The following is a 55,429-nucleotide window of genomic DNA, read 5'->3' as shown; positions in this document are numbered from 1 at the left end:
GTCTCGCTGCTCGGCGGTAATGCCTCGGGCAAGTCGACGACCATGAAGACCGCCCTCGGGCTGCTGCGCCCGTCCTCGGGCGTGGTCCGCATCGATGGCGTCGACGTGAGCACCAGCTCGCCCGCCGCCCGGATCGCCGCCGGTCTGGCCTCGGTGCCCGAGGCGCGCCGGGTGTTCCCGGCGATGACGGTGGCGGAGAACCTCTACGTCGGCGGATACATCCGCAAGGAGCGCCGCAAGGTCCTCACGGCCAGGGCCGAGGAACTCTACGAGCACTTCCCGCGCCTGCGCGAGCGCCGCGACCAGCAGGCGGGCACCCTGTCCGGCGGCGAGCAGCAGATGCTGGCCTTCGCCAGGGCGCTGATGAGCAAACCGCGCCTGATCTGCATGGACGAGCCGACCATGGGCCTGTCGCCGCTGTTCGTGGACCGGGTGCTCGACGAGATCGCCCGGCTCAATACCGAACTGGGCCTGGCCATCCTGATCGTCGAGCAGCAGGCCGAGCTGGCGCTGTCGATCGCGCACACCGGCAACGTGCTGCGCGGCGGCGAGATCGTGCTGCACGGCACCGCCGCCGAACTGCTCGACGATCCTGCCGTGCGCGACGCCTACCTGGGCAAGGCAGCGGCATGAGCGGCAAACGCCTGGGCCTGTTCACCCGGCTGGTCCGCCACACCGAGGGCCAGAGCGCGGCCCAGGTCTACACCGATGTGCTGGCCCAGCTCGAGCTGGCCGAGCGGCTCGGCTACGACAGTGCCTGGGTGGCCCAACACCATCTCGACCCGGACGAAGGCGGCCTGCCGTCTCCGCTGGTGTTCCTCGCGCACGCGGCCGCCCGTGTCACCGGGATCCGGCTCGGCACCGCCATCGTCACCCTCGCGCTCGAGGACCCGGTGCGGGTGGCCGAGGACGCGGCGGTGCTGGACACACTGTCCGGCGGGCGGCTCGAATTGGGTTTCGGCAGTGGTGGTTCCGCGAGTTCCTTCACGCTGTTCGGGGTGCCGCCCGAGGACAAGCAGCAGGTCTACGCCGAGAAGCTGGCGGCGATCACGGCCGCCCTCGACGGCGCGGAACTGATCCCGGGGCGGGTCCTGCATCCGCCCGCCGCCTCGCTGCGTGAGCGGCTCTGGCACGCCAGTTTCTCGGTGACGGGCGCCCGGCGCGCCGGGGCGGCGGGCGCGGGACTGCTGCTCTCCCGTGCCCAGCCGCGCGATCCGTCGGCCCCGAACGCCACACTCGAAGACCTCCAGGCGCCATTGATCCAGGCGTACCTGGACGCTCTGCCCACGGGCGCCAGTCCTCGAATCGCCGCGTCCCGCAGCGTTTTCGTGGCCGACGACCACGACGACGCCCAGCACCGGGCCGAACGTGGCGCCCGCCGATTCCTGGATCACCTGCGCGCGGCGGGCACTACGCAACTGGCGTCCTCCGTCGACGAGGTCCTGCGCGACTCCTACGTCGGCACACCCGACGAGGTCGCGGCCCAACTCGCCGCCGACGGTGCCGTCACCGCGGCGACCGATCTCATCGTCCAGGTCCATCCCATCGATCCGGACCAGCCCGCGGTCCTGCGCTCGATCGAACTTCTCGCCACCGAGGTTGTGCCGCAGCTGAATCGGCACTGGAACGAAAGGGGCACGGCGTGAGCGCCGATGTCATCGACACGGTGCTCGGCACCGAGACCGCGACCAGGGTCGCCGCGCTGCGCGCGAGCAGGCCCGCCGTCATCGAACACACCCAGGGCGTGCACGACGCCCTCTTCGACGGACCGGCGGGCACAGCCTTCGGCCGCGCACGGCTGGCCGTCATCGCCGCGCACGTGGCGACGCTGGCGGAGTCGAAGGAACTCGCCGCCTACTACCGCGAGCGCGCCGGTGACACTGTGCGCGAACAGGATTCGGACACGGGGTTGGCCGCGGCGTTGCGGCATGCCGAACGACTCACCACCGCACCGGCGACCAGCACCCACGCGCACATCACCGAACTGCTGACGGCGGGTCTGTCCGAGACCGACATCGTCACCGTCGCCCAGCTCGTCGGATTCGTGAACTACCAGGTCCGCCTGCTGGCTGGCCTCACCCTGATCGGAGCACCGTCGTGACCGAGGTCCGTGATGTCGAGACCGCCGCGCGCCCAACCGGTTTCACCCAGGACCAGCTCGACTGGGTGCCGTGGGTCGAACCGATCGCCTTGGCCGACGCCGATGACACCCAGCGTCCCCTGCTGACCGGCCAGCGCGGCGAGAGCCCGTACTTCCGGCTGCTGGCCCGCAACGCCGAGGTCCTGACCCATCGCAGCGCCAACGACAAGGACATCTTCTACAGCCGGGAAGGGGTGAGCCGCGCCGAACGCGAACTCGCCGCCACGGTGACTTCGCGATTCAACGGCTGCGAGTACTGCGCATCGGTACACTCACGTTTCACATCCCAGTTGTCCCGGCGCGTCGAGGACGTGCAGCGGCTGCTGGACGAGGGTGTGACGGTCCGGATCGACGAGCGCTGGGACGCGATCATCGACTTCGCCGTCGCGCTGGCCGCGCAACCGCCCCGGCCCGCGCACGCGGAACTGCACCGGTTGCGCGCACTCGGTGTCGACGACACCGAGATTCACGATCTGGTGCTTTCCGTCGCCTCGTTCTCGTGGGCGAATCGGCTCATGCTGAGTCTGGGTGAGCCGGAAGTTCCGGGGGCTTGTGTTCGCTAACAAAAAAGTTCTACAGAATTCCTCTAAAACACTCCCTGTTCACATTTGGCTCGGTATCGTCCGAGACGGCAAATGGCCAGTGACGACGTAGTCACAAAGCATCAACTTGGAGTGGCACATGCTTTACAACATCACCGACAACAGCAGTGGCAGCAGCGGCGACGGCAGCATCCTGAGCCTGCTGCTGGGTCTGCTCACCAGCTCGATCAGCACCGGTTCGGTGCAGGGATCCGGCAACTGAGAAGACATCAGCCAACTTCCGGCTAACGCGCGGTAAGCCGGGAGGGCAGCCGAAGGGCCCGATCCATGACGAGGGGATCGGGCCCTTCGGTATTGTCAGCGACAATGTCACAGGATGCGAATACGGGACGAATGTATGCCGGGCAGCCCGTAGAGGACCGGCAACGCCAGCGGCGTGCGCGTTTTCTGGAGTCAGGCCTGACGGTCTTCGCGCGCGACGGGTACGCCAACAGCTCGGTCGGTGCCATCTGTAAGGACGCGGGATTGTCCTCCCGGCAGTTCTACGAGGAGTTCACCGGCCGCGAATCGCTGCTACTCGAGCTGTACGAGCAGATCGACAGGCAATCGCGCGAGGCGGTCGCCGCCGCGCTCGAGGCGAAGACCGACGGCACCGTGCTCGAGCAGATCGACGCCGCGGTGCGCGCCTATGTCGAGGCCATCGGCGAGGACCCGCGCAAGGCGCGCGTGGCCCTGGTCGAGGTGGTCGGCGCCGGGCCCAAGGTCGAGAAGTTCCGGCTCGAGCTGCGCCGGGTGTGGGGATCGCTGCTGGCCAGTGCCGCCGAGGACGCGGCCATGCAGGGCGAGATCCCCGCCGGTGACTACGAGTTGCGCGTGCTGGCCATCATCGGCGCGGTGAACTATGTGGTCGACGGGTGGAGCGGATCGGACCCGCGGCCCCCGCTCGACGAGGTGATCAAGGTACTGAGCCGGGTGATCCTGGGCGCGGTAGGGGCTTGATGGCCCGGGTCGAGATCGTCCCGATCCAGGTACCCGACGGCAGCACCCTGCCGGTCCGGCTGCTGCCCGCGCGTGGACCGCACCGGCACCCGATCACGCCGGACGTGCCGCGCCCGGTGATCGTCATCGTGCCGGGTCTGGCCGTGCCCGGCGAGTTCTACGAGTACTTCGGCGGGCAGCTGGCCGCGCGCGGATTCGACGTGGCCATCGGCGAACTGCGCGGCAACGGCGACTCGCCACGGCCCGACACCGACAGCACCTACGGCTACCACGAACTCGTCTCGGTCGACTTCCCCGCCATGCTCCAGGCCGTGCGCGACCGTTTCCCCGGCAGCACCCCGTACCTGCTCGGCCACAGCATGGGCGGGCAGCTGGCCGCCCTGTACGCGGCGCGGGTGCGCGGCAGGCTCGGCGGGCTGATCCTGGTCGCCTCCGGCACGCCGTACTACCGCGGATATCGCGGCGTGCTCGCGCCCGGTGTCCTCGTCGGGACCGCGGCGGTGGCCGTCGCCGCCAATCTCACCGGCTTCTGGCCCGGTGACCTGCTGGGCAAGCGGGCCTACGGCCGACAGTCCAAGGTGCTCATGTCGGACTGGGCGCGGCTGGCGCGCACCGGCCGCTTCGTCCCGGTCGGCGCCGACATCGACTACGAGGAGCGGATGACGCGGCTGAAGTTCCCGGTCCTGTCGATCACCGTGACCGGCGACGAACTCGCCCCGCAGAGCTCCGCCGACCATCTGCTGAGCAAACTCCCGGCCGCCGAGGTGACCCGGTGGCTCCAGCCGGAGGCCCTGGGGCACAACGGCTGGATCACCAATCCGGACTCCACCGTCGACGCGGTGGAGAAGTGGCTGCGCGACCGCTGACGGCTACGCCGAGCGCCGCCCCTCCATCAGCATCTGCGTGAAGAATTCGTAGACCAGCGCGGAAAGGTGCGCCTGCTGCTTGTTGTCGGCGGCGCCGCCGTGCCCGCCCTCGATGTTCTCGTAGTACCAGACGGTGCGGTCCTGGGATTCCAGCAGCGCGGCCATCTTTCGCGCGTGGCCGGGGTGCACCCGGTCGTCGCGGGTGGAGGTGGCCAGCAGGATCGGCGGGTACTGCCGGTCGGGGTCGGTGTTCTGGTACGGCGAGTACTCGCTGATGTAGGCCCATTCCTCGGGCTTGTCCGGGTCGCCGTACTCGGCCATCCAGGACGCGCCCGCCAGCAGCAGGTGATAGCGGCGCATGTCCAGCAGCGGCACCTGGCAGACGATCGCGCCGAACAGTTCCGGATACCGGGTGAGCATCACGCCCATCAGCAATCCGCCGTTGCTGCCGCCCTTGGCGCCGAGCTGGTCCGGGGTGGTGATCCCGCGCGTCACCAGATCCCGGGCGACCGAGGCGAAGTCCTCGAAGGCGCGATGGCGGTGCTCTTTCAGTGCGGCGGTGTGCCATTCGGGTCCGTACTCGCCGCCGCCACGGATATTGGCCAGCACGAAGGTGCCGCCCTTCTCCAGCCACGCGATGCCCGGCGCGCCCAGATAGACCGGCGTCCGTGACACCTCGAAGCCGCCGTAGCCGTCCAGGACCGTCGGCCCCGGCGTGCCCCTGCGGTCACGGTGACGAATCACGAAGTAGGGCACAGCCGTTCCGTCGTCGGAGGTGGCGAAGAACTGCTCGGTCTCGATGCCGGTGGCATCGAAATAGCCGGGCGCCTGCTTCAGCACCGTGGCCTGCTCGCCCACGGCGCTGCTGAGCAACGTGGTCGGAGTGGTGAAACCGGTGGTGGTGAGCATGAATTCGTCACCGCCCTCGAGCGGGTCGAGATTGGTCACCGAGGTGCTCGACAGGGTGGGGGAGTCGGCGAGTTCGGAACGGGTCCAGCCGTCGGGGCCGGGGGTGAGCACCTGGAAGCCGGTCTGCACATCGCGCAGGGTGGTGAGGATCAGGTGGTTCTCGGTCCAGCCCCAGCTCTCCAGCGCGGTGTGCGCGTCGGGAGTGAACAGTGCCTCGAAGTCCCTTCCCCCGGCGAGGAAGTCGTTGATGTCGGTGACCAGCAGACTGCCGGGCGCGAAGGTGGTACCGGCCGGAGTCCACGCCGTCTTCAGGCGCACCAGCAGCCAGTCGCGGTACCAGTCCACATCGGCGTCGGTGGGCGTCTCGAGCAGCCGCCACTCGTCGTCCTCGAGCAGCGACACCTCGGTGTTGTAGAAGTCCGTCGAACGATGCAGGTAGTGGCGCTCGTAGCCGGGATGACGGTCGTATCCGGCGCCGATCGAGACGTCGCCCGGCTTGCCCTCGTACACGGTCTCGGCGGCGGACAACTCGGTCCCGCGCCGCCAACGCTTGGCAATGCGTGGGTAGCCGGAATCGGTGAGCGAGCCCGGACCGAAATCCGTTCCGAGATAGACGGTGTCGGCGTCGATCCAGCCGAGCCGGGTCTTGGCCTCGGGCACGAAGAAGCCGCCGTCCTCGGGTGCGATGAATTCCCTGGTGGTCAGGTCGAATTCGCGTTCGACGGTCGCGTCGGCGCCCCCGCGCGACAGATGGATGATGGCGCGCTCCTGCGCAGGACGCAGCACGGCGGCCCCGGCCCACACCCAGTTCTCCCCGTCGGCCTCGGCCAGCGCGTCCACGTCGATGAGCACATCCCACTCGGGCTCGGCGGTGGCGTAGGAGCCGAAGGTCGTGCGCCGCCATACCCCGCGCGGATGCTCGGCATCGCGCCAGAAGTTGTACAGCCACGGCCCGCGTCGGCCGGGGAAGGCGATCTTGGTGTCGTCGTCGAGCATGGCCAGCACGCGCGCCTCGACGGCGGCGAAGCGCTCGGTCGCGGCGAAGCGCCGCCCGACCACCTCGTTGCGGGCCCGCGCCCAGTCCAGCGCGGCCTCGTCGGTCACTTCCTCGAGCCAGAGATAGGGATCGGTCACGTTCTGCTCAACGCCGCTCATGGACACATTGTTGCAGTGACATGGGCGGCTGGCGCCGCGGGTTCTCGGCCCCGAAGCCTCGCTCTTCCCTCCCGGCGGGTACTCCTTCGTCGCACCCTCTGGTCAGTCCAGATCGAGGCGGCCGAGAACCGGCAGGGGGTTGCGAGGTCTGCGGAGTTCTCGGATCGTCACCCGAAAGGGGAGTTCACAAGGTTTTCGATGGAGTTGCCGGAACGTTGCGTGTTCACCGGCATCGGTCGTGAACGGTGTGTTCTCCTGATCGGGTGACGTCGCTACAGACAGCGGTACGCGCCGGGTCCCCGACCCTCAACCTCGTCCTGGCCACGTGGGTGTCGGCCATCAACTTCTGGGCGTGGAATCTCATCGGCCCGCTCTCGCCGAACTACGCCGACAAGATGGAACTCAGCAGTATGGCGGCCTCGATCATGGTCGCCATGCCGATCCTGGTCGGCTCGCTGGGGCGCATCGTCTCCGGCGCGCTCACCGACCGGCTCGGCGGTCGGACGATGTTCATCGGCGTCTCGCTGGCCTCGATCGTGCCGGTGGTGGCGGTCGGGATCGCGGGCAGTGTCGAGTCCTATCCGCTGATGCTGGTCTTCGCGTTCCTGCTCGGCATTCCGGGCACCATCTTCGCCGTCGGTATCCCGTTCGCGAACTCCTGGTACGTGCCCGCGCGGCGCGGTTTCGCGACCGGGGTGTTCGGGGCGGGCATGGTCGGCACGGCGGTGTCGGCGTTCTTCACGCCGCGTTTCGTGCGCTGGTTCGGGCTGCTGCCCACGCACCTGATCGTGGCCGCCGCGCTGGCTGTCACCGCGGGGCTGTGCATCCTGTTCATGCGTAACTCCCCGGAGTTCACGCCGAACACCGATCCGGTGCTGCCCAAGCTGCGCGCGGCGATGAGACTGGGCGTCACCTGGGAGATGTCGTTCCTCTACGCGGTGGTCTTCGGCGGGTTCGTCGCCTTCAGTTCCTACCTGCCCACCTACATCAAGAACGTCTACGGCTTCTCCGCCGTCGACGCGGGCACCCGCACGGCCGCCTTCGCACTGGCGGCGGTGATCGCCCGGCCGGTCGGTGGCGCGCTCTCGGACCGGATCGCGCCCAAGTACATCGTGGTCACCTCGCTGGCGGGCACGGCGGTGATGGCCGTGGTCGCCTCGTTCAAGCCGCCGCCGGATGTCGCCTCGGCGTGCACGTTCATCGCGATGGCGCTGTTCCTCGGTATCGGGACCGGCGGGGTGTTCGCGTGGGTGGCGCGTAGGGCGCCGAGTTCCAATGTCGGCAGTGTCACCGGCATCGTCTCGGCCGCGGGCGGGCTCGGCGGGTACTTCCCGCCGCTGATCATGGGCGTCACCTACGACGAGGCCAGCCACAGCTACACGATCGGCCTGCTGTTGCTCGCGGCGACCGCGTTGGCCGCGCTGCTCTACACCGCCTTCAAGCTGCACGCCGTCGAATAGAAGGAGAAGCAGTGGCACCCGAAGCGCACATCGGCGGACCGGTGGAGAACCTGCTGGTCCGCAGCGGCCGGTTCTTCACTCCCGGCGTGGAATCGCCCGACGGGCGCGCCGTCACCCGCGCGGGCGGCCGCGAGGGCGACATCTTCTATCGCAACCGGTGGAGCCACGACAAGGTGGTGCGCTCGACACACGGGGTGAACTGCACCGGCTCGTGTTCGTGGAAGGTCTACGTCAAGGACGACATCATCACCTGGGAGACCCAGGACGTCGACTACCCCTCCGCGGGCGCCGACCGCCCCGGCTACGAACCGCGTGGCTGCCCCCGTGGCGCCGCCTTCTCCTGGTACACCTACTCGCCCACCCGGGTGCGCTACCCGTACGCGCGCGGCCTGCTGGTCGAGATGTATCGCGAGGCCAAGTCCCGCCTGCGCGACCCGGTGCTGGCCTGGGCCGACATCCAGGCCGACCCCGAGCGCCGCCGCAAGTACCAGAAGGCCAGGGGGATGGGCGGATTGGTGCGGGTGAGCTGGGACGAGGCGGTGGAGATGATCGCCGCCGCGCACGTGCACACCATCAAGGAGTACGGCCCCGACCGCATCGCGGGCTTCTCGCCCATCCCGGCCATGTCCATGGTGTCCTTCGCCGCGGGCTCGCGCTTCGTGGAACTGCTCGGCGGCGTGATGACCTCCTTCTACGACTGGTACGCCGACCTGCCGGTGGCCTCCCCGCAGGTCTTCGGCGACCAGACCGACGTCCCCGAATCCGGCGACTGGTGGGACGCGTCCTACCTGCTCATGTGGGGTTCCAACGTCCCGGTGACGCGCACGCCCGATGCGCACTGGATGGCCGAGGTGCGCTATCGCGGCACCAAGGTCGTCACCGTGAGCCCCGACTACGCCGACAACACCAAGTTCGCCGACGAGTGGATGCCGTGCGCGGCGGGCACCGACGGCGCCTTGGCCATGGCGATGGGGCACGTCATCGCGACGGAGTACTTCGTGCGCAGGCGCGAACCGTTCTTCGTCGACTACGTCCGCCAGTTCACCGACCTGCCCTTCCTGATCAGCCTGGAAGACCGCGACGGCCGCCTGGTCCCTGGCAAGAACCTCACCGCCGCCGACCTCGGCGACACCTCCGAGAACGCCGCCTTCAAACCCGCCCTGCTCGACAGCGTCACCGGCGCGGCGGCGATCCCGCACGGCTCGCTCGGCTTCCGCTTCGGCGAACAGGGCGTGGGCAAGTGGAATCTCGACCTCGGTGACCTGCAACCCGCGCTGACCGTCGCCGATGTCTCCGGCGGCGACAGCGCGGTGGTGACGCTGCCGCGCTTCGACACCGTCGACGGACACGGTGAGACGATCGAGCGCGGCGTCCCCGTGCGGGTCATCGCCGGTCGCCGGGTGTGCACGGTCTTCGATCTCCTGCTGGCCCAGTACGGTGTGGCCCGGCCGGGCCTGCCCGGGCACTGGCCCACCGGCTACACCGATTTCGACTCGCCCGGCACACCCGCCTGGCAGGAGCCGATCACCGGCGTCTCCGGCGAGCAGGTGATCCGGATCGCGCGCGAATTCGCTGACAATGCCGTCGATTCCGGCGGTCGCAGCATGATCATCATGGGCGCGGGCATCTGCCAGTGGTTCCACGGCGACGCCACCTATCGCGCCATCCTCGCGCTGCTGCTGCTCACCGGTTCGATGGGCCGCAACGGCGGCGGCTGGGCCCACTACGTCGGCCAGGAGAAGTGCAGGCCGGTGACGGGCTGGACCACTGTGGCCATGGGCACCGACTGGTCGCGCCCGCCCCGGCTCATGGCGGGCACCTCCTACTGGTACGCCCACACCGACCAGTGGCGCTACGACGGCTACCGCGCCGATGTCCTCGCCGCCCCCACCGGCCGCGGCCTGTTCCGCGACAAGCACACCATGGATGTGCTGAGTTCGGCCGTCGCCATGGGCTGGACGCCGTTCTTCCCCCAGTTCGACCGTTCCTCGCTGGACCTGGCCGAGGAGGCGAAGGCCGCCGGTGCCGATCCGGTCGCCTACACCGTCGACCAATTGCACAGTGGGAAACTGCGATTCGCGGTACAAGATCCGGACAGTCCGCGGAACTGGCCGCGTGTGCTCAATGTCTGGCGATCCAATCTGCTGGGTTCGTCGTCCAAGGGCAACGAGTATTTCCTGAAGCACTTGCTAGGCGCCCAGTCGAACGTCCGCAACGACCTGGCCGCGCCGCAGCAGCGCCCGGTCGACGTGGTCTCGCCCGACCCGGTGCCCGAGGGCAAGCTCGACCTGCTCATGTCCATCGACTTCCGGATGACCTCCACCACCCTGTTCTCCGATATCGTGCTGCCCGCCGCGACCTGGTACGAGAAGGCCGACCTGTCGAGCACCGATATGCACCCGTTCATGAACGCCTTCACCGCCGCCATCGACCCGCCGTGGGAAACCCGTTCCGATTTCGACGCTTTCGGCACGATCATCCGCGCCTTCTCCACCATGGCGGCCAGACATCTGGGCACCCGCACCGATGTCGTCCTCGGCACCCTGCAACACGACACTCCCGGCGCGATGGCATATCCGCATGGCACCCAATCGAATTGGCAGACCACCGGTGAAGTCCCGGTGCCCGGCAAGACGATGGGTCCATTGAAAGTGGTCGAGCGGGACTACACGGCGGTGGCCGAGAAATGGGCCGCGCTCGGCCCGCTGGTGGAACAGGCCGGGCTCACCACCAAGGGCGTCACGGTGTTCCCCGACCAGGAAGTCCTCGAACTCAGCCACCTGCACGGTGTCATGAATGCCGGAGTGGCGGAAGGACGTCCGGCGCTGGATTCGGCGGAGAAGATGGCCGAGACCATTCTCATGCTCTCCGGCGCCACCAACGGCCGACTCTCGGTGGCCGGATTCGAGGAACTGGACCGGCGCACCGGACGCTACATGGTGAAACTCGCCGAGGGCAGCGAGGAACGACGAATCACCTTCGCGGAAACGCAATCCCGGCCGGTGCCGGTGATCACGAGCCCGGAATGGTCGGGCAGCGAGACCGGTGGCCGCCGCTACGCCCCCTTCACCCAGAACATCGAATACCTCAAGCCCTTCCACACCCTCACCGGCCGAATGCACTTCTATGTCGACCACGACTGGCTCGAGGAACTCGGCGAGGCCTTGCCCATCTACCGACCACCCCTGGACATGGCCAAGCTCTACGGCGAACCCGGGATCGGCGAACGCCGCGACGGTGTGGGCCTGACCCTGCGCTATCTCACCCCGCATTCGAAATGGTCCATCCATTCCGAATACCAGGACAACCTGCTCATGCTCTCGCTCTCGCGCGGCGGCCCGACCATGTGGATGAGTCCCGGCGACGCCGAGGAGATCGGCGTGCGCGACAACGACTGGGTCGAGGCGCTCAACCGCAACGGCGTGCTGGTCTGCCGCGCCATCGTCTCCCAGCGGATGCCGCGCGGGGTGGTGTACGTGTACCACGCGCAGGAACGCACCATCGACGTCCCGCTCTCGGAAGCCACCGGAACCCGTGGCGGCATCCACAATTCGATCACCCAGCTGCTCATCAAACCCACCCACCTGGCGGGCGGTTACGCCCAGACCTCCTTCGCGTTCAACTATCTCGGCCCGACCGGAAATCAGCGCGACGAAGTGACCGTGGTCCGTCGCCGCAGCCAGGAGGTGACGTACTGATGAAAGTCATGGCGCAGTTGGCGATGGTGATGAATCTGGACAAATGCATCGGCTGCCACACCTGTTCGGTGACCTGCAAGCAGGCCTGGACCAATCGCACCGGCACCGAATACGTCTGGTTCAACAATGTGGAAACCCGTCCGGGACAAGGGTATCCACGCACCTACGAGGACCAGGAGAAGTGGCGCGGCGGCTGGACACTGAAGAAGGGCAGGCTGCGGCTACGCGGCGGTGACCGTTTCGCCAAGCTGGCCAATATCTTCGCCAATCCGAAGATGCCCGCCATGTCCGACTACTACGAGCCGTGGACCTACGACTACGAGAACCTGATCAATGCCCCGCTCAGCGACCAGATCCCGGTCGCCGCGCCGCGCAGCCTGCTCACCGGCGACCGGATGAAGATCAACTGGTCGGCCAACTGGGACGACGACCTGGCCGGATCGCCGGAGATCGTCCCGGGTGACCCGGTGCTCGCCCAGGTGAGCGAGAAGGTCAAGACCGAGCTGGAACAGACCTTCATGTTCTATCTGCCGCGTATCTGCGAGCACTGCCTGAATCCGGCGTGTGTCGCCTCGTGCCCCTCGGGCGCGATGTACAAGCGCACCGAGGACGGCATCGTGCTCGTCGACCAGGACAAATGCCGTGGCTGGCGCATGTGCATCTCCGGATGTCCGTACAAGAAGGTGTATTTCAACCACAAGACCGGCAAGGCCGAGAAATGCACGTTCTGCTATCCGCGCGTGGAGGTCGGCCTGCCGACGGTGTGCGCGGAGACCTGTGTGGGTCGATTGCGCTATATCGGGCTGATCTTCTACGACGTGGACAAGGTGCTCGACGCCGCCTCCGTCCCCGACGATCATGATCTCTACCGGGCGCAGGTGGATATCCTGCTCGACCCGGCCGATCCGGAGGTCGTAGCGGGCGCACGGGCCTCCGGCATTCCGGACAGCTGGATCGAGGCCGCGCAGAAGTCGCCGATTCACGCGCTGATCAAGGACTTCCGCGTCGCGCTCCCGCTGCATCCGGAATACCGCACCATGCCGATGGTCTGGTACATCCCGCCCCTGTCGCCGGTGGTGGACGCGGTGGCGCGCGACGGTCACGACGGCGAGGACGTCGGCAATCTCTTCGGCGCCCTCGAATCACTGCGTATTCCCCTGGAATATCTCGCCGGACTGTTCACCGCCGGTGACACCGAGGCGGTGGCGGTGGTGCTGCGCAAACTCGCCGCCATGCGGTCCTACATGCGCGATATCAATCTCGGACGTGAACCGCAGGAACACATTCCGGCCGCCGTCGGTATGACCGAGGAACAGATCTACCGGATGTACCGGCTGCTCGCGCTCGCGAAAATCGAAGAGCGGTATGTCATTCCGTCCGCCTATGCCGACCAGGGGCATCAGCTGGAGGAATCGGTGGCCGACTGCGCGCTCGATTTCGACGGCGGGCCCGGCATGTACGACCAGGCGTCCGGCCCGTTCGGCGAGACCAGCGGTAAGCCGATCCCGGTGGCGGTGGAGACCTTCCACGCGCTCAAACAACGCCAGACCAGCGAGTCGACCGGCGCCGGTCAGCCACCCCGCGTCAACCTGCTGAACTGGGACGGCAAGGGCGCCCCGGAAGGCATGTTCCCCGGCGGCAGGCGATGATGCGCGGGCGCGCGGTCCGCCGGACCGCCGAGCACCGGCTGACTTGGCAGGCCGCCTCCCTGCTGCTGGCCTACCCGGACGAGGGACAGTCGGCGCGGCTCGATGTCGTCGCCGAGTTGTGCGCGCATCTGCCCGCCGACCGGGCCAAGCCGCTGCTGGGCGTGGCCACGGAACTGCGCGGAATGTCCGAGGTGGTGGCAGCGCGCGAGTACGTCGACACCTTCGACCTGCGCAGGCGCGCGACCCTGCTGCTCACCTACTGGACCGACGGCGACACCCGCAATCGCGGCATGGCCATGCTGGCCTTCACCGAGGCGTACCGTGGCGCGGGGGTGTCGCCGCCGGACAGCGAAGTGCCCGATCATCTTCCGGTCGTCCTGGAATTCGCGGCCACCGTCGATCCGGTCGCCGGAGCCGCGCTGCTGACCGCCTACCGACGCGCCGTCCACGCCATCGGACTGGCACTGGCAGACGAGGGTTCGCGCTACGCGCCGGTGCTCGCCGCCGTGGTCGCCACGCTGCCGCCCGCCACCGACGAGGAACTGGGCTGGGCGCGCCGGTTGGTCGACGCGGGCCCACCCGCCGAGGCCGTCGGCCTCGCTCCCTTCACCCTCACCGTGCCACCGCGCCGGGAACCCGCTGTAGCGAAAGGACCTCGGTGACATGGACGCAGACAGTGTCTCGGCGGGCGAGATCTTCTGGGACATCATCCCGTATGTGAGCCTGGCGATCCTGATCGTCGGCACCTGGTGGCGCTACCGCTACGACAAGTTCGGCTGGACCACCCGTTCCTCGCAGCTCTACGAGAGCAAGGTGCTGCGTATCGCCAGCCCGCTGTTCCACTACGGGATGCTGGTGGTGATCGTCGGGCACATCATCGGCCTGGTCATCCCGGAGTCCTGGACCGACGCCATCGGCATCAGCCAGCACGTCTATCACATCCAGGCCATCGTGCTGGGCAGCATCGCGGGCGTGGCCACGCTCACCGGCATCGCCCTGCTCATCTACCGGCGCCGCCGCAATGGACCGGTGTTCACCGCGACCACCCTCAACGACAAGATCATGTACCTGGTGTTGGTCTGCGCGCTGGTCACCGGGCTGGCGACCACGTTGATCGGCTCCGGGGCGATCGGTCCGGAGCACAACTACCGCGAGACGGTGTCACCGTGGTTCCGTTCGATCTGGATTCTCCAGCCGCGCGGTGACCTGATGGCCCAGGCCCCGCTGTCGTTCCACATCCACGTGATGATCGCGCTCACGCTGTTCGCGCTGTGGCCGTTCACCCGGTTGGTGCACGCCTTCAGCGCGCCGCTGAGCTACTTCTACCGGCCCTACATCGTCTACCGGTCGCGCCAGAGCGCCAAGCCGGACGAACTCGTCGGTTCGCGGCCGCAGCGGCCGGGCTGGTGAGTCACCAGGCGTGCGCGACGTCGACCACCAGGCGGGCGGGGTTGTCCAGGACCAGCACCCGGAACGGCAGCCGGGCGCGTACGCCGAGCCCGAAACCGGTTCTGCCCTCGAACGATCCGGCCCAGGCGACCTGACGGAAGCTCTGGTAGCCGTCCACGTCCACCACTTCGCCCGGCCGGGCGGGCCGGAAAGTGGCATTGCCCGCGTCGTCGTAGGCGGGTGCCTGGACCGTCACGTGCAGGAAGGCGCCGCCGCGCAGCGGGACGACCTGGCCGGAACCGTCCATGGTGACGGTGTCTACATAGCCGACGTGATAGCCGCCGACCGGACCGCTGAGATCGACCACGAGCCGGTCGAAGCAGTCGTGCCTGCCCGCGCGCACCGCGGTGACGGTGGCGCGGGCATAGGTGGGCGCCGCCTTGTCCAGCGAGCCCCAGGTGAGTCCGCAGGAGGCCGGGGCGGCCGCGGCCGGAGCGGTCCACAGGCCCGCGCCGAGCGCGAGCGAGGCGAACAGAATCAGCAAGCGACGCATGTCGCACCGCCTTCGGGCAGGAGATCTAGTCATTGATAGATCGGACAGACGCGACATCGCGTTAGCGTCGATCCGGTACCGGGTCCATCGCGAAACGTACGATGACGGGTCACGAACGAGGAAGGGGTGGTATCCGGTGTTCCTCTGGGAGCAGCACTGCTGTCTGCCGCTGCGGCACACGGCCCGGATCGCGGAGCTGGCCAGGTACCCGCTCGGGTCCTATCTGTCGGTGAACGTGGGCTACTCGCCGCAGCGCAAGGCGGATTCGCTGGCGCTGCTGCACCAGTTCCGCGCCGAGGCCGCCGCCGATCCTCGCTTCCGTCTCGTCGAGACCGCCGAGCGGATCGGCGATCCCGACGTGCTCTCGCTGGCCTTCGACCTGGAGGATTCGGCACCGCTCGACGGTGATCTCGACAATGTCGAACTCTTCTACTCCCTGGGTGTGCGCTCGCTGGGGCCCACCTACAACCACGCCAATCCGGCGGGCTGCGGCTGTCTCGACACCGAGGACACCGGCCTCACCGGCTACGGAAAAGACTTGGTGCGCAAGCTCAACGAGGTCGGCATGTTCGCCGACGGCTCGCACACTTCGCGCCGCACCGGCCTGGACCTGTCCACCCATACCGCCGCCCCGATGATCTACAGCCACTCCAATTTCGCTGCCCTGTGGGAACATCCGCGCAATATCACCGACGACCAGGCCCGCGCCTGCGCGGCGACCGGCGGAGTGATCGGCATCAACGGCGTGGGAATCTTTCTGGGGCACAACGACCCCGTCGACCGCTCCGCCCGCGTCTCGGCCATGGCCGACCACATCCGTTACGGCGTCGACCTGGTCGGCATCGACCATGTCGGCATCGGCTCGGACTACTCCTTCGACGGCCAGCAGTTCAACGACGAGATCCGCGACACCCCGGAGGCGTTCTCCGAGGCGTACACCGCGTGGGGTCCCCTGCAGTGGACCCCACCCGAGGACCTCCTCGGCCAATCCGACGTCCCCGGCCTGGACGCCCAGCTCGCCGACCGCGGTTTCACCCCCACCGAACGCGCCGCCCTCTTCGGCGGCAACTTCGCCCGCATCGCCGCGCAGGTCTGGCGACCGTGATCTCGATTCCTAGGCCAGGCGGACGAGCATCTTGCCGGTATTGGCACCGGTGAGGACGCCGAGGAGGGCGGCGGGGGCCTGGTCGAGGCCGTCGTAGATGGTCTCGGTGGTGCGCAGGGTGCCGTCGGCGAGCCAGGTGGCCGCCTTGGCGATGTAGTCGCCGAAGATCGGGAAGTGGCTGGTCACGAGCATGCCGCGCAGGGTGACCTCTTTCGTGGCGGCGAGGTAGAGGTCCGGTCGGGGCTGGGCGGTGTCGCCGTTGTAGCCGCTGATGGCGCCGACCAGGGCGATCCGGCCGTGCGGGTTCATGGCTTCGATGGCGACTTTCAGGTGTTCGCCGCCGCCGAGACGAACACCGTGTCGCCGGGGCGGACCGGGGCGATCTCGGTGAGGGCGGCGTAGGCCGTGAGGCCGGTGGTGCCGAGTGCTCCCAGGAAGTGCTGTGGGGCAGCCAGTTCCGGATCGACCGGGGTGGCGGTCGCCGCGTCGATGACCGCGTGTTCACGCCAGCCCGCGAAGTGCGAGACCGTGGTGCCGACCGCGATGTCGGCCGAGCGGGAGGCGATCACCTCGCCGACGGCCGAACCGTCCAGTGCCGCACCGAGTTCGAACGCAGGGATGTAGGACTCCGCGTCGTCCATGCGGCCGCGCATGTACGGGTCGACCGACATCCAGGTGTTGCGCACCAGGATCTGCCCATCGGCGAGTGCGGGCAGCGCGCGGTCGACGAGGGCGAAGTCCGACGCGATCGGAGCTCCGTTCGGCCGAGCGCGTCGAATTCGATGTCGTCCGTGCCGAAGACGGTGACCAGGCCGGAGCGGTCGACCGGAGCGCGGTGACCGAAACGCACCCGGGTCGGGGCGAGCGGTCGGCCGGTGGCCTCGCGGGCACGGCGCAGGTAGTAGGCCAGCACGTACTCGTTGACCACCGAGGTGACGGCCGGATCGTCGGCCGAGGTGCGGTAGCCGATGGTGAGTTCGCCCTCACCGGACAGGTCGAAACCTTCGGCGGCGGCGGTGACCAGGCGGTGATAGGGCTGGGCGGCGCGCAGTGAGTCGGCCAGGGTCGGACCGGTGGTCACCAGATAGTCCCAGGTGTCGAGGGTGCCCAGACTCGCCTCGGCGGCGATCGCGGCCCCCGAACCGGCGCCCGGCCGGGTCTGCGCGATCAGCTCCCACAGTCGGATCAGTGACCGCATCGGAATCCGGTTCAGCTCACCCCGCAACACCAGCTCGCCGGTGCCTGGCACGCGGGCGAGTTCCGACTCGGCCACGCCCGCCTCGCGTGCGGCTCGCAGTAGCAGCCGGACCAGGTGTGTCGACACCGTGCCGTCGAGCCTGCTGCCGATACCCGCGGCGAGCGGATCGTCACCCGGCACGACCGGGCCGGGAGAGTCGGTGCGGGCGGCGGTCGTCTCGCTGATCGCCCGGCCGGTCACGGTCTCGAGCGTACCGGCGAGACGGCGCGGGAGGCGGGCGTGCGCGCATCTCACCGAAGTGGGGGACGGGTGGGTGAACTCCCCGAAACAGAGTTAGGCTCGGTGACGTGACTTCCCACTACGATGTCGTCGTTCTCGGCGCTGGTCCCGGCGGATATGTCGCCGCGATCCGTGCCGCTCAACTCGGCCTGCGAACAGCGATTGTCGAGCAGAAATACTGGGGTGGCGTGTGCCTGAACGTGGGCTGCATCCCGTCCAAGGCACTGCTGCGCAACGCCGAACTGGCCCACATTTTCCACAAGGAAGCCAAGACCTTCGGCATCTCCGGTGAGGTCAGCTTCGACTTCGGCGCCGCCTTCGACCGCAGCCGCAAGGTGGCCGACGGGCGCGTCAAGGGCGTGCACTTCCTGATGAAGAAGAACAAGATCGACGAGTTCGACGGTCTGGGCACCTTCACCGGCCCGAACTCGATCGATGTCGCCCTCACCAAGGGCGGCACCGAGGCGATCACGTTCGACAACGTCATCATCGCCACCGGCACCACCACCAAGCTGCTGCCGGGCACCCAGCTCTCCGACAACGTCGTGACCTACGAGGAGCAGATCCTCACCCGCGAGCTGCCGGGCTCGATCCTGATCGTCGGCGCGGGCGCCATCGGCATGGAGTTCGCCTACGTTCTCAAGAACTACGGCGTCGACGTGCGGATCGTCGAATTCCTCGACCGGGCGCTGCCCAACGAGGATGTCGACGTCTCCAAGGAGATCACCAAGCAGTACAAGAAGCTCGGCATCACCATCACCACCGGTGCGGCCGTGCAGTCGATCGACGACGACGGCTCCAAGGTCACCGTCCAGATCAAGGACAACAAGTCCGGCGCGATCGAGACCGTCACCGTCGACAAGGTGCTGCAGGCCGTCGGCTTCGCGCCCCGCGTCGAGGGCTACGGCCTGGAGACCACCGGGGTCGAGCTCACCGACCGCGGCGCCATCGCGATCGACGACAACATGCGCACCAATGTGGAGCACATCTACGCGATCGGTGACGTCACCGCCAAGCTGCAGCTGGCCCACGTGGCCGAGGCGCAGGGCGTGGTCGCGGCCGAGACCATCGGCGGCGCGGAGACCCTGCCGCTGGGCGACTACCGGTTCATGCCGCGCGCCACCTTCTGCCAGCCGCAGGTCGCCAGCTTCGGCCTCACCGAGCAGCAGGCCCGCGACGAGGGCTACGACGTGAAGGTCGCGACCTTCCCGTTCACCGCCAACGGCAAGGCGCACGGCCTGGGCGACCCGACCGGTTTCGTCAAGCTCATCGCCGATCAGACCCACGGTGAACTCATCGGCGGCCACCTCATCGGCCCCGACGTCTCCGAGCTGCTGCCCGAGCTGACCCTGGCCCAGAAGTGGGACCTCACCGTCAACGAGCTCGCGCGCAACGTCCACACCCACCCCACCCTGAGCGAGGCGCTCCAGGAAGCCATCCACGGCCTCGCGGGCCACATGATCAACTTCTGAGTGGACGAAGACACCGAAAAGGGGCGGTCGCATTGCGGCCGCCCCTTCGTCGTGTATTTCTTTTCGGCCAAATTACGGGCGTTGATTTGGTGAATCGCCTTCTATAGCTCATGATTCTGGGCAGCTCTTTCGTTCGCTTGATAGTCGCTTGACCTGATCTCGTGAGTACAGAGAGGCAAGTACCCGATGCGCATTCTCGGTGTGATGGCACGTGTGGCGGCGCTGGTCGCGGTGGCCGGATTCGGCAGCATGGCGCCCGCGATGGCCGAACCCCTTTTCCCTGGTGGCCCCGATATTCCGGGCGTTCCCTCGGTGGTTCCGACGGCCTCGCCGTGCCCGGTGGTGGAGGCCAAGGCGTGCCTGCGGCTCTCGACGAACGAGGCGTGGCTGGTGGACAACGGCCGGGTGATCTTCGGCCCGACCCCGATCTCGCACGGAATGCCCGGATTCGAGACGCCGCCCGCGGTGACCCGGATTTCCTTCAAGCGGGAATTCCACTGGAGCACCATGCACAATGCCCCGATGCGCTGGGCCACCTTCTTCAACGGTGACATGGCCTTCCACGTGGGCCCGGTCGACTCGAAATCGCACGGTTGCGTCCGAATGACCGAGGACGGCGCCCACCGCTTCTTCGACTACTTGAAGCCGGGCGACATCACCCAGGTGATCCCCTAACCCGATCTGCGGTATACAGCAGTGTGCGTAAGTGGTTGATCGGTGCGGTCGTCGGTGTCGTCGTGGTGGTGGCGGTGTGCGCCGGGCTCTATGTGCTGATGAATTCGCGGACGTATCAGGTCGCGGGGCGGCTGGTGGATCGGGTCGAGACGAACGAGAAGCTGGTCGCTCTCACCTTCGACGACGGGCCGACCGCGCGCACCCCCGAAATCCTGCGCACCCTCGCCGAACTCCAGGTGCCCGGCACCTTCTACCTGGTCGGCGGCGACCTGGCCGCGCATCCGGAATACGGTGCGGCCATCGCGGCGGCGGGCCACGAGATCGGCAACCACTCCTATTCGCACCATCGGATGATCTTCGTCTCCGAGGACACCGTGCGCGCCGAGATCGAGAACACCGACGCCGAGATCCGCCGCACCGGATTCCAGGGCCCGATCACCTTCCGCCCGCCCTACGGCAAGAAACTGTGGACGTTGCCGCACTACCTGGCCGACCACGACCGCACCTCGGTGACCTGGGATGTCGAACCCGATTCCGCGGGTGGCGCGAGCCGCGAGGCCATCGTCGCCGATACCCTCGCGAACACCCGGCCCGGCTCGATCATCCTGCTGCACCTGATGCACGGCACCACCGGTCTCGACGCCCTCGCCGATATCGTCACCGGTCTGCGCGCCCAGGGCTATCGCTTCACCACCGTCTCCGGCCTGCTCGCCGCCGGATGACCGTCTAGTCGGCGGCGTGGCGCGGCTGGTAGGCCGCCTGCGCCGCCCCGATGACGTCGATATTCGACTCCAGCACCACGATCAACGCCTCCAGCCGCTCGGCGACCTCGGCGCCCAGCTCGGTGAGGGTGTACTCCACGCGGGGCGGAATGGCCTCGAGCACCTCCCGATGCACCATCCCGTCGCGTTCGAGCGCCTGCAGGGTCTGCGAGAGCATGCGTTCGCTCACACCGTCGACCCGCCGTCGTAGCGCGCTGAACCGGTAGGCACCCTCGCGCAGGGCGACCAGGGCGAGCACGCCCCACCGCCCGGTGACGTTGTGCAACACCGCCCGCGACGCGCAATCACGGGCGAAGACATCGGCCTCCAACCCGGGATCGGCCTCCAACCCGGGATCGGCCTCCTCGACGCGCTCGCTCATGCCCACATCGTACTCACTTGACCGAAGTACCTACTGAAGGCATAGTGCTAACTAATAGTTAGTGCATGGTAAAAGTAGAGCAGTGGAGGTAGTCATGACCGTCGCGGTGACCGGAGCGAGTGGACAACTCGGCAGGCTCGTCGTCGAAGCCCTGGTGGACGCGGGCGAACGGCCGGTGGCCATCGTGCGCGACCCGTCGAAGGTGGCCGACCTGGCCGCTCGCGGGGCCGAGATCCGGCAGGCGTCCTACGACGACCCGGCCGCCCTCGACGCCGCGCTCGCCGGTGTCGACCGGGTACTGCTCATCTCGGGCAACGAATTCGGCGCGCGAATCACCCAGCACACCAATGTCATCCGCGCCGCCGAACGCGCGGGCGTCGAACTGCTCGCCTACACCAGCATCCCGCGCGCCGACGCGAACCCGATGATCCTGGCGGGCGAACATCGCGGCACCGAGGAGGTCCTCGCTACCGCGAGCGTGCCGACGGTCCTGCTGCGCAACAGCTGGTACTGGGAGAACTACGCGGGCGCGGCCACGGCCGCCGCGGCGACGGGCATCTTCCACGGCGCGCTGGGCGAGGGGCGCGTCTCCGGTGCCAGCCGCGCCGACTACGCCGAGGCCGCGGCCCGCGTCCTCACCGGTGACGGGCACGCGGGCCGCGTCTACGAACTCGGCGGCGACGAGGCGCTGACCGGCCCGGAGCTCGCAGCCGCCATCGGCGCCGGAGTCCGCTACGAGAACCTCGCCGAGGCCGACTACGCCGCCGCCCTGCGCGCGGCTGGCCTGGACGCCGAGCACGCCGCGGTCCTGGCCGACGCCGACACCGGCATCGCCGCTGGCCTGCTCGAGGTCACCACCGGCGAGCTGGCCGCGCTGCTCGGCCGCCCGGCCACCCCCGCCGCCGCGGTCCTCGCCGCCCGCTAGATCGCCGGTCGTCCGGCCCGGACGCGGGCCGGACGACCCGGTGGCGCCGCGGGCTAGGCTGGCGGGCGTGAGCAATGAATCGCCCCGGAGCCGCGTCCATTCCTGGCTGAGCGGCCTGCTGTTCCTCGTCGGCGCCCTGCATTTCATCGCACCGAAACTGTTCGACGGCATCGTTCCGCCGAAGCTGCCCGGCGAAGCCAGGACCTACACCTACGCCTCGGGTGTCGCCGAGGTCGGCGTGGCCACGGCGCTGGCCGTGCCGCGCACCCGCCGCCTCGGTGGCTGGCTGGCCGCTGGCCTGTTCGTCGGCGTCTTCCCGGCCAATATCCAGATGGCGGTCGACGTCGTCGGCAATCCGAAGGCGTCGCCGGTGTTCAAGGCCGGTGTGCTGGCCCGCCTGCCGCTGCAGATCCCGCTGGTGGTCGCGGCCCTGCGTGTCGCCCGACGCTGAGCGCTAGACCCACTGGACGAGCTGGATGACGACCCCGTTGGGGTCGGTCATCTGGAAGTAGCGCTCGCCCCACTCCTCGGTCTCGATCGGTGTCTCGATCGGCACGCCCGCGCCGCGCAGGCGTTCGTATTCGGCGTCGATATCGGTCACGGTGAACACCACCAGCAGGCCATCGCCCGCTTTGCCCGCGATCCGCGCCGGTTTGAAGGTGGCCAGGCCGGTGCGCAGGTAGATGACGTTCATCCCGGCATCGGCCCTGGCCAGCGAGACGAAACCGTCGGCGGACATCTGCTCGGTGAAGCCGAGGTGGTCGATCAGGAACCGCGCCGAGGCCAGCGGCTCGGCGACATTGAGCGAGATGGCGGAAGCGGTGATCTGCATGGGCTCTCCTCGGTGGCGATGAACTCCGTACGTTGTACGCCTGAAACTCTGGGAGCTTTCCCGGCGACTCGCCGTATGACGTGAGTCACATCAGAAGGTATCGCGCGCGATCCGCAGGGTCGTGATCGTGGCCGCCAGGCCCTCGTACTGATTGATCAGCAGCACGATCTCGATCAGCAGCCGCTCGTCGAAGTGCGCGGCCAACCCGGCCCACCCGGCATCGTCGATATCGCGGCTGGTCACCAGCTGATCCACGGCCACGAGCAGCGCCCGCTGCCGATCGGTCCAGCCCGGCGCCTCCGGTCCGGCCGCGACCCGCTCGATCTCCTCGGCGGTGAGTCCGGCCTTGCGGCCGAGCCTGCGGTGGTGGTCGGTCTCGTAGTCGCAGGCGCGCAGGTGGGCCACCCGCAGGATCACCAACTCGGCCTCGGCACGGCGCAGCCGACCGCCGGGCATGAGCTTGCCGGAGAAATGCAGCCAGCCGCGGAACAGGCCGCGGGTGCGGCCGAGGGTACTGAACAGCTGCGCGTCCTCGGTGCCCGACGCGCGCGAAAGAACCTGCCAGACAACCCAGTTGATCGGGCCCAGTTCACCGAACCGGCCCGGGGAAATGCGTGGTAGGGGCGCTGAAGCCATCTCGTGTCCACCTGTCTGCTCGACGTCGCCCGGCACTGCCGCAGCGTACTCGCCGGTAGTCGTTCGCGGAGTCGAGTGCGGACGCGGACCTGGTTTTCTTTGGGTTCCAGTGGTTTTCGGAACAGTTGCGCGTCATGATCGGTGTACCGCAGCGCGCAGCGGCGGTGTCAGGTCGCGGCACTGGTAGGGGAAACATCGGGATGCTGGTTCGGATCAGGCCGGAGGCGGAGCTCTCCGGCGCCGAGCGGGAGTTCGTGGACTGCCTGCGCGCCTTTCCGAGCACGGGGTTGGCCCTGGTCGACTCTCGGGTGGGTGATCGCAGGCTCGGCGCGGTGGTCATCACCCCGCGCGGGATCACCGTCATCGAGGTCAAGGGCTTCCGGCGACGGCAGAGCGGGCTGCTCGCGGTCTCGGTCGACGGGGCGTGGACGATCAGCGACAGCCCCCTCGACCTGGACGTCGAGCCGTCCAGCGGTCTCACCGACCGGCTCGAACACGGCGTGCACGCGGTGCGGGTGGCGCTGGAACAGGCACTGCAGGACAGCAAGCACGTGTGCGGCGCGGTGGTGCTGGTGCCGTATCGGGGCGTGGTGGTGCGCCCGGCGCGCACCGCGCTGCGGCCCGGCCTCGACGTGCTGGTCGCCAATACCATCGACGCCCACGAACTGCGCGTCTACCTGGAGGGTTTCTCCGCGGGCCCGCGCGCGTGGACCATCGACCGGGTGCGCAACACCTGCTCGGCACTGGGTCTGGCGGCGTGGGCGCCGAGTGCGGCCGAACTCGCCGAGGCGGGCTTCGAGGACAACCGTCCGGCACCGGACCCGATCCCGCCGCCGAGCCGGTTCGCCGCGCCGGTGATGGCGCCGCCGCCGGACGAGCACGGCGCGCGCGGGAAACTGGCCGGACTGGCGGTCTTCGGGGTCGCCGTGTTCGGCGTCCTGGTGGTGCTGGTGATGGTGGTGTTCGCGGTGCTGCGCGATCCGCCGCATCCGCGCCCGGTCTCGGAGACCTCGCAGAGCACCACCACCCGCGCACCGACCACCCAGCGTCCGGCGGAGTGTTTCCCGTTCCAGAACGGCTGCTGAGCGGCCGGTCGGCGTCAGATGGCCATGGCCTCGCGCACCGCGGACTCCGCGCCAGCGCCACCGGTCCCGGTGGACCCGACGTGCCCGGAGTGCAGCACGTAATACTGCTGGGCGGCCTGCAGGGCGAAGCCGATGTGCTGCTCGACCAGCAGCACACTCAGCCCGCCGCGCTGGGTCAGTTCGATGATCGTGCGCTCGATCTCGGCCACCACCGAGGGCTGGATGCCCTCGGTGGGCTCGTCGAGGATGAGCAGCTTGGGCTCGGTGATCAGCGCCCGCGCGATGGCCAGCTGCTGACGCTGCCCGCCCGAGAGCAGTCCGGCCTTGCGCCCGAGCAGGTCGCGCAGCGCGGGGAACAGCGTCAGCGACTCCTCGATCAGCGCCTTGCCGCGCTTGCGGCCGTCGGCTACCACCTGCAGGTTCTCCGCGGTGGTGAGCTGGCCGAAGCTCTGCTGACCCTGCGGCACATAGGCGATGCCGCGCTTGACCCGCTGCGAGGGCGAGAGCTTGGTGATCTTCTCGCCGTCGAAGGTGATGGTGCCCGACTTGGTGGGCAGCAGGCCCACGGCGGTGCGCAGCAGGGTGGTCTTGCCCGCGCCGTTGTGGCCCATGATGGCGACCACGCTGTCGTCGGGGACGGTCAGGCTGACACCGTGCACGACCTCGGTGCGCCCGTAGCCGGAATGGACGTCGACGAGTTCAAGCATCGGAGGGCTCCTTGTCTGCGGCGAGAGTGGCGGTACCGAGGTAGACCTCCTGCACCTTCGGGTCGGCCTGCACCTGTTCGACACTGCCCTCGCTGAGGACCTTGCCGCCCGCCAGCACGGTGACCGAGGTGGCGAAGGACCGCATGAAGTCCATGTCGTGCTCGACGACGACGACTACGCGGTCACTGCCGATGCGGCGCAACAGGTTTCCGGTCTCCTCGCGCTCCTCGGCGCTCATGCCCGCGACGGGTTCGTCCAGCAGCAGCACCGAGGCGTTCTGCACCAGCAGCATGCCGATCTCGAGCCACTGCTTCTGCCCGTGCGCGAGCACACCGGCGGGCTTGTCGCGCAGCGCGGTGAGACCCGTTGTCTCCAGGGCCTCTTCGATGCTGGGCAGCACCGACTTGCGGGTGCGCAGCAGCGACAGCGCCGAGCGTCCGGCGCCCGCCGCGATGTCGAGGTTCTGCAGCACGCTGAGCTGCTCGAACACGCTCGCGGTCTGGAAGGTGCGGCCCACGCCGAGGCGCGCGATCTGGTGCACCTTCTTGCCTAGCAACTCGGTGCCCGACTTCTGCGCGGAGCCGGTGGCCGGGACCAGGCCGGTGATGGCGTCGATCAGAGTGGTCTTGCCCGCGCCGTTGGGGCCGATCAGGAACCGCAGGTCGCCCTGCAGCACCGTCAGGTCGACATCGGTGACGGCCTTGAAGCCGTCGAAACTCACCGAGAGGCCACGGATTTCGAGGTACTCGCTGTCCATACCGGCATTGCCACCGGCCTTGGGTTCGTGCGTGGGTGCGGTCATCGCGCGGCCACCTTCTCCTCGGTATCGACGACGGGTTCGGCGGGCGCGGTGGGCGGCGGCGGGGTGCTCGCGCGCCGGGCGCGGACCCGGTCGCGCAGCAGCGGCCACAGTCCGGCGAGTCCGGCCGGGATGAAGCCGACCACCACGATGAACAGGATGCCCTGCATATAGGTCCAGCCCGAGGGGAACGACTCCGACAGCGAGGTCTGCGCCCAGGCCACACCGATCGCGCCGAGAATCGGACCGAGCAGCGTGGTGCGACCACCGATCGCGACACCGATGAGGAACGCGATCGACGGGATGACGCCGATATCGGCCGGGGAGATGATCCCGACGATCGGAGTGAACAGCGCACCCGCGATACCGGCCAGGAACGCCGCCACCACATAGGCGACGATCTTGATATTGGCCGGGTCGTAGCCCAGGAAGCGCACCCGCTCCTCCGCGTCGCGCACCGCCACCAGCAGTTCGCCGTAGCGGCTGCGGTTGAGCTGACGGATCAGCGCGACCACCACCAGCAGCGTGCCCGCCGCGATGAAGAACAGCATCTGCCGGTTGACCGGGTCGGCGAGCTTGAAGCCGAAGAACGCGCGGAAGTCCGACAGGCCGGTGAAGCCGCCGATGGCCTGCTGACCGGTGAGCAGAATGGCCAGCGCCGCGGCCAACGCCTGACTCAGGATGGCGAAGTAGGCACCGCGCACCCGGCGCTTGAACACGCCGTACCCGAGCACCGCCGCGACCAGTCCGGGCAGCACCAGGATGGCGATGATCGCCACCGGCCCGGAGGCGAAGGGCTGCCAGAAGCCCGGCAGCTCACTGATCCCGGAGATCTCCATGAACTCCGGCACGTCGTTGCCGAGGCGCGCGGCGTCGGCCAGCTGCATGTGCATGGCCATGATGTAGGCGCCGATGCCGAAGAACACGCCCTGGCCAAGGGTGAGCATGCCGCCTCGGCCCCAGGCCAAGCCGATGCCCGCGGCCACGATGGCGAAGCACAGGAACTTGGCCAGCAGGTTGAGTCGGAAGTCGCTGAGCACCGCCGGGGCGACGGCGAACAGCAGGATCGCGGCGACGCCGAATCCAGCGAGCGGGGTGAGCTTGTCTCTCATGCCAGGCTCCTGGTTCGCACGGTGAACAGACCCTGCGGGCGGACCTGCAGGAAGATGACGATCAGCACGAACACGATGACCTTGGCGATGGACGCGGTGGTCGAGTATTCGATGAAGGAATTGAGCAGGCCGAGCGCGAACGCCGCGATCACCGTGCCCTTGATCTGGCCGAGCCCGCCGATCACGACCACCAGGAACGCGTCGATCAGATAGCTCTGCCCGATGGTGGGACTGGTCGAGCCGATCAGCGTCAGCGCCACCCCGGCCACACCGGCCAGGCCGGAACCGATGAAGAAGGTACTGATATCGGTGAAACGTGAAGAGATGCCGGAGGTTTCGGCCAGCCCGCGGTTCTGCACGACGGCGCGGATGCGGCGGCCCATCGGGGTGGTCTTGAGCACGGCGGCCAGCGCGGTCACCGCGACGATCGCCAGCACCAGGATGAAGATGCGGGTCTTGGGCACCACCGCGCCCGCGATCGTGATTCCGCCACTGAGCCATTCGGGCACCAGCACGTTCTTGGCCGGGGCGCCGAAGATGTCACGGGCGGCCTGCTGCAGGACCAGGCCGACACCGAAGGTGACCAGCAGCGTGTCCAGCGGCCGGTCGTACATGTAGCGGATCAGGCCCATCTCCAGGGCGGCGCCGAGCAGGCCACCGACCAGGAAACCCAGCAGCAGGGACACGATCAGCGAGACCCCGGCCGAGGAGAAGACCTGTTGCACAACATAGGTCGTATAACAACCGGCCATGATGAATTCGCCGTGCGCCATATTGATGACGCCCATCTGACCGAAGGTCAGCGCCAGGCCCAGCGCGGCGAGCAGAAGAATTGAACCGAGGCTCAACCCGGTGAAGAGTTGGCCGATGAGTATATCCATGTGAGTTCCCTGCGATCGGTGACCACGAGCGGCCGACCTCGAGGAGGCCCGTTCGCGGCTGGCTCGCCGCCGACCGGCCGAGACGATGCGCCTTGACGCGGGTATCGGTCGGTCGGCGGTGAGCCTTGGGGGCCGCGAACACGTCGCGGCCACGCGACAGCTACTTCAAGCCCTTGGCCCAGTCGTAGGACTTCAGGTACGGGTCCGGGGTGATCGCCTTGCCGGAGTCCCACACCGTGTAGATCAGGCCGTCCGGGCGGATCTCACCGATGCGGGCGGTCTTGGTGATGTGGTGGTTGGAGCCGTCGATGGTGACGGTGCCCTCGGGGGCGTCGAAGCTCACGCCGTCCGCGGCGGCCTGGACGTCGGCCACGGCGAAGGACTTGGCCTTCTCCACGGTGTTCTTCCACAGGTAGACCGAGGTGTAGGCGGCTTCCATCGGGTCCGAGGTGGGCTTGTCGGCGCCGAAGGCGGCCTTGTAGTCGGCGACGAACTTCTTGTTCGCCGGGGAGTCGACGGTCTGGTAGTAGTTCCAGGCGGTCAGCTGACCGGCGATGTTCTGCGCGCCGATACCCGCGACCTCCTCCTCGGCGATCGACACCGAGACGACCGGCATGTCGGCGGCCTTCAGGCCCGCGTTGGTGTACTCGCGGAAGAACGCCACGTTCGAGTCACCATTGAGGGTGTTGAACACCGCGCCCGCCTTGGCGTTACGGACCTTGTTGACGATGGTGGAGAAGTCGGTGGAGCCCAGCGGGGTGTAGTCCTCGCCCTTGATCTCGATGCCGTTGGCCGCGGCGTAGGCCTTGATCTCGCGGTTGGCGGTCTGCGGGAAGACGTAGTCCGAGCCGACCAGGTAGAGGGAGGTGATGCCCTTCTGCTTGAGGTAGTCCAGCGCGGGCACGATCTGCTGGTTGGTGGTGGCGCCGGTGTAGAAGATGTTCTTGCTGTCCTCCAGGCCCTCGTACTGCACGGGGTAGTAGAGCAGCGAGTTCAGGTTCTCGAACTTGGGCTTCATGGCCTTGCGGCTCGACGAGGTCCAGCCACCGAAGACCGCGGCGACACAGTCGGAGCTGATCAGCTTCTCGGCCTTCTCGGCGAAGGTCTTCGGGTCGGAGGCGCCGTCTTCGAGGACGATCTCGATCTTCTTGCCGAGCACGCCGCCCGCCGCGTTGATCTGGTCGATCGCCAGCTTGGTCGAATTGGCCACGGTCACCTCGGAAATGGCCATCGTGCCCGACAGCGAGTGCAGCGAACCGACCTTGATCGTGTCCTTGCTGGTGTCGACGCACGAGGCCGCGCTCGAACCGGTGGACGCGTCGTCGCGCGCACCGCAACCGGTGAGCAACAGACCGGCGACGGCCACCGCGGCGGGCACGGTGAGTGCCTTGACCAAACGGGATTGAGACATGGGCGGTTCTCCTCATCAGGTGTAACGGCGACGCCAGACGCGCCACATCGAACACCGCCACTGACCGCTCGGCAGGTTGTACACCGGGCTGTATACAGCAGCTGTCTTCGTGATTCGGAACAGTAGAGGGCACTTGTTGCACCGGAATGTCTGTTGATCACGGGCTGATTTCGCCTGTTTCCTGCTTGTGAAATGTTCCTCTCCGCCCGCTACCGGCCCGGTGTGCGCCTACGGTTGCGTAGCCAACGGTCCGTGCGGCACGCTTGCGATTCGTACGACGTCGAACAGCCGGTAACCGCGCGGCGACGGGCCGCGCGAGGTCTTTCGAGGAGGACCCCAGTGGGGCACTACAAGGCAAACGTGCGTGACATCGAGTTCAATCTCTTCGAGGTACTCGCCCTCGACAAGCTCCTCGACACCGGCGCCTACGGCGACCTGGACTCCGAGACGGTGCGCCAGATCCTCGACGAGGTGCGTCGGCTGGCCGAGGGCCCGATCGCGGAGTCCTTCGCCGCCGCCGACCGCGAGCCGGTCGTCTACCGAAGCGAAACCTTCGACATCTCCGTGCCCGAACCGCTACGCAAGACCGTCGCGGCGGTGCACGAGGCGGGCTGGTACCGGCTCGGGATGCCCGAGGGTATGGACGGCACCCCGGCCCCGAATGTGGTCATGTGGGCGCTCAACGAGCTGATCATCAGCGCCAACCCGGCCGCCAGCTTCTTCAATATGGGCCCGCTCATGGGGTCGGTGCTCTACGAGATCGGCACCGAGGAACAGCGGCGCTGGGCGCGCGGCGGCTTCGAGCGCGGCTGGCAGGGCACCATGGTGCTCACCGAGCCCGACGCCGGGTCCGATGTGGGCGCCGGTCGTGCCAAGGCGGTGCCCCAGCCCGACGGCTCGTGGCACATCGAGGGCGTCAAGCGGTTCATCTCCGGCGGTGACGTGGGTGAGGTGGCCGAGAACGTCTTCCACCTGGTGCTGGCCCGGCCCGAGGGCGCGGGGCCGGGGACCAAGGGCCTGTCGCTGTTCTACGTGCCGAAATTCCTGTTCGATCCCGAGACGTTCGAGCTCGGCGACCGCAACGGTGTCTACGTGACCGGTCTCGAACACAAGATGGGCCTCAAGTCCTCGCCGACCTGTGAGCTCACCTTCGGTGGCACCGACGTGCCCGCCAAGGGCTGGCTGGTGGGCGAGGTGCACAACGGCATCGCGCAGATGTTCCAGGTGATCGAGAACGCGCGCATGACCGTGGGCGTGAAGTCCTCGGGCACGCTGTCCACCGGGTATCTCAACGCGCTGGAGTACGCCAAGACGCGCGTGCAGGGCGCCGATCTCACGCAGATGGCGGACAAGGCGGCGCCGCGCGTCACCATCACCCACCATCCCGACGTGCGGCGCTCGCTGATGACGCAGAAGGCGTACGCGGAGGGGCTGCGCGCGGTGTATCTCTACACCGCCGCGCATCAGAACGCCGATGTGGCGCAACTGGTCTCGGGCGCCGACGCCGACCTCGCGCACCGGATCGACGATCTGCTGCTGCCGATCGTCAAAGGTGTCGGCTCCGAACGCGCCTACCAGCTGCTCACCGAATCCCTGCAGACCTTCGGCGGTTCGGGCTACCTGCAGGACTATCCGATCGAGCAGTACATCCGCGACGCCAAGATCGACTCCCTCTACGAGGGCACCACCGCCATCCAGGCCCAGGACTTCTTCTTCCGCAAGATCATTCGTGATCGCGGCGCGGCGCTGGGCCACATCAACGCCAGGATCACCGCCTTCCTGGACAACGACACCGGCCGCTTCGGCGCCGAACGCGCCCTGCTGCGCACCGCCCAGGCCGACATCGGCGCCATGGCCGCCACCCTCACCGGCTACGCCATGGCCGGACAGAACGAACCCGCCGAGCTCTACAAGGTCGGCCTCGGCTCGGTCCGCTTCCTCCTGGCGGTCGGCGACCTCCTCATCGCCTGGCGCCTGCTCGTCCAAGCCGAAGTCGCCGCCGCGGCCCTGGCAGGCGAGGCCACCCCCAAGGAACGCCCCTTCTACCAGGGCAAAGTAGCCGTAGCCACCTTCTTCGCCAAGAACATCCTCCCCGAACTCACCGCCACCAGAAACATCCTCGCCACCCTCGACACCGACCTCATGGCCGTCCCCGAAGAAGCCTTCTGAGCGGAGCGTGACACCACACCCGTAAGTGTATTACACTTACGGGTGTGCGGATCCTCATCAACCAATCTGCGTTGAAGCACGGCATCCTGGAAGACGAGATTCGCGCGCTCATCTCGTATCCAGCCCTGCGATACGCGGTGACCTCGAGGATGAACCCTGACGCGGCAGTTTTCGTGTTCGTCGGGCGATTGGAGAATGAGCCTTGGCTCGAGGTTGTGGCGGAGAACGTCGAGGACACGACCTGGATGGTCTTTCATGCCATGAGACTGACGGCGAGGGTAGCGGCCGAAATACACGCGTTGGCCGGGATAGTGCTACCGTCCGCGATCCGACAGCGGCCGCAGCACGGTCCATCGAGTGGAAGGGAGAGTCGATGATGGCGAAGCGAAGCGCTGAAGAGTACGAGGCGATGGCCGCCGAGTTCGAGAACGGCGACTATGCGGTTGTCGGGCCGATCGAAGTGGGGCCCGAACTGGCTATGGGGCGTCCGGTCGGGGGTGCGCGGGGCGGGAAGAGTCCGGTGCGGACCGTACGCCTACCGGCCGAGTTGGACGCGCGTCTGGCCGCCTACGCCGATGAGGCGGAAACGACACCGAGCGATGTCCTCCGTCGGGCGGTGGTCGAGTACCTGGCGCGGCATCCGCTCAGTGCTTGAGTGTTCCGTTGGTAGTACTCCTTCCAGCGTCGCTCCAGTGAACGCGTAGGGCGGGTTCGTAGCTTGGCGAGCATGGCTACTTCGACACATCACACTGCCCGTACCTTCGATGGGACCGAGCTCGCGTTCGAGACGATCGGGGCGGGTCCGCCACTGGTGGTGGTTCCCGGTGGGCCCCGGGATTCTCGGTATCTCGAGGATCTCGGTGGCCTGGCGGAGAGTCACACCCTCATCCGCTACGACGCACGGGGCACCGGGGGGACGCCCGCGCCCGCCGATCCGGCCAAGTACGCCTATCCGTCGCTGGCTCGCGATGTCGACGCGCTGCGTGCGCATCTGGGCACCGAAACCATCGATGTGCTGGGACATTCGGCGGGTGCGGTGGTCGCGGCCGTGTACGCCGGGCACCACCCGGACCGGGTTTCGCGACTGGTGTTGGTGGCGCCGGGGCCCGACTTCTTCGGGGGTGGTGAGGATGTGGGCACGCTGCTGGAGAAGCGCGCCGGTGAGCCGTGGTTCGACGAAGTGGTCGCGGCCGCACAGGGATTGGCGCAGGCGGGCCCCGACTCCACGCCGGAGGAGGTCTTCGAGTTGCTCGACCGCTATGTTCCCGCGGCCTACGGCGCCTGGGACGAACGTCAGCGCGCGCACGCCGCCACCCAGCGCACCCAGTTCTCCCTCGAAGCGTGGAAACACTTCCACGGCAACGGAGATCGCACCGAGCCCGAACGGTTCCTCCCCACCCTCGGCCAGGTTCCGGCGCCGGTGCTGGTGGTGACCGGCGCCGCCGACGCGCTCACCGGGGTGTCCGTGGGTGACGCGACCGCCGCGCGATTCCCGGCGGCGAAACACGTCTCGATCCCCGACGCGGGTCACTACCCCTGGGTCGACAATCCGCGCGGCTTCAGCACCGCCGTCGCGGAATTCCTGGCGCGCTGAACCACAGCGGAACGGGGTGGCCACCAGCCGGTGGCCACCCCGTTTCCGTGTGGTCAGTTCGCGCTCTGCTCCGCGTCGCGGGTGGCGAACTCCTCGACATCGAAGCCGCCCGGGTCCGAGAGCGGGTACACGTCGAACTCCAGGTGCGAGGACAGCGGGTTGCCGTAGAGAGCGTCGGTGAGCTCCTCGTGGCTGGCCACGTCGTAGATGTTGAGCCCGCCGGACTGCCCGGCGATGATCCAGCTGTGCTTGATGACGCCCCGGCTCACCAGGTCGACATGATGGGTGAACCCCTCCGGCAGCCGGTGCCGGAATTCGTCGGCGCTGATCCCGACAGGGTTCTGCTTGGTGATGACAGCGAACAGTGCCATGGTGTGCTCCTACTGGTGTAGCGGCGCCGAGAACTTCGGCAGGACCTCTTCGGCGAAGAGTTGGAGGGAACGACGGACGACGTCGTCGGGGGCGGTGCTCGGGGGAGCCTGCAGGCTGAGGGTGACCTCGCCGAAAGCGTCCCTGATCCGCGCGATCTGGTCGATCACCTCGGCGGGGGTGCCCACGATGGTCTTGTCCGCGGCCAGCTGACTCGCGAAATCGCTGCTCGCGACCCGGCCGACGATCTTGTCGTAGCCGGTGTACTGCTCACTGCGCGCGGTCGACCAGCCCGCCACGGCCTGTGCCAGCGCGCGGTGGTTCTTCGCGGCGAACCGCTCACCGAGCTCGCGCGCGGTGTCGGGGTCGTCGGCCAGGAACGAGCTGTAGCTGAGATGGACCTCGCCGGTGCCGGGGTCGAACCCGGCTGCCTCTCGCGCCGCGCGGTAGCGCCCGATGATGTCCTGGACCTTCTCGCGCGGATTGATCGAGGGCACCAGCAGCAGTCCGTACCCCGCCGCCCCGGCGCGTTCGGCCGACTCGGGGGTGATCGCGGTGGCGACCAGGATCTGTGGGTGTGGCCGCTGGTAGGGGCGCGGTTGCAGGGTGACCGGGCCGAAGGTGTGGAAGCCGTTGTCGACGGTCACCTCCTCGCCGGTCCACAGCGCGCGGATGGCCTCGACCGTGGCGTCGAAACGCGGCCGGGATTCGTCCAGGGAGACGCCGAAGGCCGCGAACTCCTCGGGCAGGAACCCGCGGGCCACGCCCACGTCGAGGCGGCCGTGGCTGAGGTTGTCGAGCATGGCCAGTCGCGCGGCGAGCTTGATCGGGTGGTCGAAGGCCGGGACCACCGCGCCGGTGATCAGCCGGATGCGCTCGGTGCGGGCGGCGAGCGCGGCCAGGAAGGTGGTCGGGTCGGGGCTGTAGCCGCCGTAGTCGAAGAAGTAGTGCTCGACGGTCTTCACGTGGTGGTAGCCGAGTTCCTCGGCGTACACGCCGAGGGCGAGCGCGTGGTCGTAGTAGTCGACCGGGGTCTGATCGGCGGGGCCGACCGTGGGGAAGAGATTGATGCCGAATTTCATGGGGTGACGTCCTGGAGTGCGGCGGGGGACAACGCGAACTCACCGGCGAGCAGCTCGTAGCTGCGCACGCGCGCGCGATGGTCGTGCACGGTGGTGACGATGACGACCTCTTCTACACCGAGAGCCTTTGCCAGCGAACGGATCTGGTCACCGACGCGATCCGGGGTGCCCCAGAAGTAGCGCGGCCATTCGAAGTGCTCGTTGCGCAGGATGTCGCCGAACCGGTCCAGCTCGGCCAGCGCCGTCTCCGGCGGTGGGATCGGCCGGACATCGTTGCGGAACAACCGATTACGCACCGCGCGCTGCGCGGAGTACAGCCGCTCGGCCTCGGCCTCGCTGTCGGCGGCCACCGCGGTCACCGCGACGATCGGGGAGCGGCTCGGCGCGAGCTGGCGGTAGGCGTCGACGGCTTGGCGGGTGGCGCCGGGATTGATGAAGTGTGCGAAGGCGTAGTCGATATCGGCGCGCCCCGCGGCGACGGCACTGGACGGGCTGCTGCCCAGCAGCCACAGATCGGGAGTCGGCGCGTCCAGCGGGACGGCCAGCGGGGACCGGTTCGAGGCGCTGCGGCGTTCGAGATGCCCGCGCAACTGCTCGACCCGCTCGTCGATCGACGGTCCACCGAGCGCGCCGGGCACCGGGCGCAGGGCGGCGGTCTCGATTTCGTTGGCGCCCGTGGAGCGGCCGATGCCCAGGTCGATGCGGCCGGGGTGCAGGGCGGTGAGGGTGCGGAAGGTCTCGGCCACCTTGAACGGGCTGTAGTGCCCGAGCAGCACGCCCCCCGACCCCACCCGCAGCGTGGAGGTGGCCGCGGCGATGGCGCCGACCAGGATCTCCGGCGCCGAGATGGCGTGCGAGTACATGGCGTGGTGTTCGGCCACCCAGTAGCGGTGGTAGCCGAAGGATTCGGCGTGCCGGGCCAGGTCGAGCGAGTTGGCCAGGGCCTGCGATTGCGGGGTGCCCTCCGGCACGGGGGCCTGGTCGAGAACGGACAATCGGATGCTCATTGCGCCTCCACTGTTGCGTCGAGCAGTGCTACCGCATTGCGGTGCAGGGGGAATGGGGTATCGGTGGGCAGGCCGGTGCGCGCGGCCCGCCGGGTCACCGCCGCGGTGATCAGCGCGAACTTGAAACCGGCCAGCACCTCGTAGAAGGCCAGATTGCGCAGCGGGCGCCCGGTCAACGCGGCGTAGGCCTCGACGGTGCGCGCGCGGTCGGGTAGGCCGTAGAGCCGGGTGGCTCCGATGCCGGTGCTCAGGTGCCGGTCCAGGTACAGGAACCAGGCCAGATCGCTCTCCGGTTCGCCGTATCCGGCCAGCTCCCAATCGATCAGGGCGGCCACGCAGGTATTGGTGTAGATGATGTTGCCGAGCCGGGCGTCACCCCACAGCAGGGTGTGCGGTGACTGGCGCGCCGGGATGTTGTCGGCGAGCCAGGCTCGGGCGCGTTCGATCACCGGATCGTCGGCGCACTGATAGAAGTCGATGGCGTCGGACCAATAGCGCAGTTGCGCCGCGGGTCCGGGCGCGCCGAGGTCCGGGAGGCCCGGGGTCTGCGCCGGAATGGCGTGCAGCCGTTCGAGTGCCGTGATCGCCGACCACCAGACCGCCGTGCGTTCGCTCGGCGCCGACTCGGCCAGCCAGCCCGACCGGTGATAGGACGGGAAATCCGGTGGCACTCGGCCTTCGACGAAATCCATGACGAAGAACGGGGCGCCGAGCAGGTCCGCGTCGGGCTCCACGCCCAGGACCGTCGGCACCGGGACGGCGCTGTGGGCGCGGACCGCGCGCAGCACCTCGGCCTGGGCGGTGATGGATTCCGAGGGGTAGACCGGGTCGCCGGTCGCGCCCACGCGCACCACCAGTCTGCGCGGGTGACCGTCGAGATCGCGTCCGCTCACCTCCAGGGTCTCGGCGGAGAATCCGTTGCGTGGCACGGTGACGAAGAGGCTGTCCGGGTCGATCTCGGCACCCGCCTCGGTGTTCGCCAGCCAGCGGCGAACCCGGTCGCGGGTGTCAGCGGGCGATCTCTGCAGTGGAACGGCCATGGCGGGGCCTTTCGCCGGTGATGAGGGTCGAGGTGGAGCCGAGCGGACGAGCGGCGATATCGACGAAACCCGCGTCCCGCAGCCAACTCTCGGCCTCGGCGAAGGTGTACTCGCTGCCGCCGGAGGACCACACCAGCATGTTCAGGCTGGCCAGCAGCGAGGTGGGCGTGGGATTGTCGGGATCGATCACGGGGTCGTAGATGGCGACGGTGCCGCCCTCGGGCAGCGCCGCGAAGGCGGCGGCCACCAGCTTGCGGCGGCTCTCGACCGGCCAGTTGTGCAGCACGTGACCGAAGACGAGCACATCGGCGGTGGGCAGCGGGTCGGCGAAGAAGTCACCGGGGACGAACTCGACTCGCTCGGTGAGCTCCAAGGTGCCGATGTGCCGGTCGAATTCGGGTTGTACCGACGGCAGATCGAAGACGGTGGCGCGCAGGTGCGGATGCGCCCGCACCAGCCCGGCGGCGATATTGCCCCTGGCGCCACCGATATCGGCGACGGTGGCGTGGCGCGACCAGTCCAGCTGCTCGGCCAGCGCGGCGCCGATCGGGGCGTTGAGTACGTCCATGGCGTCGAAGAAGCCGCGTCGGTCCTCGGCGTCGGCGAACAGGCTGCCGTACGGATCACCCCCGGCGGCAGCGAGATTGGCGGGCGCACCCGATTTGGCGCTGGCCGCGAGCTCGGCCCAGGCCGGGTGCAGGGTCTTGTCGAGAAAGCGCAGGAAACCGCCGAGATACTGCGGTCTGCCGCGCACCAGATAGCGGTGCGCGTCGGGACTGTTGGAGTAGCGGCCGCGATCGGAGATGAGCAGCCCGGTGGTGGCGACCGCCTCGAGGAAGTCGCGGGACCAGTCGGGATGCAGCCCGATGGTGGCGGCGAGGTCGGCGGCGGGCAGATCGCCGTCGGCCAGCGCGCTGAACACGTCCAGCTCGACCGCCGCCAGCAGCACCTGCGCACGGCGGGCGCCGGACGCCAGTCCGAGGATGTGGGCCGGGGTCTCGCGAGTGGCCTGCGGTGTGGAGAGGTGACTCATGTCTCGACCGTAGAAATCGCTGCTGCACGGTCTCTGGAGAATCTCTGGAGCGCCGGTCTCGCCCCGTCCGGCCGACCCGAATCCCTGGCTACGCTCCGGAAAAGCGCTGGAACGAAGGAGATTTCCCATGATTCTGATCGTCGGAGCCACGGGCGTGATCGGCGGGGCGACGGTGCGCGAGCTCGCGCGCGACGGGGCGAAGGTGCGGGCGCTGACCCGGAGCCCGGACCGCTGGGAACCGCTGCCGGGGGTGGAGGTGGCGGCGGGTGATCTCGACCGCCCGGAAACGCTGCCGCCGGTACTCGACGGCGTCGAGTCCGTCTTCATCGCCACCTCCGGCCATCTGAAGGCCGCGCAGGACGCGCGCCTGGTCGAGGCCGCCCGGCGGGCGGGGGTGCGGCGGCTGGTCACGGTGTCGTCGCTGGCGGTGGACGAGAATCCGGACGGGCTGCTGGGCGGCTGGCACGCCGAGGGGGAGCGGGTGGCCCTCGACTCGGGAATCCCGATAACGGTGCTGCGCCCGAACGGTTTCTACTCCAATACCTTCGCCTGGGCACCGGCGATCGCCGCTGGCGGGGAGCTGTCGCTCGCGCTCCCGGATCTGCCCGCCGCGCACCTGGATCCGCGCGATATCGGCCGCACGGCCGCCGCCGTCCTGCGCGCCGACTATTCGGGCGCACCGATCGTGCGGCTCAGTGGCCCGCGTGCCCTGACGCCCCGCGAGCAGGTGGGGATCATCGCCGCGGAACTGGGCATCCCGCTCACCGTGCGGGAGATCTCGATCGAGGCCGAGCGCGAACGGCTGGCCCGGCGCGTGCCCGAGCACGTCGCCACCGCCGTCACCGCGGCCCGCGCGGCGGCCGGTCCGGTGCGCGGCCAGATCTTCGACGACGTCGAAAAGCTCACCGGCACAGCGCCGATCGGCTTCGAGGAGTTCGTGCACACGCATCGGGCGAGGTTCCTGCCGTCGTGACGGCGGGAACCTCGCCCTGGCACGGTGGTCACTCCGCGGGCACGGCCTCCGGTGCGGTGTCGGCCTGCTTGGCCGGAGCCGGGTCGGCGGCCGGGGCACCGGGCGGTGCGGGCGGCGGCGCGGTGGACAGGCCGAAGGTGAAGGCCAGCGCCACCACCGCGAACACCGCGCCCACCCCGAAGGCGGCGTGGTAGCCCGCCAGCAGGTCGGCGGTCGAGGCGGCCTGGTCACCGGTGCGGGCGCTGGTCGCCGAGGCGGCGATGGTGGCCAGCACCGCCAGGCCGATCGCGCCACCGAACTGGCGGGTGGTGTTGATGATGCCCGAGGCCAGCCCTGCCTCGGCGGGTGCGACACCGGAGGTGGCCGCGATGACCAGCGGCACCATGAGCAGCCCGGCGCCCAGGGTGATCAACACCTGCGGGATGAGCAGATGCACCAGGTAGGACCCGTTGTCGGGCACGAAGGCCAGCAGCAGCAGGCCGAGCGCGCTCAGTGTCGGCGCGGCCGTCAACAGCGGACGCACGCCACCGAACTTCTTCACCAGCGGCGGCCCGGAGTACGCGCCGATGGTCATCGCCACCGCGCCGGGCAGGAACGCCAGACCGGTCTGCAACGCGTCGTAACCCAGGATGTTCTGCATGTAGAGCGACAGGAAGTAGAAATGCGCGATCACCGCCGCGCCGATCCAGAACATGACCGTGTTGGAGTAAGCGATGGAGCGGATCTTCAACACGTACAGCGGGATCAGCGGCGCCGAGGCCACCCGCGACTCGTGCAGCGTGAACCACACCAGCAGCACGGCGGCGGCCAGGATCGGGCCCCACGTCGTCGGCGCGGCCCAACCGTTGTTCTGCGAGTCGACCGCGCCGAACACCAGCGCGATCAGCGCCGTGGTGACCAGCACCGCGCCCACCGCGTCGAGCTGCTTGGTCTGCTCGGCCCTGCTCTCGCCCAACAGCGGGAAGGCGAAGGCCAGCGCGAGCAGGCCCAGCGGGATGTTGACGTAGAAGATCCACTCCCAGCTGGCGATATCGGTCAGCACGCCGCCCAGCACCGAGCCCAGCGCCGCACCGGCACCGGAGATCGCGCCCCACGCGGCGGTGGCGCGGGCCTTGGCCTTGGGTTCGGTGAAGGTGGTCGACAGGATGGCCAGGGTCGCCGGGGACAGCAGCGCGCCACCGAAGCCCTGCGCCACGCGGGCGATGATCAGCCACTCCGGCGAGGTCGCCAGACCACCGGCCAGGCTGGCCACGGTGAAAATGGCCAGGCCGAGCACGAACACCCGCCGCCTGCCGATCAGGTCGGCCACCCGGCCGCCGAGCAGCAGGAACCCGGCGAAGGTGATGGCGTAACCGTTGACCACCCACTGCAGGCCCGCCTCGGAGAAACCGAGCGATTCCTTGATGGCGGGCAGGGCGACATTGACGATCGACAGGTCGAGCACGACGATCAATTGCCCGAGGCAGAGCAGGCTGAGCACAGCCCAATCGGGCGGCCGGAAACCGGATTGTTTGGTCATGGAAGGCACTCCCGTTCAGCGCGGATAATCGAGTCGAATGGACTCACCAGTCCAATTTCTAGACTCGGGAGTCCATCGTCAATCCGGCTCCAGCCAGCCTCCAGAGGTGCTCCAGCGCGGCCGAACATGCTGGATACACCCCGGTGAACGCGTGGAGGAGGCTGTCGGTGGACCAGTCCGAGTACGTCTTCGTCAATGTCTTGCGCCTGACCGGTTCGGCCGAGGAATTGGCTTCGATCTACGCCGATGTCGCCGACTATTTCGCCGCGCAACCCGGCTTCCGGCATTACGAATTACTCCGGTCGGAAACCGATTCCGAGGTCTTCGTCAATATCGCTCGCTGGTCGGATCGGGCGGCCTTCGAACGCGCGACCGCGAATCCCGAATTCCGCTCGCGCACCCGGGTCGGCAAGGTCGCCCTCGGTGACCCGCATCTGTGCCGGGTCGTCCGGTCGGGTGAGCCCACCCCGTGACCGAACTGCGCGAGGTCGCCGACGGCGTCTTCGCCTATGTCGACCAGCCCGGCGGCTGGTGCGTGAGCAATGCCGCGCTCATCCGCTCCGGCGGTGAATCCGCACTGGTAGACACCCTGGGCACCGAACGCCGCGCCCGCGCCCTACGCTCCGCGCTGGCCACCCTCGACGCCGATTTCCCGTGCGCGGTGATCAATACCCACTGGCACGGTGACCACACCGCGGGCAATGCCCTGTTCGCGCCCGCCCCGGTGATCGCGCATCGCGCGGGCCGGGCGGCCATGGTCCGCAACGGACTCGCGGTGCGCGGGCTGTGGACGGAGGTGGACTGGGGGACACTGCCGCTCGTACTACCCACGATCGGCGTCAGCGGGGCCGCGACCCTGCACGTCGGCGACCGCGAGGTGGAACTCCTCGCCGGTGACACCGGCCATTCCGACGGCGATCTGATCGCCTGGCTACCCAGGGAACGGGTGCTCGTCGCGGGTGACCTGGTGATGCCCGGCTGCACGCCCTTTCTGCTGTCGGGATCGTTGTCGGGCGCGCTGACCTGGCTCGACCGGCTGCTCACCCTGGCTCCCACCGTCGTGATCGGTGGCCACGGCGAGGTGGCCGACCAGCGCGCGCTAGCCGAGACCGCCGACTATCTGCGCTGGCTGCGCACGGTGACGCTGGAGGCCGCCGCGGCGGGAGCCACGCCCTTGGAGGCGGCCCGCCAGGTGGATCCGGCCAAGCACGGCGACCACCCGTGGTCGACCTGGCAGGAACCGGAGCGGCTCGTCGCCAATCTGCATCGCGCCTACGCCGAACTGGCCCCCGAGTTGGTATCGACACCGGTCCGCTCGGGTCCGGTGCTCGCCGAGATGGCCGAATTCCTCGGCGCACCACTGACAACCGCCGCCTAGCCAGCGTTGCAATCGTGCTGAGTTCTACCGTTTCGCGGCGCGCGGATCGCGCATAGCCTCCGGAGGACACCCGCTTTTCGGTGGCGAAAGGAGTCGGCACATGACGGCTGCTCCCGCGCGGGCCGCGTTCACGGACTCCCGCGCCGCGTCCAAGCGCGCGCTCATCATCGCCGCTGCCACCAGCTCGTTTCTCGAATTCGGTTACGAGCGAACCAGTGTCGACACCATCGCCGATCGGGCCTCGGTGTCCAAGCAGACCATCTACAACTACTTCGGCGACAAGCGCAGCCTGTTCCGAGTGGTCCTGGCCGGGGTGCGTGCGGCGGCCGATACCGCCGACGAACTCGACGACAGCCTGCTGCGTGATCCGGCCCGCTTCTACGACGACCTGGTCACCGTGGGCACGCTGTTCCTGGAAGTGACGCTCTCGGAACAGGTTTCCGCCGTCCGACGACTCATCGTCGGCGAAGTGGCCCGCCACCCCGATCTGCACCAGGTGTGTGCCGATCAGTCGGTGGCCGAGGGGCCGCGGATCGCCGGGTGGCTCACCCATCGCCTCGAGGTGCTGGCCGCGGCGGGGGTGCTCGACACCACCGAGCCCGCCGTGGTGGCCGGACAGTTCTTCGCCCAGCTGTCCCATGACGGACAGCAGGTCTCCGCCTTCGGGACCAGCCGCCTGAGTACCCGGCAGGCCGCCGAGATCTCCGCCCGCGCCGCCCGATTGATCGTGCGCGCGTACGCGGTGTCCACACCTGTCTGATCGCCCGTCGATCCGGCAGAAAACTTCATACGATCTCCTGGAGGTAGGCTTCACATGATCAATTTCGGGGTTTTGGGACCTTTGCAGTGCTGCATCGACGGCACCGGCGCGGTACCCAGCGCGCCCAAGCAGCGTCAGCTGCTCGCGCTGCTGCTGATGAACGCCAATCGGGCCATCTCGGTGGACTACTGCATCGAGGAACTCTGGGAGACCACGCCGCCTGCCTCCGCCGCCTCCACTCTGCAGACCTACGTCATGCAGCTGCGTAAATGCCTGGGGGAGCACAGTTCCAACCCTGGGCGCGGCGCCACGAGACTGGAGACACGGGAACGTGGCTACCAATTACACGTGGAGCCGGGCGAATTCGATGTCGACGTGTTCGAGGACAAGGTGCGGCTGGCCCGGCTGGCGCTGGCCGCCGAGGACGACGAACGCGCCGACGCGGCCCTGCGCGCGGCCCTGGCCGTCTGGCGGGGGCCGGTGTTCTCCGACATCAAACCCGGTCCGGTCCTCGCCATGTGGGCGACGAGTCTGAACGAGGTGCGCCTGTCCATTCTCGAGCACCGGATCGAAGTGGACCTGCGGCTGGGCAGGCACCGCGAGTTGATCGGTGAGCTCAGCGGCATGGTGCAGCGCTCGCCGCTGCTGGAGAGCCTGCACGCGCACCTGATCATCGCGCTGTACCGCTCGGGCAGGCAGGCGCACGCGTTGCAGGTCTACGAGCGGCTGCGGCACCGGCTGGCCGAGGAGCTCGGTCTGGAGCCGACCCCGACGTTGCAGCAGCTGCATCACCAGGTGCTGTGCAGCGCACCGGAACTCGCGGCCCCGCCCACGGTGGACGCGGCCGCGCGCTACTCCGCCGAGCTCATCGCGGGCCGGATCAGGTCCTCGCTGGTGCCCGCGTGCGGATGACCGGTGTGCCGCGCCGCTGACAGCAGCGCCAGGGTGACGTCGTGGCGCGGGGTGTCGAAGACCTCGTCGACACTTCCGTGCTCGACGATCCGTCCCGCCGCCATCACCGCCACCGTATCGCTGACGTGCTGCACCACCGACAGATCGTGGGAGACGAACAGCATCGACAGCCCGCGTGCGGCCTTCAGGTCGGTGAGCAGGTCCAGGATCTGCGCCTGAATGGTGACATCGAGCGCCGAGACCGGTTCGTCGCAGATCAGCACGGCGGGGTCGGTGGCCAGCGCCCGCGCGATCGCCACCCGCTGGCGCTGACCACCCGACATCTCACCCGGTCGTCGGTGCTCGAACGCGGCCGGGAGTCCGACGGCGTCGAGCAGGTCCAGGATCGCGCGCCTGCGCGCCCGGGGCTCGCGGCCGGGCATGGCCTCGCCGATGATCCGGGTGACGTCCCAGCGGGGGTCGAAGGAACTGGCCGGGTCCTGCCAGATCACCCCGATCTCCGAGCGCCTGCGTCGCCGGATCTTCTCCGGGACGCCGGACCACGGCTGGCCGTCGAGGGTGACGGTGCCCGCGTCCGGTTCCAGCAGGCCGAGAACCAGTGCGGCCGTGGTGCTCTTGCCCGAACCGGATTCGCCGACCAGGCCGAGCGTGGAGCCGACCGGGAGGTCGAAGCTGACGTCCTGGACGGCGCGCAGCACACCGCCGTGCCGGAGCGGAAACGAGCGATACAGGCCCGACACCGAGAGTGCCGGTGTCGCGATCTCGATCGGTGTCGTGGCCGGTTCGGTACGTCGCGCCGTGTGTGCCAAGTCCTCGGCTGCCGATTTCCCCAGGGCCGAATCCGCTGGTGACAGGCGTCGGCCGCGCTTGTCCGGGGTGGGCACCGCGGCCAGGAGGCGTCGCGTATACGCGTGCCGGGGAGAGCGCAGGATCTCCTCGGTCGGGCCCTGTTCGACGATGCGGCCGTCGTGCATGACCGCCACCGTGTCCGCGATATCGGCCACCACCGCGAGATCGTGGCTGATCAGCAGGAGGGCGGCGCCGTCGTCGCGCAGGGTGCGCAGCAGGCGCAGGATTCTGGCCTGCACGGTGACATCGAGCGCGGTGGTGGGTTCGTCGGCGATGATCACCTTCGGGTCGCCCGCCAGCGCGGTGGCGATGAGGACACGTTGGCGCTGACCGCCCGAGAGCTGGTGCGGGCGCATGGCTTTGCGGACTTCCGGGTCGTCGATGCCGACCGAACGCAGGAGTTCGTCCACCTTCGCCGCCGCCTCGCCGCGCGAGCGGGCGAGCCGGTGCGCGCGCAGGGTGTCGACCACCTCGGCGGCGACCGGGCGCAGGGGATCCAGCGAGGTCAGCGCGTCTTGCAGGATCAGTCCGATCCGTCTGCCGCGCACCGCTCGCCACGCGCGCGGTGACAATCGGGTCAGGTCGGTGTCGCCCAGCCGCAGCGTCCTCGCGCGGACCTCCGCGTTCGTCCCGGCCAGTCCGAGCAGGGCCCGCGCGGTGACACTCTTGCCCGAGCCGGATTCGCCCACGATGGCCAGGCACCGCCCGGCCGACAGCTCGAAGCCGATGCCGCGCACCGCCTCCACCGTGTCGGGTCCGCGCCCGAAGCGCACGTGCAGATCATCGACGCGCAGTACCGGCACGGCCGACCTCCCAGCGTTGTCGCAGTGCCCGGCCGAGCACGGTGACGGTGATGACGGTGAGCGTGATGGCCGCACCCGGCGGCACCGCCGCCCACCACGACTTGGACAGCAGTTCGCGCCCCGCCGCCAGCATCGAACCCCATTCGGGCGTCGGATCTTTCGGGCCCAGCCCGAGGAAACTCAATGCCGAGCCGATCATGATCGAACTGCCCACCCCGAGCGTCGCGAGCACGAAGGTGGGCCGCAGTGAATTCGGCACGATGTGGTGCAGGATCCGGTAGCCGGGCGGGCGACCCAGCGCCACCGAGGCCCGCACGTACTCCGCGTTGCGCACGACCACCGCCTGCGAGCGGACCAGCCGGGCGTAGGAGGCGGATTCGGCGACGGCGATCGCGGCGACGATACTGCCGACACCCTGCCCCAGAATCGCGATCACCAACAGCGACAGCAGAATTCCGGGAAAGGCCATCACGATGTCGATGCTCCGGGTGATCACGGTGTCCACCCGCCGTCCCGCCAGCGCGGCGCACAGGCCGATCACCGTCCCCGCGAGCACGGCCAGCGCGGTGGCCGAGAGCCCCATGAGAATCGAGTATCGCGCGCCGAAGACCAAGCGGGAGAAGATGTCACGCCCCAGTTGGTCGGTGCCCAGCAGATGCTCGGTACTGGGCGCGGACAGCGCCTGACCCAGGTCGACATCGATGGGTGACTGGGAGGCGAGCACTCCGGGCGCGATCACCGCGATCACCAGCACCGCCGCGATCAGACCCGCGATCACCACCGTGGGACGTGGCCAGCGTGCGGGCGAGCGTCGCGGCTTCGTCACCAGTTCCGAGAGCGCGGCGGCGGGCGCGTTCACCGGATCACCTCGGTCGACACCGCCGAGCGCGGGTCGATGACGCGATAGGCCAGGTCGACCGCCGTATTGATCACGATGAACAACAGCGACCCGAACATCACCAGCGCGATCACCACCGGGAAGTCGTGCGTGGTCACCGCCGAGAGCAGTACCCGTCCCAAACCCGGTCGCGCGAACACGGTTTCGACCAGCACCGCTCCGCTGAGCAGTCCGGCGAACAACCAGCCCGCCACGGTGATCGCCGAGAGCAGGGTGTGCCGGACCGCGTGATGGACGCGGATGTCGAGTTCCCCGGCGCCGCGGGCCCGCGCGCTGAGCACGAACGGTGCCCGCAGGGCCGTGTCGACGCCGTCGCGCATCACCTGGGCCAGCACCGCGGCGATCGGGACGGCCAGGGTGAGCGCGGGTAGCACCAGCGCCGCCGGGCCGCGACCGGTCGCGGGGAAGACCCGCCAGTGGAACGACAACCCGGCCAGCAGCAGCGTGCCCACCCAGAAGGTCGGCGCCGAGACCGCGACCAGCTCGGCCACGTGCGCGACGGCCCTGGGCACCCTCCGCTCACCCGAGGTCGCCAGCACGACGAGGATCGCCCCACCCACACCGAGCACGATGGCCGCCCCGGCCAGTTGCAGAGTGGGCGTGAGCTGGGCTCCGATCACCGCGAGCACCGGCTGCTGCCGCTGGAACGATTCCCCGAAATCCCCCTGGGCCAGCCTGCCCAGATAGTGCAGGAAGCGCAGGTACGGCGGCTCGTCCAGACCCATCTGCGCGCGGATCGCGGCGAGGGTGGCCGGGGTGGCGGGGGCGTTGCCGAGCATCGCGTAGGCCGGGTCGCCGGGGACCAGCGACATGGCCACGAAGGTCAGTGTCGCCACCCCGGTCAGCAGACCCACCACCCCGAGCAGCCGCCGCACCAGCGCGAACAGCACCGCGCGCAGCGTGGTCATCAGCTCAGCCAGGCGTCGTAGAACACCGGGTACGACGACGGCGCCGCCGTGATGCCGTGCACGCGCTGACCCGTCGCCACCTGGCTCGCTGGCACGAACACCGGGATCACCACCGCCTGATCGACGGCCCATTGCTGCGCGGCGGCGTAGTCGCGGCGCTGGACCTCGGTATCGGTGGTGCGGGCGGCGCCGGTCACCCAGGCGTCGACCTGCGGATCGTTGACCCACGAGATGTTCTGTCCCGCCATTGGTTTGGCGGTCGAGTGCAGGAAGCTGCGGATGATGTCGGGGGAATTGGACGACCAGCTGGTGTCGAACAGGTCGTAGTCACCGGCCGCGACCAGCTGGAACAGCTGCCCGGTCTGCACGTTGTTGCGAATGATCTCGATGCCCGCCTGCTTGGCCGAGGCGACGATCGCCTGCCCGACCAGGCCGCGATAGTTGGACTCGTCCTGCGCCTTGGTGGTGGTCCAGGTGGCGGTCAGGCGGACGCCGTCCTTGACGCGATAGCCCTGCGGGTCGCGCTGCTGCCAGCCCGCCTCGTCGAGCAGCCGGTTCGCCGCGGCGAGGTCGGTGCGCCAGGAGTTCTCCACCGCCGGGTTGTAGAACTGGGTGCTCGGCGTCAGGATGCTCCACGCGCGGGTGTAGTTGCCGAAGTAGATCGAGGACAGGATGGCGTCCACATCGGTGGACTGGCGCAGGGCCTGACGCACCCGCTGGTCGCGCCACGGGCCGCGCTGGGTGTTGATGTAGAGCGCGTAGACCGAGCCCTGGGCGTCGTAGCGGGTGTAGTCGATGGCGGGGTCGTGGCGCAGGTCCTCGACGTCGCGGGCCGGGACCGAGAGCAGGCCGTCGATCTGTTCGCTGGTCAGCGCGCCGATACGGGTGGAATTCTCGGGGATGAAACGGAATTCGACGCCGTCGAGGTGCGCGGGGCCGGTGTGCGCGGCCGTGGGCGGGGCCCAGGCGTAGTCGGGGTTCTTGGCCAGCGTCACGCTCTGCTGGGCGACGTGCCCGGTGAAGCGGAACGGTCCGGAGCCCACGACGTGGTCGCACAGCTTGCCCGCGTTGTCGACGAAGTTCTTCGGCGACTGGATGCCGAGGGCGGTGGTGCTCGCCGCCGCCAGGAAGGGTTGGAACGGTTCGGTGAAGGCCACCTCGACGGTGCGCGGGTCGAGCACGGTGCTGCCACGGTAGGGGCCGATGAGCGTGGCCGCCCACTGGGACTTGGTGTTCGGGTCGACGATGCGGTCGAAGTTGGCCTTGACGGCGGTGGCGTCGAGTTTGGTGCCGTCGTGGAAGGTGACGTCGTCGCGCAGGGTGAAGGTGTAGCGGGTGAGGTCGGGGCTCACCGTCCAGCTGCTCGCCAGCCAGGGCTGGAAGGTGTTGTCGCTGCCCTGCGCGACCAGCGAGTCCACCACGCCGCGATCGATCAGCGCGGTGGCGTCGGCCGGGCTGACGCCGGGGTCCAGGCAGCTCGGCTCGCTGGGCAGGGCGAAGCGCAGCGTGCCACCGGCGACCGGCGGACCGTCGTCGCCCTCGGCCGAACCGCCGGAACCCGCGGAGCAACCCGCCACCAGCGCGGTGACGGTCAAGAAAGCGGCCAGTGGCCAGGCGGTTCTACCTCTCATGGCGTCAGCTTCGCCGCCGGTGCTCGACTCCCGCTCCCGCGCCGCTGGAGAAGCACTGGAGGGTCCTGGACACCGCCGCCTACTGCGGTTGTGCTGGTCGGGTGAAAGCTGTTGTGACGACCGGTGATCCGCAGGCCCCCACCCGTGTCGAGAAGGTCGACGATCCCGTACCCGGCCCGGGTGAGGTGCTGGTGCGGGTGAGCGCCTTCGGGGTGAATCGGGGCGAACTGACCAGGGCGCAGCGGCTCGCGCCCGGCTCCCGGCTCGGCTGGGACGTGCTGGGCACCATCGAGGACGACTCGTCGGCCCAGGTCCAGCCGGTGCTGGCGCTCGCGGACGGCAACGGCTGGGCCGATGTGGTCGCGGTGCACCGCAGCCGCGTCGCCGTCCTGCCCGATCCCGGCGACGCCGTCGACCTGGCCGCGCTGCCGGTCGCCGGGCTCACCGCGCTGGCCGCCATCCGCCGCGCGGGGCCCATCATCGGCAAGACGGTGCTGGTCACCGGCACCAGCGGGGGCGTGGGTGGGGTGCTCGCGCAGCTCGCCGGGGCCGCCGGGGCGGATGTGCTGGAAGTGCGGAACCGGCTGTCCGGCACGGAGTTACCGGTGCTCGACGCGGCGGGCCGGGCGGTGACCGGTCGTGAGGTCGACGTGGTCTTCGACAGCGTCGGCGGCACGGTGCTGCACGCGGCCTTCGAATTGCTCAAACCCCACGGCACGCTGGTGAGTACCGGCAATACCGTGCGCGAACCGCTGCACCTGCCGTTGGACTGGGGCCACCGGCGGCCGGGCGTGAGTCTGAGTTATGTGCACCTGTTCGACGCACTCGGCGCCGCCGCGCCGGTCGCCGAGGATCTGCGCTGGCTGGGTGCCCGCTGGGCGGCGGGGCAGCTCGACCCGCGCGTCACCCGGGTCGCGGACCGCGACGGTCTGGACCGGACCCTGGCCGCCCTGCGGGATCGGGAGTTCCACGGCAAGGCCGTGATCCGCTGGTAGCGGCCGGGTCCGGACTCAGAAGGCGAGCCCGCCGTTGACCTCGAGGACGTGGCCGTTGATATAGCCCGACTCCGGGCTCGCCAGGAACCGGGCCACGTCGGCGACCTCGTCGCCGCGGCCCGGTCGGCCCGCCGCGATGGTCGGCAGATAGCGATCCCACACCTGCTGGTGCGCGATCAGCCCGCGCCCCATGCCCTCGTCGATGAATCCCGGCGAGAGCGCGTTGACCGAGATCGATTGCGCCGCCAGCTCGGTCGCGGCGATCTTCACCAGCGTCTCGATGGCCGCCTTGCTGATCGAGTACGCACCCGCGCCGGGTGCGATGCGCTGGGCCAGCGCCGAGGACAGGGCGATGAAGCGCGCGTCGGCGGACTTCTCCAGATGCGGCACCGCGGCCTGCAAGGTGAGAAACGTTCCGGTGACATTGGTTTCGAGCACCGTGATGAAGTCCTCCGGTGCGGTGAGGGCCAGCGGTCCCGGCCTGCTCACCCCGGCATTGGCGAACACCACATCGATTCCGTCGAGCCAGCGCGCGGCCTCGGTGAAGGCCGTGGCGAGTTGGTCGGCGTCGGTCACATCGGCGGTGGTGGCGTAGGCGTCGGGTTCGTCGTCGACCCAGGACGCCGCCTCGGCATCGCGGCCGATGATCACCACCCGCGCGCCGTGGCGCAACAGATCCTCGGCGATCACCCGGCCCAGGCCGCGGGTACCGCCGGTGATCACGACACGGCGCCCGGCCGGTCCGGTGGGCGAATTCGCTTGTGCAGTCATGGGTCCGACTCTGCGCACCGGGAGAGGCGGTGGGCTACAGCATCGCTGGAGCCGACGGTCCAGCGGTCCTCCAGCAGTCGTCGGCGGCGCCTCCAGTGGCCGGTGCGAGTCTCGACGAGCACTGCAGACACACGGCGTAAGGATCGAACATGGCAGGTTCAGCGGGCCCGCGTCGGGTCGCGATCACCGGGGTCGGGGTGCTGGCACCGGGCGCGATCGGCCGGGAACAATTCTGGCAGCTGCTCACCGACGGCCGCACGGCGACCCGCCGGATCAGCGCCTTCGACGCCAGTGGCTACCGGTCACAGATCGCCGGTGAGGTCGACTTCCGGCCCGCCGAGCACGGCGTGCGCAAGCGCGAGGAACGCGCCTGGGACCGGGTCACCCAGTTCGCGGTGGTCACCGCGCGAGAAGCGCTGCGCGACAGCGGTATCGACACCACCGCCCTCGATCCCGCCCGGCTCGGGATCAGTATCGGCAGCGCCGTCGGCTGCACCACCAGCCTCGAACGCGAGTACTCCCTGGTCAGCGATCAGGGCCGGGACTGGCTGGTGGACCCGCGGTGGGCGGTGGCGCAGCTGTTCGACTTCCTGGTGCCCAGTTCCATCGCCGCCGAACTCGCCTGGGTCCTCGGGGCCGAGGGGCCCGCCTCGGTGGTCTCCACCGGCTGCACCTCCGGGCTCGACGCGGTGGGCAACGCCGCCGATCTGATCCGCGAGGGCGCGGCCGACGTGGTCGTCACCGGCGCCAGCGAGGCGCCCATCTCGCCGATCACCGTCGCCTGCTTCGACGCCATCAAGGCCACCAGCCCCAACAACGACGATCCCGCGCACGCCTCGCGGCCCTTCGACCGCGACCGCGACGGCTTCGTCCTCGGCGAGGGCTCGGCCACGCTGATCCTCGAGGAGTGGGAGCACGCGCGGGCCAGGGGCGCGCACATCTACGCCGAGTTCGCCGGGTTCGCGACCAGGGGCAACGCCTTCCACATGACCGGGCTGCGGCCCGACGGCGTGGAGATGGCCACCGCCATCCGGGCCGCGCTGGACCAGGCCAGGGTGGACCGCGTCGACGTGGACTACGTCAACGCGCACGGCTCGGGCACCAAGCAGAACGACCTGCACGAGACCGCCGCGGTGAAGAAGGCCCTCGAATCCCATGCCTGGGAGGTGCCGGTGAGCTCCATCAAATCGATGATCGGGCACTCGCTCGGCGCGGTGGGCTCGCTGGAACTGGTCGCCTCGGCGCTGGCCATCGACACCGATGTCATCCCGCCGACGGCCAACCTGCACAACCCCGGGCCCGACTGCGATCTCGACTACGTGCCGCTCACCGCCCGCGCGCAGCGCACCGACACCGTGCTCAGCGTCGGCAGCGGCTTCGGCGGCTTCCAGAGCGCCGCCGTGTTGGTCGCGCCGTGAGCGCGCCCGCGGTGACCGGCGGCATCGCCCCCGTCGTCACCGGTCTCGGCGTGCACGCGCCCACCGGCACCACCGTCGAGCGCTACTGGCACAACACCCTCGCCGGACAGTCGGCGATCGGGCGGGTGACCAGGTTCGATCCGAGTCCGTACGCGGCCACCCTGGCCGGGGAGATCCGCGATTTCGACGCCTCGGCACTGTCCGGGCGACTGCTGCCGCAGACCGACATCTCCACCCGGCACGCGCTGGTGTCCTCCGACGAGGCGCTGCGCGACGCCGGGATCACCCGCGACGACCGCGACGATTTCGAGCTCGGGGTGGTCACCGCGAGCACCAGCGGCGGGTTCGAGTTCGGGCAGAAGGAACTACAGAAGCTGTGGGCCGACGGCAATCGGCACGTCAGCGGGTACCAGTCCTTCGCGTGGTTCTACGCGGTCAACACCGGCCAGATCGCCATCCGCCACGGTGCGCGCGGGCCATCGAGTGTGGTCGTCGCCGATCAGGCGGGTGGGCTGGACGCCTTCGGCAAGGCGCGCAGGTTGGTGCGGTCGGGGACCGGGCTGGTGCTCACCGGCGGGTTCGACTCGGTGCTCTCGCCGTGGGGGTGGCTGGCCACCCTCGCGGCCGACAATGTCAGCGCCTCGACCGACCCCGACCGCGCCTACCAGCCCTTCGCCGAGACCGCGAGCGGGTTCGTGCCCGGCGAGGGCGGCGCGCTGACCGTGCTGGAACATCCCGACCGGGCCAGGGACCGCGACGCGCACGTCTACGCGTCGCTGCTCGGCTACGCCAGCGGCTTCGACCCGCGCCCCGACACCGACCGGCCGCCCGCCCTGGGCCGGGTGATCCGCGCCGCGCTCGCCGACGCGGGCCGCACCCCGGACGAGGTCGGCGTGGTCTTCGCCGACGCGGCCGGAGTACGCGAACTCGACGACCGCGAAATCGCCGCGCTGGACGAGATATTCGGGTCGAGCGGCGTCCCGGTGACGGCCCCCAAGGCGGGCACCGGGCGGTTGTTCGCCGGTGGCGGCGCGCTCGATGTCGCGGCCGCCGCGCTCAGTCTCGACCGCGAAACCATCCCGCCCACACCGGGACTCGACCACTATCCCGGTCCCGCCCGGCTCGACCTGGTCTCCGCCCCGCGCGCGTTGGCGCAGCCGACGGCCCTGGTCCTGGCGCGTGGCGCGCGCGGCTTCACCTCCGCGCTCGTCCTCGGCGCCGTTCGATGAACAACCAGAAGGGAGGCATCCGATGCCCGTACCCCACCAAGTGACCGCCGACGAGCTGCGCGAAGTGTTGCAGCGCGTCGCAGGCGAGGACGAGTCCATCGACCTCAGCGGTGACATCACCCACCGCTCGTTCGAGGACCTCGGCTACGACTCGCTCGCCGTGCTCGAGCTGTCCAACCAGATCGAAATCCGTTACGGCGTCAAGCTGCTCGACGAATCGGTGGTCGACGCGGTGACCGTCGCCGACTTCGTCGCCCTCGTCAACTCCACCCTCGCCGCCGATCCCTCCACAGGAGCCCCCGCATGAGCAAGCACGCCATCGTCACCGGTGCCACCAGCGGCATCGGACTCGAGATCGCCCGCACCCTCGGGCTGGCCGGATACCAGGTGTTCATCAACGCGCGCTCGGCCGAGAAGGTCAGCGAGACGGTCTCGGCGCTGACCGCCGACGGCATCGCCATCGACGGGATCGCCGCCGACGTGCGCTCCACCGAGGACGTGAAGACGCTGGTCGCGGCGGCGGTCGCGCGGTACGGGCCGGTCACCGTGCTGGTCAACAACGCGGGCCGCAACGGCGGCGGCGTCACCCAGAACATCGACGACGAGCAGTGGCAGGACGTGCTCGACATCAATCTCACCGGCACCTTCCGGGTGACCAGGGAGGTGCTGGCCCGGGGCGGCATCCTGGATGCGGGTGAGGGACGCATCATCAATATCGCCTCGACCGGCGGCAAGCAGGGCGTCGTGCTGGGCGCGCCGTATTCGGCGTCCAAGCACGGCGTCATCGGGTTCACCAAGGCGCTGGGTCTGGAACTGGCCAAGACCGGAGTAACCGTGAACGCGGTGTGCCCCGGCTATGTGGAAACACCACTGGCCGAGCGGGTTCGGCGCGGGTACGCCGAGGTGTGGGAGACCACCGAGGCGGCCGTGCTGGAGAAGTTCGAGGCCAAGATCCCGCTGGGGCGCTACTCCACACCGCAGGAGGTGGCCGGGTTGGTGGGTTATCTGACCAGCACCGCGGCGGCACCGATCACCGCGCAGGCGATCAATGTGTGCGGTGGACTGGGGAACTACTGATGAGCACTTTCCACACCGAACACGTCATCGAGATCGCCGCGCCCGCCGCCACCGTGTACGCCGCCCTGCACGCGGTGACGAACTGGCCCAACCTGTTTCCGCCGACCGTGCACGCCGAGGTGCTCGAGCACGACGCGGACGGCGAGCACATCCGCCTATGGGCCACGGCCAACGACACCTTGAAGTCCTGGACCTCGCGCCGCACCTTCGACACCGGGCGTCGACACATCACCTTCGCCCAGGTGGTCTCGGCCTCCCCGGTCGCGGCCATGCGCGGGAAGTGGGCCGTGCAGGTGATCGATGCCGAGCGCAGTCGGGTCGTGCTGTCGCACAGCTATTCCCCGGACGAGACGCCCGGCGCACGCGAGTGGATCGAGGCGGCCGTCGAGACCAATTCCACGCGCGAACTGGCCTCGCTCAAATCCTCGGTCGAAGCGCAGGTCCAGCGGCCCACCGCCACCGTCACTTTCGCCGACTCGCTGTGGATCGCCGCGCCACCGGCGAAGATTCGCGAGTTCATCGACCGGGCCGATCAGTGGGCGCGGCGGCTGCCGCACGTGGACGCGGTGACACTCACCGAACCCGCTCCCGGACACCAGTTCCTGGAACTCACCACCCGCACCGCCGACGGTGACGCGCACACCACCGCCTCCTGGCGGGTCGTGCTCGAATCCGGCGACATCGTCTACAAGCAGACCCAACTGCCCGGCCTGCTGTCGCTGCATCGCGGGCGGTGGAGTTTCGCGCCCGACGGCACGGGGACGCTGGCGACCTCCCAGCACACCGTCACCATCATCGAGGAGGCGATCGAACCGATTCTGGGCGCGGGCAAGACCATCGAGGACGCCACCGAATTCATCCGCACCGCCCTCGGCCGCAATTCCCTGGCGACCCTGGAACACGCGAAGAAATGGGCCGAATCCGCCGATCTGTCCGAGGCGGGTCCACGATGAGCGCGAACTACGCCGATCTGTTGCAGTTCTACGCCCGGCAGTTACGGCTGCTCGACGACGGCCACGTCGAGGAGTGGGCGGGCACCTTCACCGTCGACGGCGTCCTGCGTCAGGCCCACCGCACCACCGCGCGGAAGGGCCGCGCCGAGATCGCCGACGGCCTGCGCCGCGCCGCCGACGGCCTGCGGGCCCGCGGCGCGGTGCGCAGACACTGGGTCGGCAACCTCACCATCGAGAGCACCGGCGACACCATCCACACCCGCTTCTACGCCCTGGTCATCGAATCCACCCCGGAGAACCCCGCCCACCTGCACCTGAGCACCGACATCCGCGACGAACTCGTCCCCGTCGCGGACTCCTGGGAGATCCGCGAACGCACCATCATCCACGACCCCGACCCCGTCCCGCCCTGGCTGACTACTTGATGAGGTAGGGGGACAC

The 55,429-nt window shown here is 68.9% G+C and carries 59 protein-coding genes and 1 pseudogene (2 of these 60 only partly in view); 35 read left to right on the top strand and 25 right to left on the bottom strand.

Going from position 1 to position 55,429, the window contains the following annotated elements:
• The 7 genes from QC180_RS06590 to QC180_RS06560 all read left to right on the top strand — a co-directional run.
• Positions 1-633, top strand: partial view of an ABC transporter ATP-binding protein gene (locus QC180_RS06590; RefSeq protein ID WP_278261693.1) — the 3' portion only. 114 nt of this gene lie to the left of the window's left edge; the window shows 633 of its 747 coding nt (coding positions 115-747); the start codon falls outside the window, past its left edge; it ends in the stop codon at positions 631-633.
• Positions 630-1,646 (top strand): LLM class flavin-dependent oxidoreductase, encoded by a 1,017-nt coding sequence (locus QC180_RS06585; RefSeq protein ID WP_278261692.1) that lies wholly within the window; start codon positions 630-632, stop codon positions 1,644-1,646. The genes QC180_RS06590 and QC180_RS06585 overlap by 4 nt, the downstream gene beginning before the upstream one ends.
• Entirely contained in the window at positions 1,643-2,101 is a 459-nt protein-coding gene (locus tag QC180_RS06580; protein ID WP_278261691.1) for a CMD domain-containing protein, read from the top strand. Before QC180_RS06585 ends, QC180_RS06580 begins: the two co-directional genes overlap by 4 nt.
• Positions 2,098-2,703: an alkylhydroperoxidase domain protein gene (locus tag QC180_RS06575; protein WP_278261690.1), complete on the top strand. Its 606-nt coding sequence runs from the start codon at positions 2,098-2,100 to the stop codon at positions 2,701-2,703. The genes QC180_RS06580 and QC180_RS06575 overlap by 4 nt, the downstream gene beginning before the upstream one ends.
• A gap of 118 nt (positions 2,704-2,821) precedes the next feature.
• A complete protein-coding gene (locus QC180_RS06570; protein WP_278261689.1) occupies positions 2,822-2,944 on the top strand; it encodes a hypothetical protein in 123 nt (40 codons plus the stop codon).
• A 65-nt stretch (positions 2,945-3,009) separates the two neighbouring features.
• Positions 3,010-3,681: a TetR/AcrR family transcriptional regulator gene (locus QC180_RS06565; protein ID WP_347567305.1), complete on the top strand. Its 672-nt coding sequence runs from the start codon at positions 3,010-3,012 to the stop codon at positions 3,679-3,681.
• Positions 3,681-4,547, top strand: a complete 867-nt coding sequence (locus tag QC180_RS06560) for an alpha/beta hydrolase family protein (protein ID WP_278261687.1) — start codon at positions 3,681-3,683, stop codon at positions 4,545-4,547. Before QC180_RS06565 ends, QC180_RS06560 begins: the two co-directional genes overlap by 1 nt.
• A 3-nt stretch (positions 4,548-4,550) precedes the next feature.
• Here QC180_RS06560 and QC180_RS06555 read toward each other — a convergent pair whose 3' ends face one another.
• Positions 4,551-6,611 carry a prolyl oligopeptidase family serine peptidase gene (locus QC180_RS06555; protein ID WP_278261686.1) on the bottom strand — a complete coding sequence of 687 codons (2,061 nt, stop codon included), beginning with the start codon at positions 6,609-6,611 and terminating at the stop codon, positions 4,551-4,553.
• 263 nt (positions 6,612-6,874) lie between these two features.
• On the opposite strand from QC180_RS06555, the gene QC180_RS06550 reads away from it, so the two are divergent.
• Genes QC180_RS06550 through narI form a run of 5 tightly spaced genes read left to right on the top strand, consistent with a single transcriptional unit; the run spans position 6,875 to position 14,828 of the window.
• Positions 6,875-8,071 carry an MFS transporter gene (locus QC180_RS06550; RefSeq protein WP_278261685.1) on the top strand — a complete coding sequence of 399 codons (1,197 nt, stop codon included), beginning with the start codon at positions 6,875-6,877 and terminating at the stop codon, positions 8,069-8,071.
• Positions 8,072-8,082: 11 nt separating this feature from the next.
• On the top strand, positions 8,083-11,769 hold the full coding sequence (locus tag QC180_RS06545) for a nitrate reductase subunit alpha (RefSeq protein ID WP_278261684.1): 3,687 nt from the start codon (positions 8,083-8,085) through the stop codon (positions 11,767-11,769).
• A complete protein-coding gene (gene narH, locus QC180_RS06540; RefSeq protein ID WP_278261683.1) occupies positions 11,769-13,418 on the top strand; it encodes a nitrate reductase subunit beta in 1,650 nt (549 codons plus the stop codon). The genes QC180_RS06545 and narH overlap by 1 nt, the downstream gene beginning before the upstream one ends.
• Positions 13,415-14,080 (top strand): nitrate reductase molybdenum cofactor assembly chaperone, encoded by a 666-nt coding sequence (narJ, locus tag QC180_RS06535; RefSeq protein ID WP_278261682.1) that lies wholly within the window; start codon positions 13,415-13,417, stop codon positions 14,078-14,080. Before narH ends, narJ begins: the two co-directional genes overlap by 4 nt.
• 1 nt (position 14,081) lies before the next feature.
• Positions 14,082-14,828 (top strand): respiratory nitrate reductase subunit gamma, encoded by a 747-nt coding sequence (gene narI / locus QC180_RS06530; RefSeq protein WP_278261681.1) that lies wholly within the window; start codon positions 14,082-14,084, stop codon positions 14,826-14,828.
• Position 14,829: 1 nt separating this feature from the next.
• Here narI and QC180_RS06525 read toward each other — a convergent pair whose 3' ends face one another.
• The gene (locus tag QC180_RS06525; RefSeq protein ID WP_278261680.1) at positions 14,830-15,360 is read right to left on the bottom strand and encodes an AMIN-like domain-containing (lipo)protein; all 531 of its coding nucleotides are present in this window, start codon (positions 15,358-15,360) and stop codon (positions 14,830-14,832) included.
• Between the two features lie 136 nt (positions 15,361-15,496).
• On the opposite strand from QC180_RS06525, the gene QC180_RS06520 reads away from it, so the two are divergent.
• On the top strand, positions 15,497-16,465 hold the full coding sequence (locus tag QC180_RS06520) for a dipeptidase (protein ID WP_278261679.1): 969 nt from the start codon (positions 15,497-15,499) through the stop codon (positions 16,463-16,465).
• Between the two features lie 9 nt (positions 16,466-16,474).
• Here the strand turns inward: QC180_RS06520 and QC180_RS30315 are convergent, their stop codons facing one another.
• From QC180_RS30315 to QC180_RS06505, 3 genes and pseudogenes are all read right to left on the bottom strand, one after another.
• Complete coding sequence (locus QC180_RS30315) at positions 16,475-16,774, bottom strand: MDR/zinc-dependent alcohol dehydrogenase-like family protein (RefSeq protein ID WP_278261678.1); 300 nt, start codon at positions 16,772-16,774, stop codon at positions 16,475-16,477.
• A 17-nt stretch (positions 16,775-16,791) separates the two neighbouring features.
• On the bottom strand, positions 16,792-17,181 hold the full coding sequence (locus QC180_RS30310; RefSeq protein ID WP_278261905.1) for an MDR/zinc-dependent alcohol dehydrogenase-like family protein: 390 nt from the start codon (positions 17,179-17,181) through the stop codon (positions 16,792-16,794).
• A gap of 116 nt (positions 17,182-17,297) precedes the next feature.
• Positions 17,298-17,663 (bottom strand): annotated as a pseudogene (locus tag QC180_RS06505) (AraC family transcriptional regulator ligand-binding domain-containing protein); the annotation flags it as partial.
• Positions 17,664-18,010: 347 nt separating this feature from the next.
• Between QC180_RS06505 and lpdA the strand changes: the two are divergent.
• The 3 genes from lpdA (at position 18,011) to QC180_RS06490 (ending at position 20,811) form a co-directional block, all read left to right on the top strand.
• A complete protein-coding gene (lpdA, locus tag QC180_RS06500) occupies positions 18,011-19,414 on the top strand; it encodes a dihydrolipoyl dehydrogenase (RefSeq protein ID WP_278261677.1) in 1,404 nt (467 codons plus the stop codon).
• Between the two features lie 204 nt (positions 19,415-19,618).
• On the top strand, positions 19,619-20,089 hold the full coding sequence (locus QC180_RS06495) for a L,D-transpeptidase (RefSeq protein ID WP_278261676.1): 471 nt from the start codon (positions 19,619-19,621) through the stop codon (positions 20,087-20,089).
• Positions 20,090-20,112: 23 nt separating this feature from the next.
• On the top strand, positions 20,113-20,811 hold the full coding sequence (locus QC180_RS06490; RefSeq protein WP_278261675.1) for a polysaccharide deacetylase family protein: 699 nt from the start codon (positions 20,113-20,115) through the stop codon (positions 20,809-20,811).
• A 4-nt stretch (positions 20,812-20,815) separates the two neighbouring features.
• Here the strand turns inward: QC180_RS06490 and QC180_RS06485 are convergent, their stop codons facing one another.
• Positions 20,816-21,232 (bottom strand): winged helix-turn-helix transcriptional regulator, encoded by a 417-nt coding sequence (locus QC180_RS06485; protein WP_278261674.1) that lies wholly within the window; start codon positions 21,230-21,232, stop codon positions 20,816-20,818.
• Positions 21,233-21,326: 94 nt separating this feature from the next.
• Here QC180_RS06485 and QC180_RS06480 point away from each other — a divergent pair, with 94 nt between their 5' ends.
• Together QC180_RS06480 and QC180_RS06475 are read left to right on the top strand one after the other, a co-directional pair.
• Positions 21,327-22,157, top strand: coding sequence for an NAD(P)H-binding protein (locus tag QC180_RS06480; protein WP_278261673.1), 831 nt, complete (start codon positions 21,327-21,329; stop codon positions 22,155-22,157).
• Between the two features lie 67 nt (positions 22,158-22,224).
• A complete protein-coding gene (locus QC180_RS06475) occupies positions 22,225-22,608 on the top strand; it encodes a DoxX family protein (RefSeq protein WP_278261672.1) in 384 nt (127 codons plus the stop codon).
• A gap of 3 nt (positions 22,609-22,611) precedes the next feature.
• Here QC180_RS06475 and QC180_RS06470 read toward each other — a convergent pair whose 3' ends face one another.
• Positions 22,612-22,989 (bottom strand): VOC family protein, encoded by a 378-nt coding sequence (locus QC180_RS06470; RefSeq protein ID WP_278261671.1) that lies wholly within the window; start codon positions 22,987-22,989, stop codon positions 22,612-22,614.
• Positions 22,990-23,079: 90 nt separating this feature from the next.
• Positions 23,080-23,625 carry a carboxymuconolactone decarboxylase family protein gene (locus tag QC180_RS06465; RefSeq protein WP_278261670.1) on the bottom strand — a complete coding sequence of 182 codons (546 nt, stop codon included), beginning with the start codon at positions 23,623-23,625 and terminating at the stop codon, positions 23,080-23,082.
• Between the two features lie 200 nt (positions 23,626-23,825).
• Here QC180_RS06465 and QC180_RS06460 point away from each other — a divergent pair, with 200 nt between their 5' ends.
• Positions 23,826-24,710, top strand: coding sequence for an NERD domain-containing protein (locus QC180_RS06460; protein ID WP_278261669.1), 885 nt, complete (start codon positions 23,826-23,828; stop codon positions 24,708-24,710).
• 14 nt (positions 24,711-24,724) lie between these two features.
• Here the strand turns inward: QC180_RS06460 and urtE are convergent, their stop codons facing one another.
• From urtE to urtA, 5 genes are all read right to left on the bottom strand, one after another.
• Entirely contained in the window at positions 24,725-25,417 is a 693-nt protein-coding gene (gene urtE, locus QC180_RS06455) for an urea ABC transporter ATP-binding subunit UrtE (RefSeq protein WP_278261668.1), read from the bottom strand.
• Positions 25,410-26,219: an urea ABC transporter ATP-binding protein UrtD gene (urtD, locus tag QC180_RS06450; RefSeq protein ID WP_278261667.1), complete on the bottom strand. Its 810-nt coding sequence runs from the start codon at positions 26,217-26,219 to the stop codon at positions 25,410-25,412. Before urtD ends, urtE begins: the two co-directional genes overlap by 8 nt.
• Positions 26,216-27,328: an urea ABC transporter permease subunit UrtC gene (gene urtC / locus QC180_RS06445; protein WP_278261666.1), complete on the bottom strand. Its 1,113-nt coding sequence runs from the start codon at positions 27,326-27,328 to the stop codon at positions 26,216-26,218. The genes urtD and urtC overlap by 4 nt, the downstream gene beginning before the upstream one ends.
• Positions 27,325-28,209, bottom strand: coding sequence for an urea ABC transporter permease subunit UrtB (gene urtB, locus QC180_RS06440; protein WP_278261665.1), 885 nt, complete (start codon positions 28,207-28,209; stop codon positions 27,325-27,327). The genes urtC and urtB overlap by 4 nt, the downstream gene beginning before the upstream one ends.
• Positions 28,210-28,369: 160 nt before the next feature.
• Positions 28,370-29,620: an urea ABC transporter substrate-binding protein gene (gene urtA, locus QC180_RS06435; RefSeq protein WP_278261664.1), complete on the bottom strand. Its 1,251-nt coding sequence runs from the start codon at positions 29,618-29,620 to the stop codon at positions 28,370-28,372.
• Between the two features lie 339 nt (positions 29,621-29,959).
• Here urtA and QC180_RS06430 point away from each other — a divergent pair, with 339 nt between their 5' ends.
• The 4 genes from QC180_RS06430 to QC180_RS06415 all read left to right on the top strand — a co-directional run bounded on the left by QC180_RS06430 (position 29,960) and on the right by QC180_RS06415 (position 33,383).
• Entirely contained in the window at positions 29,960-31,789 is a 1,830-nt protein-coding gene (locus tag QC180_RS06430; protein WP_278261663.1) for an acyl-CoA dehydrogenase, read from the top strand.
• 44 nt (positions 31,790-31,833) lie between these two features.
• Positions 31,834-32,166 (top strand): hypothetical protein, encoded by a 333-nt coding sequence (locus tag QC180_RS06425; protein ID WP_278261662.1) that lies wholly within the window; start codon positions 31,834-31,836, stop codon positions 32,164-32,166.
• Positions 32,163-32,444: a CopG family ribbon-helix-helix protein gene (locus QC180_RS06420; RefSeq protein ID WP_278261661.1), complete on the top strand. Its 282-nt coding sequence runs from the start codon at positions 32,163-32,165 to the stop codon at positions 32,442-32,444. Before QC180_RS06425 ends, QC180_RS06420 begins: the two co-directional genes overlap by 4 nt.
• A gap of 72 nt (positions 32,445-32,516) precedes the next feature.
• On the top strand, positions 32,517-33,383 hold the full coding sequence (locus QC180_RS06415; protein WP_278261660.1) for an alpha/beta fold hydrolase: 867 nt from the start codon (positions 32,517-32,519) through the stop codon (positions 33,381-33,383).
• Between the two features lie 53 nt (positions 33,384-33,436).
• Here QC180_RS06415 and QC180_RS06410 read toward each other — a convergent pair whose 3' ends face one another.
• From QC180_RS06410 to QC180_RS06390, 5 genes are read right to left on the bottom strand one after another with little or no spacing between them, the layout of a single operon-like run.
• Positions 33,437-33,754: a muconolactone Delta-isomerase family protein gene (locus tag QC180_RS06410; RefSeq protein ID WP_278261659.1), complete on the bottom strand. Its 318-nt coding sequence runs from the start codon at positions 33,752-33,754 to the stop codon at positions 33,437-33,439.
• A 9-nt stretch (positions 33,755-33,763) separates the two neighbouring features.
• A complete protein-coding gene (locus QC180_RS06405) occupies positions 33,764-34,834 on the bottom strand; it encodes an LLM class flavin-dependent oxidoreductase (protein ID WP_278261658.1) in 1,071 nt (356 codons plus the stop codon).
• Positions 34,831-35,841 carry an MsnO8 family LLM class oxidoreductase gene (locus QC180_RS06400; RefSeq protein WP_278261657.1) on the bottom strand — a complete coding sequence of 337 codons (1,011 nt, stop codon included), beginning with the start codon at positions 35,839-35,841 and terminating at the stop codon, positions 34,831-34,833. The genes QC180_RS06405 and QC180_RS06400 overlap by 4 nt, the downstream gene beginning before the upstream one ends.
• Entirely contained in the window at positions 35,838-36,881 is a 1,044-nt protein-coding gene (locus QC180_RS06395; RefSeq protein WP_278261656.1) for a phosphotransferase family protein, read from the bottom strand. Before QC180_RS06395 ends, QC180_RS06400 begins: the two co-directional genes overlap by 4 nt.
• Positions 36,850-37,914, bottom strand: a complete 1,065-nt coding sequence (locus QC180_RS06390) for a methyltransferase (protein WP_278261655.1) — start codon at positions 37,912-37,914, stop codon at positions 36,850-36,852. Before QC180_RS06390 ends, QC180_RS06395 begins: the two co-directional genes overlap by 32 nt.
• A 127-nt stretch (positions 37,915-38,041) precedes the next feature.
• Here QC180_RS06390 and QC180_RS06385 point away from each other — a divergent pair, with 127 nt between their 5' ends.
• Positions 38,042-38,887: an SDR family oxidoreductase gene (locus tag QC180_RS06385; protein ID WP_278261654.1), complete on the top strand. Its 846-nt coding sequence runs from the start codon at positions 38,042-38,044 to the stop codon at positions 38,885-38,887.
• A gap of 28 nt (positions 38,888-38,915) precedes the next feature.
• Here the strand turns inward: QC180_RS06385 and QC180_RS06380 are convergent, their stop codons facing one another.
• The gene (locus tag QC180_RS06380) at positions 38,916-40,406 is read right to left on the bottom strand and encodes an MFS transporter (RefSeq protein ID WP_278261653.1); all 1,491 of its coding nucleotides are present in this window, start codon (positions 40,404-40,406) and stop codon (positions 38,916-38,918) included.
• Between the two features lie 167 nt (positions 40,407-40,573).
• Here QC180_RS06380 and QC180_RS06375 point away from each other — a divergent pair, with 167 nt between their 5' ends.
• The 4 genes from QC180_RS06375 to QC180_RS06360 all read left to right on the top strand — a co-directional run bounded on the left by QC180_RS06375 (position 40,574) and on the right by QC180_RS06360 (position 43,456).
• Complete coding sequence (locus QC180_RS06375) at positions 40,574-40,879, top strand: antibiotic biosynthesis monooxygenase family protein (protein WP_278261652.1); 306 nt, start codon at positions 40,574-40,576, stop codon at positions 40,877-40,879.
• Complete coding sequence (locus tag QC180_RS06370; RefSeq protein WP_278261651.1) at positions 40,876-41,784, top strand: MBL fold metallo-hydrolase; 909 nt, start codon at positions 40,876-40,878, stop codon at positions 41,782-41,784. The genes QC180_RS06375 and QC180_RS06370 overlap by 4 nt, the downstream gene beginning before the upstream one ends.
• A gap of 100 nt (positions 41,785-41,884) precedes the next feature.
• Entirely contained in the window at positions 41,885-42,544 is a 660-nt protein-coding gene (locus QC180_RS06365) for a TetR/AcrR family transcriptional regulator (protein WP_278261650.1), read from the top strand.
• Between the two features lie 54 nt (positions 42,545-42,598).
• On the top strand, positions 42,599-43,456 hold the full coding sequence (locus QC180_RS06360; protein WP_278261649.1) for an AfsR/SARP family transcriptional regulator: 858 nt from the start codon (positions 42,599-42,601) through the stop codon (positions 43,454-43,456).
• Here the strand turns inward: QC180_RS06360 and QC180_RS06355 are convergent.
• Genes QC180_RS06355 through QC180_RS06340 form a run of 4 tightly spaced genes read right to left on the bottom strand, consistent with a single transcriptional unit; the run spans position 43,396 to position 48,545 of the window.
• Positions 43,396-45,108, bottom strand: coding sequence for a dipeptide ABC transporter ATP-binding protein (locus QC180_RS06355; protein WP_278261648.1), 1,713 nt, complete (start codon positions 45,106-45,108; stop codon positions 43,396-43,398). The genes QC180_RS06360 and QC180_RS06355 overlap by 61 nt on opposite strands.
• Positions 45,086-45,967: an ABC transporter permease gene (locus QC180_RS06350; protein ID WP_278261647.1), complete on the bottom strand. Its 882-nt coding sequence runs from the start codon at positions 45,965-45,967 to the stop codon at positions 45,086-45,088. Before QC180_RS06350 ends, QC180_RS06355 begins: the two co-directional genes overlap by 23 nt.
• Entirely contained in the window at positions 45,964-46,914 is a 951-nt protein-coding gene (locus tag QC180_RS06345) for an ABC transporter permease (protein WP_278261646.1), read from the bottom strand. The genes QC180_RS06350 and QC180_RS06345 overlap by 4 nt, the downstream gene beginning before the upstream one ends.
• On the bottom strand, positions 46,914-48,545 hold the full coding sequence (locus QC180_RS06340) for an ABC transporter substrate-binding protein (protein ID WP_278261645.1): 1,632 nt from the start codon (positions 48,543-48,545) through the stop codon (positions 46,914-46,916). The genes QC180_RS06345 and QC180_RS06340 overlap by 1 nt, the downstream gene beginning before the upstream one ends.
• A 113-nt stretch (positions 48,546-48,658) precedes the next feature.
• Between QC180_RS06340 and QC180_RS06335 the strand changes: the two genes are divergently transcribed.
• Positions 48,659-49,540: a zinc-binding dehydrogenase gene (locus QC180_RS06335; protein ID WP_278261644.1), complete on the top strand. Its 882-nt coding sequence runs from the start codon at positions 48,659-48,661 to the stop codon at positions 49,538-49,540.
• Between the two features lie 15 nt (positions 49,541-49,555).
• Here the strand turns inward: QC180_RS06335 and QC180_RS06330 are convergent, their stop codons facing one another.
• Positions 49,556-50,311 (bottom strand): SDR family NAD(P)-dependent oxidoreductase, encoded by a 756-nt coding sequence (locus QC180_RS06330; protein WP_278261643.1) that lies wholly within the window; start codon positions 50,309-50,311, stop codon positions 49,556-49,558.
• 149 nt (positions 50,312-50,460) lie between these two features.
• On the opposite strand from QC180_RS06330, the gene QC180_RS06325 reads away from it, so the two are divergent.
• From QC180_RS06325 to QC180_RS06300, 6 genes are read left to right on the top strand one after another with little or no spacing between them, the layout of a single operon-like run.
• Entirely contained in the window at positions 50,461-51,729 is a 1,269-nt protein-coding gene (locus QC180_RS06325; protein WP_278261642.1) for a beta-ketoacyl-[acyl-carrier-protein] synthase family protein, read from the top strand.
• The gene (locus QC180_RS06320; protein ID WP_278261641.1) at positions 51,726-52,958 is read left to right on the top strand and encodes a ketosynthase chain-length factor; all 1,233 of its coding nucleotides are present in this window, start codon (positions 51,726-51,728) and stop codon (positions 52,956-52,958) included. Before QC180_RS06325 ends, QC180_RS06320 begins: the two co-directional genes overlap by 4 nt.
• Before the next feature lie 22 nt (positions 52,959-52,980).
• Positions 52,981-53,265, top strand: coding sequence for an acyl carrier protein (locus QC180_RS06315; RefSeq protein ID WP_278261640.1), 285 nt, complete (start codon positions 52,981-52,983; stop codon positions 53,263-53,265).
• On the top strand, positions 53,262-54,035 hold the full coding sequence (locus tag QC180_RS06310; RefSeq protein WP_278261639.1) for an SDR family NAD(P)-dependent oxidoreductase: 774 nt from the start codon (positions 53,262-53,264) through the stop codon (positions 54,033-54,035). Before QC180_RS06315 ends, QC180_RS06310 begins: the two co-directional genes overlap by 4 nt.
• Entirely contained in the window at positions 54,035-54,988 is a 954-nt protein-coding gene (locus QC180_RS06305; RefSeq protein ID WP_278261638.1) for an aromatase/cyclase, read from the top strand. Before QC180_RS06310 ends, QC180_RS06305 begins: the two co-directional genes overlap by 1 nt.
• Complete coding sequence (locus tag QC180_RS06300) at positions 54,985-55,413, top strand: nuclear transport factor 2 family protein (RefSeq protein WP_278261637.1); 429 nt, start codon at positions 54,985-54,987, stop codon at positions 55,411-55,413. Before QC180_RS06305 ends, QC180_RS06300 begins: the two co-directional genes overlap by 4 nt.
• Here the strand turns inward: QC180_RS06300 and ramB are convergent.
• On the bottom strand, positions 55,406-55,429 hold the end of the coding sequence (ramB, locus tag QC180_RS06295) for an acetate metabolism transcriptional regulator RamB (protein ID WP_278261636.1). It continues 1,383 nt past the right edge of the window; 24 of the gene's 1,407 nt are visible here — the last part of the coding sequence; its start codon lies beyond the right edge, outside the window; it ends in the stop codon at positions 55,406-55,408. The genes QC180_RS06300 and ramB overlap by 8 nt on opposite strands.

Source organism: Nocardia anocheti (genome assembly GCF_029675105.1).
Classification (GTDB): Bacteria; Actinomycetota; Actinomycetes; order Mycobacteriales; family Mycobacteriaceae; genus Nocardia.
Note: the sequence above shows the minus strand (reverse complement) of the source record. Positions and strands in the feature narration are given on the sequence as shown.

Coding starts and splice junctions, on each gene's coding strand:
- QC180_RS06310 (WP_278261639.1), top strand. CDS start 53,262: ATGAGCAAGCACGCCATCGTCACCGGTGCCACCAGCGGCATCGGACTC.
- narH (WP_278261683.1), top strand. CDS start 11,769: ATGAAAGTCATGGCGCAGTTGGCGATGGTGATGAATCTGGACAAATGC.
- QC180_RS06380 (WP_278261653.1), bottom strand. CDS start 40,406: ATGACCAAACAATCCGGTTTCCGGCCGCCCGATTGGGCTGTGCTCAGC.
- QC180_RS06365 (WP_278261650.1), top strand. CDS start 41,885: ATGACGGCTGCTCCCGCGCGGGCCGCGTTCACGGACTCCCGCGCCGCG.
- QC180_RS06345 (WP_278261646.1), bottom strand. CDS start 46,914: ATGACCACGCTGCGCGCGGTGCTGTTCGCGCTGGTGCGGCGGCTGCTC.
- QC180_RS06485 (WP_278261674.1), bottom strand. CDS start 21,232: ATGAGCGAGCGCGTCGAGGAGGCCGATCCCGGGTTGGAGGCCGATCCC.
- urtA (WP_278261664.1), bottom strand. CDS start 29,620: ATGTCTCAATCCCGTTTGGTCAAGGCACTCACCGTGCCCGCCGCGGTG.
- QC180_RS06395 (WP_278261656.1), bottom strand. CDS start 36,881: ATGGCCGTTCCACTGCAGAGATCGCCCGCTGACACCCGCGACCGGGTT.
- QC180_RS06525 (WP_278261680.1), bottom strand. CDS start 15,360: ATGCGTCGCTTGCTGATTCTGTTCGCCTCGCTCGCGCTCGGCGCGGGC.
- QC180_RS06495 (WP_278261676.1), top strand. CDS start 19,619: ATGGCACGTGTGGCGGCGCTGGTCGCGGTGGCCGGATTCGGCAGCATG.
- QC180_RS06400 (WP_278261657.1), bottom strand. CDS start 35,841: ATGAGCATCCGATTGTCCGTTCTCGACCAGGCCCCCGTGCCGGAGGGC.
- QC180_RS30315 (WP_278261678.1), bottom strand. CDS start 16,774: ATGAACCCGCACGGCCGGATCGCCCTGGTCGGCGCCATCAGCGGCTAC.
- QC180_RS06585 (WP_278261692.1), top strand. CDS start 630: ATGAGCGGCAAACGCCTGGGCCTGTTCACCCGGCTGGTCCGCCACACC.
- QC180_RS06385 (WP_278261654.1), top strand. CDS start 38,042: ATGATTCTGATCGTCGGAGCCACGGGCGTGATCGGCGGGGCGACGGTG.
- urtC (WP_278261666.1), bottom strand. CDS start 27,328: ATGAGAGACAAGCTCACCCCGCTCGCTGGATTCGGCGTCGCCGCGATC.
- QC180_RS06560 (WP_278261687.1), top strand. CDS start 3,681: ATGGCCCGGGTCGAGATCGTCCCGATCCAGGTACCCGACGGCAGCACC.
- QC180_RS06565 (WP_347567305.1), top strand. CDS start 3,010: ATGACGAGGGGATCGGGCCCTTCGGTATTGTCAGCGACAATGTCACAG.
- QC180_RS06305 (WP_278261638.1), top strand. CDS start 54,035: ATGAGCACTTTCCACACCGAACACGTCATCGAGATCGCCGCGCCCGCC.
- QC180_RS06315 (WP_278261640.1), top strand. CDS start 52,981: ATGCCCGTACCCCACCAAGTGACCGCCGACGAGCTGCGCGAAGTGTTG.
- urtB (WP_278261665.1), bottom strand. CDS start 28,209: ATGGATATACTCATCGGCCAACTCTTCACCGGGTTGAGCCTCGGTTCA.
- QC180_RS06330 (WP_278261643.1), bottom strand. CDS start 50,311: ATGACTGCACAAGCGAATTCGCCCACCGGACCGGCCGGGCGCCGTGTC.
- narJ (WP_278261682.1), top strand. CDS start 13,415: ATGATGCGCGGGCGCGCGGTCCGCCGGACCGCCGAGCACCGGCTGACT.
- narI (WP_278261681.1), top strand. CDS start 14,082: ATGGACGCAGACAGTGTCTCGGCGGGCGAGATCTTCTGGGACATCATC.
- QC180_RS06420 (WP_278261661.1), top strand. CDS start 32,163: ATGATGGCGAAGCGAAGCGCTGAAGAGTACGAGGCGATGGCCGCCGAG.
- QC180_RS06465 (WP_278261670.1), bottom strand. CDS start 23,625: ATGGCTTCAGCGCCCCTACCACGCATTTCCCCGGGCCGGTTCGGTGAA.
- QC180_RS06415 (WP_278261660.1), top strand. CDS start 32,517: ATGGCTACTTCGACACATCACACTGCCCGTACCTTCGATGGGACCGAG.
- QC180_RS06405 (WP_278261658.1), bottom strand. CDS start 34,834: ATGAAATTCGGCATCAATCTCTTCCCCACGGTCGGCCCCGCCGATCAG.
- QC180_RS06300 (WP_278261637.1), top strand. CDS start 54,985: ATGAGCGCGAACTACGCCGATCTGTTGCAGTTCTACGCCCGGCAGTTA.
- QC180_RS06340 (WP_278261645.1), bottom strand. CDS start 48,545: ATGAGAGGTAGAACCGCCTGGCCACTGGCCGCTTTCTTGACCGTCACC.
- QC180_RS06480 (WP_278261673.1), top strand. CDS start 21,327: ATGACCGTCGCGGTGACCGGAGCGAGTGGACAACTCGGCAGGCTCGTC.
- QC180_RS06390 (WP_278261655.1), bottom strand. CDS start 37,914: ATGAGTCACCTCTCCACACCGCAGGCCACTCGCGAGACCCCGGCCCAC.
- QC180_RS06470 (WP_278261671.1), bottom strand. CDS start 22,989: ATGCAGATCACCGCTTCCGCCATCTCGCTCAATGTCGCCGAGCCGCTG.
- QC180_RS06325 (WP_278261642.1), top strand. CDS start 50,461: ATGGCAGGTTCAGCGGGCCCGCGTCGGGTCGCGATCACCGGGGTCGGG.
- QC180_RS06570 (WP_278261689.1), top strand. CDS start 2,822: ATGCTTTACAACATCACCGACAACAGCAGTGGCAGCAGCGGCGACGGC.
- QC180_RS06555 (WP_278261686.1), bottom strand. CDS start 6,611: ATGAGCGGCGTTGAGCAGAACGTGACCGATCCCTATCTCTGGCTCGAG.
- urtE (WP_278261668.1), bottom strand. CDS start 25,417: ATGCTTGAACTCGTCGACGTCCATTCCGGCTACGGGCGCACCGAGGTC.
- QC180_RS06360 (WP_278261649.1), top strand. CDS start 42,599: ATGATCAATTTCGGGGTTTTGGGACCTTTGCAGTGCTGCATCGACGGC.
- urtD (WP_278261667.1), bottom strand. CDS start 26,219: ATGACCGCACCCACGCACGAACCCAAGGCCGGTGGCAATGCCGGTATG.
- QC180_RS06410 (WP_278261659.1), bottom strand. CDS start 33,754: ATGGCACTGTTCGCTGTCATCACCAAGCAGAACCCTGTCGGGATCAGC.
- QC180_RS06460 (WP_278261669.1), top strand. CDS start 23,826: ATGCTGGTTCGGATCAGGCCGGAGGCGGAGCTCTCCGGCGCCGAGCGG.